Raw genomic sequence first — 55,859 nt, 5'->3', positions numbered from 1 at the left:
GCAGCGCGTCCGCCATGGCGCTGTTAGCCGGCGCGCCGCCGCCGAAGCCGCCACGGTCACCCCGGTCGCGCCGGTCCTGCCCGCCGAGGCCGCCCTGACCGCCCTGGCCGCCACCGCGCCGCTCCTGGCGCGGCGGGCGGGCCTGCCGGTCGCCCCGGTCGCCGCCGCGGTCGCCCCGGTCCCCGCGCTCGCGGCCGACCTCGTCGTCCAGCCGCAGGGTGAGCCCGATCCGCTTGCGCGGCACGTCCACCGAGAGCACCCGGACCTTGACGATGTCGCCGGGCTTGACCACCTCGCGCGGGTCCTTGACGAAGTTCCTCGACAGCGCCGAGACGTGCACCAGCCCGTCCTGGTGGACGCCCACGTCGACGAAGGCGCCGAAGGCGGCGACATTGGTGACCACGCCCTCCAGCACCATGCCGACCTCCAGGTCGCCGATCTTGTCGACGCCCTCCTTGAAGACGGCGGTGCGGAAGGCCGGGCGCGGGTCGCGGCCCGGCTTGTCCAGCTCGCCGAGGATGTCGGTGACGGTCGGGACGCCGAAGGTGTCGTCGGCGAAGTCGGCCGGGCGCAGCGCGCGCAGCCGCTCGCTGTTGCCGATCAGCTCGCGCAGTTCCCCGCCGGTCGAGGCGAGGATGCGGCGCACCACCGGGTAGGCCTCGGGGTGCACGCTGGAGGCGTCCAGCGGGTCCTCGCCGCCAGGGATGCGCAGGAAGCCGGCGCACTGCTCGAAGGCCTTGGGGCCGAGCCGGGCGACGTCCTTGAGCTGCTTGCGGGTGCGGAACGGGCCGTTGGCGTCGCGGTGGGCCACGATGTTGTCGGCCAGCGTGGCGGTGACGCCGGAGACCCGGGTGAGCAGCGGCGCCGAGGCGGTGTTGACGTCGACGCCGACGGCGTTGACGCAGTCCTCGACCACGGCGTCCAGCGAGCGGGAGAGCTTCACCTCGCTCAGGTCGTGCTGGTACTGGCCGACGCCGATCGACTTGGGGTCGATCTTGACCAGTTCGGCCAGCGGGTCCTGAAGGCGGCGGGCGATGGAGACCGCGCCGCGGATCGACACGTCCAGGTCCGGCAGTTCCTGCGAGGCGAACGCCGAGGCCGAGTAGACCGAGGCGCCGGCCTCGCTGACCATCGCCTTGGTGAGGTTCAGCTCGGGGTGGCGCTTGATCAGGTCCTCGGCGAGCTTGTCGGTCTCCCTGGAGGCGGTGCCGTTGCCGATCGCGACCAGGTCGACGTCGTGCTTCCTCGCCAGCGCGGCCAGGGTGCCCAGGGCCGCGTCCCACTTGTTGGCGGGCTGGTGCGGGTAGATCGTCTCGTACGCGACGACCTTGCCGGTGGCGTCCACCACGGCGACCTTCACCCCGGTGCGGAATCCCGGGTCCAGGCCCATGGTGGCGCGGGTGCCGGCCGGGGCGGCGAGCAGCAGGTCGCGCAGGTTGGCGGCGAAGACGCGCACCGCCTCGTCCTCGGCCTCGGCGCGCAGCCGACCGCGCAGGTCGATGCCGAGCCTGACCAGGATGCGGGTGCGCCAGGCCCAACGGACGGTGTCGCCCAGCCACTTGTCGGCCGGGCGGCCGTGGTCGGCGATGCCGAAGCGGCCGGCGATGCGCTGCTCGTAGTCGTTCTCGCCGGGCAGGTCGCCCGCGGACTCGCCGTCGTAGGGGGAGAATTCGAGGTCGAGCACCTCCTCCTTCTCGCCGCGCAGCATCGCCAGGATGCGGTGCGAGGGGAGCTTGGTGTAGGGCTCGGCGAAGTCGAAGTAGTCGGCGAACTTGGCGCCGTCGCCCTCCTTGCCGTCCCGGACCTTCGCGACCAGGCGGCCCCTGGTCCACATCCGCTCGCGCAGCGAGCCGACCAGGTCGGCGTCCTCGCCGAAGCGCTCGACCAGGATCGCCCGGGCGCCCTCCAGGGCGGCGGGGCCGTCCGCCACCGACTCGTTCAGGTACCGGGCGGCGAGCGTGGCCGGGTCCTGCGTCGGGTCGGCGAGCAGGGTGTCGGCCAGCGGCTCCAGGCCCGCCTCGCGGGCGATCTGCGCCTTGGTGCGCCGCTTGGGCTTGAAGGGCAGGTAGATGTCCTCCAGCCGGGCCTTGGAGTCCGCGGCGAGCACCTGGGCGCGCAGCGCGTCGTCCAGCTTGCCCTGGGCCTCGATCGACTCCAGGACGGCCGCCCGGCGCTCCTCCAGCTCGCGCAGGTAGCGCAGCCGCTCCTCCAGGGTGCGCAGCTGGGCGTCGTCCAGCGAGCCGGTGACCTCCTTGCGGTAGCGGGCCACGAAGGGGACGGTCGCGCCGCCGTCGAGCAGGTCGACCGCAGCCTTCACCTGCCCCTCGCGGACGCCCAGTTCCTCGGCGATCTTCCGCTCGATCACCTGCTGGGCCTGCCGGGCCCCCTGTTCGACTGGCGTGGTCACGAAGCCGGTCACCTTCTCCTTCAGTGCTTTCGCCGTACGCCCTGCATTCTGGCAGGTACCGGTGACGGCTCCCGGCCGCACCCGGGGCGGCGGGCGTGGCGCGGTCCCGCGGCGGTCCCAATCAGGCTTGAGCGGGGCCCAGTTGCGGCTTGCTGGGCTGGCGGGCATGGACACCCTGGATACCGCGGCCGCGTGGGAGCGACAGCGCACCCGGCGCCGCGCGCAGTGCCCGGCGCTCCCCGTCCGTCCGCTGACCGATCACCATCTCCTCACCTTATCGGGCCCGGTAGTTCGGGAATCCGGCTGAAGCCCGGCGATCCGCGCTGTACGCTGCCGGGCATGTGCGCTGCCGCCCGGATGCACCCCGATGAACCGGTCGTCGACGCGGCCCTGGTACGGCGGTTGATCTCCGCCCAGTTCCCCGAGTGGGTGGGCCTTCCGGTCACGCCCGTCGGGTCCGTCGGGACGGACAACGCGATGTTCCGGCTCGGGCCCGAACTCGCCGTCCGACTGCCCCGGGTGGAGTGGGCGGCCGGGGACGTCCGCCGGGAGCACCAGTGGCTGCCCCGACTGGCACCGCGACTGCCGCTGCCCGTCCCCGCACCGGTCGCCGTCGGCCGCCCCGCCGCGGGCTACCCGTGGGAGTGGTCGGTGCTGCGCTGGCTCGACGGCGTCAACCCTGCGGTCGGCGCCCTCGCCGCCCCGGACGCCCTGGCCCGCGACCTGGCCGGCTTCGTCAACGCCCTGCGCACCGCCGATCCCGCGGGCGGCCCCGCCGGGCACCGCAGCGTCCCGCTCGCCTCCCGGGACGGCGCCACCCGTGCGGCGATCACCCAGCTGACCGGCGTGATCGACACGGCGGCCGCAACCGCCCTGTGGGACAAGGCACTTCGCCTGCCCGAGTACGACGGCCCGCCGACCTGGATGCACGGCGACCTCACCCCGGGCAACCTGCTGGTCTCCAGAACCGGCCGGCTCGCCGCCGTCATCGACTTCGCCCTGATGGGCGTCGGCGACCCCACCGCCGACCTGATCGCCGCCTGGAACACCCTCCCCGCCGCCGCCCGCCCCGCCTTCCGGGCCGCCGTGCGCGCCGACGACGCGATGTGGGCCCGCGGCCGCGCCTGGGCCTTCTCCATCGCCCTGGTGACGATCCCCTACTACCGCCACACCGACCCGGCCCTGACCGCGAACGCCCGGCACGTCGTACGCGAGGTCCTCGCCGACCGCAGCGTGTAGGCACCGTCAGGCTTTTCCGACAGTCATACCAGGTAAGGAATCTGCCCTGGTCAACATCTGCTGTTAGCCTGACCCCCATGAGTGGACTGCGGGAGCGCAAGAAGGAGCGGACGCGACAGGCCATCTCCGAGGCGGCCATCGCGCTCTTCCTGGAACACGGCTTCGACCAGGTGTCGGTGGCGGACGTCGCGGCCGCCGCCGAGGTCTCCAAGCCGACCCTGTTCAGCTACTTCCCCAGCAAGGAGGACCTGGTCGTCCACCGCTTCGCCGACCACCAGGAACAGGCCGCCGAGGTGGTCCGGGGCCGGGCCGACGGCGAGTCGGTGCTCGACGCGCTGCGCCGGGACTTCCTCGACGGCCTCGCCCGGCGCGACCCCGTCACCGGTCTCAACGACCACCCCCAGGTGCTGGCCTTCACCGCCCTGGTCCACGGCACCCCGAGCCTGGCCGCCCGGGTCGGCGCCTACGTCGCCCGCGCCGAACAGTCCCTCGCCGAGGCCCTGCGCGAGGCCCCCGACCTGGCCCGTCCCCACGAGCTCACCGCGCCCCTGCTCGCCGCCCAGGTCACCGCCACCCAACGCGTCCTCGCCCTGCACAACTGGCACCGCATCCACCACGACGGCCGCACCGCCGACGACCTCCACCCCGAAGCCGTCGCCGACGCCACCCGTGCCTTCGACCTCCTCACCGACGGCTACGCCGAGGCCTGAGCGTCAGAACCCGAGCACCGGCTGGGGCCCCTGGCCGGCGGACTCGGAGGGACGTGAACAGCGGCGAGGTGGGGCTACCGCCGACGCGGCCTGCCCGAGCGGCCGCCGCCCTGTGGCCCGGCCCCGCCACGCGGCTTGCGCGGGGCGGCAGTCGCCGCAGCCGTCTCCGGCCAGTGGGTGGGGCGGGTGAGGGTGGCGGGGAGGCGGGTGGTGGCGTCGCCGCGGGCGGCGTTGAGTTGGGCCTGGGTGAGGAAGAGGGCCGAGCTGAGGTCGGCGCCCGCGAGGTTGGCGTCGCGCAGGTCGGCGCCGATCAGGTCGGCGAGGCGCAGGTCGGCGCCGGCGAGGTCGGCGGCGACGAGGAGGGCGCCGCGGAGGTTGGCGCCGCGCAGGTCCGCGCCACGCAGGCGGGCGCCGAAGAGGTCGGCGCCGCGGTGCTCGCGGCGGCGGGGGACTGCGGCGCGGACGAGTTCGCCGGCGCGCAGCAGCAGGTCGCTGACCCGCTGGCGGTGGGCGGGGACGTCGACGGCGAGGATCTCCTCGGGGGTGCCGCCGGCCAGCCGGTCGGTCTCCTCCAGGGCCTGGCGCAGTTCGGCGTGGACGGGCCGGGCCGCCTCGAAGGTGAGTGCCTCGGTGAGGTACCAGAGGAGTTCGTGGAGCTGCCGCACGATCGGGAACACGTCGAACATCGACTGGGCGCCGGCCGGCTCCTCGCGCCAGCTGACCCCGCCGAAGGTGACCTGGGAGACCCGCTGTCCGGCGCCGAAGCAGTCGTAGACGGTGCAGCCCTGGAAGCCACTGTCCCGCAGTCGCGCGTGGATGCCGCAGCCGAAGTCGGTCCGCAGGTTGCGGCAGGGGGTGCCGGCGGCCTTGTTGACGGCGAAGTCGGCGGTGGCCGCAAAGGGCAGGGCGACGCAGCAGAGCCCGAAGCAGCTGCCGCAGTCGGACTGGAGCGGGGTCGGCGCGGCCGCCGTCTGGTCCTGCGGCGACTCGGTCTCGCGCACGTTCCGGGGTCCTTCCAGCAGCGGGGCGCCGGTCCGGCCCCGTGAACCCTGGAATCCTACTGGGCACGGCCACCCTCACTCCGGTAACATGCGCAGCAGCAAAGAGACTATTACATAGGGGGAACGGGCAGCATGCCGCAGCCGAGCATCACCGAGCTGGTCCGGATGTGGATCAGCGGTTGGACGGTCTCCCGGGGCTCCGCCGATCCGGTGGAGCAGCCCTGGGGCTGGAGCATCGACGTCGGCGCGCCGGTTGGGGAGGTGGGCCGGCACGTGCTGCCCGAGCCGACCGAGGGCGAGGTCCGCAAGCTCGCCGAGACGATCACCGCGCCGAACACCTGGCTGAAGCTGTTCGCCGAGGACGACACGGTGCGTCCCTGGCTCGGCCCGCACTGGCGGCTGGACCCGCCGGGCTTCCTGATGACCGCCCCGCTCAGCCCCGAGCGGCCCGAGCTCCCGGCCGGCTACACCGTGACCACCTGGACCAGGGGCGGGATCCTGCGGGTGCTGGTGCGCACCGAGGACGGGCACCTGGCCGCCCGGGGCCAGGCGGGCCTGGCCGGCCCGGTGGCCGTACCGGACCAGATCGTGACGGCCCCCGAGCAGCGCCGCCGGGGCCTGGGCTCGGTGGTGATGCGGACCCTGCAGTCCGCCGCGTACGGGACCGGCGCCCGCACCGGCGTGCTGGTCGGCACCGCGGCGGGGCAGGCCCTCTACACCTCGCTGGGCTGGACCACCCGCGCCCCGATGGCGAGCCTGGTCCTGGAAAAGCGGGAGGACTAGCGGTACGGCAGCAGCTCGGGCCGCTTCGGCGGGCGGCCGTCGCCGGAGGAGCGGCCGGTGAGGCGGCGCCCGATCCACGGGCCGAGGTGGGTGCCCAGCCAGCGGGCGTCCGAGCGCAGCTGCTCGGCGCGGCCGGTCGGGGCGGCGGGCGGCAGCGGGGCGCGCCAGTCGAAGGCGGCGGGGCGGCCGAGCGCCTCCAACACGCCCTCGGCGACCCGGCGGTGGCCCTCGGGCGACAGGTGCAGGCGGTCCTCGGCCCAGAGCCGGCGGTCGTCGAAGCAGGGCGCGGAGAAGAGGTCGACCACGGCGAAGCCGTCCTGCTGTCCGAGCTCCTGCACGAAGGCCTTCATCCGCAGGATGGCGGGCAGCAGCCGGGCGCTGCCGGCCAGGCGGCGGGTGGGGTCGGTGCTGGTGAACAGGACGACGGTGGCGCCGGCGGCGCGCAGGTCGGCGGCGCAGCGGCCGAGCAGCCGCTCGACCCGGTCGATGTCGCAGCCGGGGCGCAGCACGTCGTTGAGGCCGCCGGCCAGGGTGACGAGTTCGGCGCCCATGGCGGCGGCGGTGGCGAGCTGCTCGTCGTGGATCTGGCCGATGAGCTTGCCGCGGACGGCGAGGTTGGCGTACCGGAAGTCCCCATCCGCCTGCCCCGCCCGATCCGCGTGCTCGGCGGCGGGAGCGTGCCCGGCGGCGGGAGCGTGCTCGGCGGCGAGCGCCGAGGCGACCCGGTCGGCCCAGCCGCGGTAGTGGCCGTCGGGCAGCAGGTCGTCGCACATGCCCTCGGTGAAGGAGTCCCCGACGGCGACGTAGCTGCGGTAGGTGGTGGGCACGGACTGCCTCCGCTCTCCTGAGATGGCTCCGCGGTCCGACGATCGTACGTGTGCGCCCGCGGGCCGCGGCGCCGGGGCCCGGCACTCATTGCGCGTCCATTGCCCGTTTATCGGTCCGCGCCATCCTGAGCACACGGGGCGGCGGCCGGCGACGGGGGCCTTGCCGCCGCCCCTTCACGCGGCGGCCGCCCCCGCACCCGGCGGTCACCCCGGCGCGACGACCGCCTCGCCCGTGGCGCGCCCAGCCGTGAACCAGTGCTCGCGCACCGCGTCGGTGGGCCGCTGCTCGCCCAGGGCGCCCAGCCCCCACTCCCCCAAGGCCTCGATCACCGGACGCAGTTCGCGTCCACGCCCGGTCAGCTCGTAGACCGTCGCGCTGGCCGGCCGTTCCAGCTTGCGCCGGACGGCGAGCCCCTCGCCCTCCAACTGCTTGAGCCTGGCCGCGAGGATGTCGGTGGAGACGCCGGGCAGGTCGGCGTGCAGGTCGGTGTAGCGGCGCGGGCCGCCGAGGAGTTCACGGACGATCAGGAGGCTCCAGCGCTCCCCCACCGCGTCCAGGGCGCGGGCGACGGCGCAGTACTGGTCGTAGCTTCGGCGTGACATGTGGATCAGCATAGCCAAGAGGTTGGACTTTCCAAGTGCCAGCTTGGTAGAACAAAGCAGAAGCAACGGAGCGGTGGTGACGGTCGGGAGGCCGCAGATGGAGTTTCGGCAGTCGAGCAAGCTGAACGACGTGTGCTACGAGATCCGGGGCCCGGTGGTCGACCAGGCCAACGCCCTGGAGGAGGCCGGGCACAGCGTGCTGCGGCTGAACACCGGCAACCCGGCCCCGTTCGGCTTCGAGGCGCCCGAGGAGATCATCCAGGACATCATCCGCAACCTGCCCGGGGCGCACGGCTACAGTGACTCGCGCGGCATCCTGCCGGCCCGTCGCGCGGTGGTGCAGTACTACCAGCAGCGCGGGGTCCAGGGCGTCGACGTCAACGACGTCTACCTCGGCAACGGCGTCTCCGAGCTGATCCAGATGGCCGTCACCGCGCTGGTGGACGACGGCGACGAGGTGCTCGTCCCGATGCCCGACTACCCGCTGTGGACCGCGTCGGTCCGGCTGGCCGGCGGCAAGGCCGTGCACTACCTGTGCGACGAAGAGGCCGAGTGGTACCCGGACCTGGACGACATCGCCGCCAAGATCACCGCCCGCACCAAGGCGATCGTGGTCATCAACCCCAACAACCCCACCGGCGCGGTCTATCCGAAGGAGCTGCTGGAGGGGATCCTCGACCTGGCCCGCCGCCACCAGCTGATGGTGCTGGCCGACGAGATCTACGACAAGATCCTCTACGACGGCACCGAGCACCACTGCCTGGCGGCCCTCGCCGACGACGTGCTCACCCTCACGTTCAACGGCCTCTCCAAGGCCTACCGGGTGGCCGGCTTCCGCAGCGGCTGGCTGGTCGTCTCCGGCCCCAAGCAGCACGCGACCGACTACCTGGAGGGCCTGACCATGCTGTCCGGCATGCGGCTGTGCCCCAACGTGCCCGCCCAGTACGCCGTCCAGGCCGCGCTCGGCGGTCACCAGTCCATCAACGACCTGGTGCTGCCCGGCGGCCGGCTCACCGAGCAGCGCGACATCGCGGTCAAGGCGCTCAACGAGATCCCCGGCGTCAGCTGCGTCAAGCCCAAGGGCGCCCTGTACGCCTTCGCCAAGCTCGACCCGGCGGTGCACCGGATCGTCGACGACGAGCGGTTCGTGCTGGACCTGCTGCTGCGGGAGAAGATCCACGTCGTCCAGGGCACCGGCTTCAACTGGCCCCGCCCGGACCACTTCCGCTTCGTCACCCTGCCGCGCGCCGACGACCTGGAGACGGCGATCAACCGGATCGGGCGCTTCCTGGCGACGTACCGCCAGAGCTGACACCACGTACCCTGGGCGGCCATGACCGTCCTGCGTTCCGTCGCCCTGTTCGTGCTCGCCGCCGTCGCCGAGATCGGCGGCTGCTGGCTGGTCTGGCAGAGCGTGCGGGAGCAACGGCCGTGGTGGCTGGCCGGGTTGGGGGTGGTGGCGCTCGGCGCGTACGGCTTCGTCGCGGCGCTGCAGCCGGACAGCCACTTCGGCCGGGTGCTGGCCGCGTACGGCGGGGTGTTCGTGGCCGGCTCACTGCTCTGGGGCATGGCCGTGGACGGCTTCCGGCCGACCCGCTACGACGTGCTGGGCGCGCTGATCTGTCTGGCCGGGGTCGCCGTGATCATGTACGGGCCCCGGCGCTGAGCATGGCCGGGCCCCGGCGTCGAGGAGTTCCTCGACACCGGGGCCCGTCACGTCGGTCAGGGCCTACCAGCCCCAGCCGCCGCCCTCGCCGTCGTCGTCGCGGCCGGAGTCCCAGCCCTCGCCGACCTTGCGCAGGATGCTGTAGTTGTCGATCTGCTGGCCGTCCTCGGTCAGCGCGGTGACCTTCATGACCGACTTCTGGCCCAGGTGCGCCGGGGTGACGTCGACCTTGATGAAGGAGTAGCCGGTGTAGCGCACCCGCGACCACTGGATGGTCTCGGGGGTCTTCACCCGGCCCTTGCTCCAGTAGTAGGTCTTGACCTCGTCCTGGTGGTTCTCGTGCCCCTCGTAGGTGTCCGGCACGTCGAACTTGTACAGGCTGCGACCGGCCGCACCCGCGGTCACGTAGACCACACCGTCGATCGAAGGCTCGATCGTGGCGCCGCTCGGCACCTGCTTCGAGACCTTGTTGCCGAGGATGGCGTCGGTGCGCTCGTAGATGTGGTTGTGGCCGTTGATGACCAGGTCCACCCGGTACTTCTCGAACAACGGCACCCAGGCCTCGCGGACACCGCCCTCGGAGGCGTGCGCGACGGTGGTGGAGAAGGCGCAGTGGTGGAAGAAGACCACGATGAAGTCGACGGTCTCGTCGCCGCGCAGGTCCTTGAGGGTGCGCTCCAGCCACGCGGTCTGCTTGCCCGCCGAGAGGCCCAGATTGGCCGGGATCTCGTAGGACACGTCGTTGGCGTCGAGGGAGATGACGCCGACGTTCCTGTAGCGGAAGCTGTAGACGCCGGGGACCTTGCGCGGGTCCGGGCCGTTGTCCGGCAGGTAGAAGCGGGTGTTCTCGCCGCCGTAGCCGTTGGGCGAGTACCAGGCCTCGATGTCGTGGTTGCCGTACGCGACCATCCACGGCACGGTGGCGGCGACCGTCTCGGTCTGGACCAGGAAGTCGTCCCAGGTCCGGGCGTTGTAGACGGACTTGTCCGGGTCGGTGCCGGAGCCGGCCGGGTCGGCGTAGCAGATGTCGCCGGCGTGCAGGTGGAAGGCCGGGTTCTGGGCCAGGATCACGTGGTCGTTGCCGGCCGCGTGCGAGCTGACGCCCTGATCGCCGAAGGCGGTGAAGGTGAACGGCTCGTACACCTTGCCCCAGCGGTGGTCGCGGGCGGGCGCGGTGCGGAAGGTGTGCAGGGTGGAGATCCGCTGCTGCGAGGCCGGGTCGAAGCCCTCGTGGCCGACACCGTAGTAGTAGGTGGTGTCGGGGTGCAGGTCCTCCAGTGCCACGTGCAGGTAGTACTGGTCCACCGGCTGGCTGTTCGGGGTCAGCGCCGGGGTGTGCAGGGCGCGGACCTCGGCCTGGACCTTGTGGCTGAGGTCCCACGGGTGCTTGCCGAAGCGCAGGAACGGCTTCTTGACCGGCGCCGGGACCTGCCAGGAGATACGGAACTGGGTGTCCGGCTCGGGGCCGAACTGGAGGTGGCGCCCGATCGGCGCGACCAGCGAGCCGTCGATGCCGTCCGTCGTGCCGCCCGTCAGCAGCTGCGGGCCGGCCGGGGCCGCGACCGCGGTGCCGCCGCCCAGCGCACCACCGACGGCGATGGCGCCCACCGTCACGGCGCCGGCGCGCAGCATCCGGCGGCGGGAGAAGCGGGCCCGCAGGTACTCGTGCTGCTCGGCCATGCTCATGCGGTCGGCAAGCTTGGCCGGCACGCCCATGTTGGGGATATCCATGCGCGGGACTCTGTCAGCGGCGCGTTGACCGCACGCGGACTTCCGGTGAACGATCGTCAGCGCGTCCCCCACTCGAACACCAACGTTCGACCATGGTTGGGCAAAGAACATGTCCATACCGAATCGACGTCGGATCATGGGAGCCTTCGGCAGCATGGCCTGACTCGGCGCCACAGCCGGGCCCGGCCATGACAACACTGACGAGTGCAGATCAGGCGGACGGTTCGTCCCAGTGCGTGGCGGCCCGGTCGCCGGTGCCGTCGCAGGTGCGGCAGATCTCGTCCCGGTAGGCCTGCTTGGCGCCGGTCGCGTCCACCCGGTAGCGCACGTACACCCCGGTACCGTTGCAGAGGAAGCAGTTGCCGCCCCCGCCGCCCACCTCTGTGGTGCCGGTGCCCTGGCAGGTGCGGCAGTTGAGGCCGGCGGTCCGGCCGGTGCCCGCGCAGATGCGGCAGACCGTCGTCATCGTCTTCCTCCCTCGGCGCGGAACCACTCGATGCACCGGTCATGGTAGTGGTCCGGTCCCACGGCCGCCCCGGGACTCCGATCTGACAATCCGTCCGTACTGATCCGGCCGGTCAGGGGGTCAGTCGGGCAGGGCCTCGCGCACCCGGCGGGAGACCGAGATCAGCTGGAGGTCGAGCAGACCGGGCGGGTCGGCCAGGCCAGGACCGCCCGCGTGCACCCAGGCGGCTATGTCGTCGATCATCTCGTCCATCAGCACGAAGCCGAGCCAGACCGGACGGCCGCCCGCCGCCCGGCCCTCGCTGGAGGGGCCGACCACCACCACGTTGGACTGGGTGCAGACGTCCAGGCACGTCACCGCGCGGACCCGGCCCGCCGAGCCGACCGCCGTCCGCAGCCGCTCGTACTGCCCCGCGTGGTCCACCCCCGGGTGCTTCGCCTCGGTGCCGCAGCAGCAGCCTCGGCAGACGGTCACGGTCACCGGGGACCCGGCACCCTGCTTCCGGTCACGGTCGCGCTCTCGGCGGTTCATCGGCTCTGCTCCCCCTCGGGTCGGCGAGCCCCGGTCGGCGGCACGCTCTGCACCGGAACTGTACCGGGCGCCCGGGGACCCTCCGCCGGGCCCGACCGGCCGCCGGGCTATCCGGAAAGCCGCTTGCGCACCGGCCGGATGCGGATAGGCGCGGGGGCGCCGCTCGGGCAGGATTGGTCGCGAGCAGTGGCGGTGCGCCCCGCTCGGGGGAGGGGCGCACCGCGACGGCGACGGCGTACGGGGAGCCGACACCCGGGGAGCCGGCGCCCGTGACGTCGCGGCCCGTACCGTCAACGCCCTTACTGCCGCGGGCCGCTACGCCACCGCCTCCGCCGCCGCCCGGCCCGCCGTGCGCCCGGAGAACAGGCAGCCGCCGAGGAAGGTCCCCTCCAGGGAGCGGTAGCCGTGCACGCCCCCGCCGCCGAAGCCGGCCGCCTCGCCCGCCGCGTAGACGCCGGGCAGCGCCTCGCCGTCCGGGCGCAGCACCCGCGAGGACAGGTCGGTCTCCAGTCCGCCGAGCGACTTGCGGGTCAGGATGTTGAGCCGGACGGCGATCAGCGGGGCGGCGGCCGGATCGAGGATGCGGTGCGGGGCGACGGTGCGCACGAGCTTGTCGCCGAGGTAGCGGCGGGCGCCGTGGATGGCGGTGATCTGGAGGTCCTTGGCGAAGGGGTTGGCCACCTGCCGGTCGCGGTCCTCGACGGTGCGGCGCAGCTCGTCCGGGTCGATCAGCGGTTCGCGGGTCTTGGCGTTCATGCCCCGGGCGAGGTCGGCGAGGTTGCCGGCGACCACGAAGTCGGGCCCGTGCCGCAGGTGCCCCTGGACCGGGCCGGGGGCGCCGGGCAGCGCCCGTCCGAGCACCCCGCGCACGGATCTGCCGGTGAGGTCGGGGTTCTGTTCGGAGCCGGAGAGGGTGAACTCCTTCTCGATGATGCGCTGGTTGAGCACGAACCAGGTGTGCTCGTGGCCGCTCGCCATGATGTGTTCGAGTGTGCCGAGGGTGTCGAAGCCGGGGAAGAGCGGGACGGGCAGTCGCCGGCCGCGGGCGTCCAGCCAGAGCGAGGAGGGGCCGGGCAGGATGCGGATGCCGTGCCGGGCCCAGATCGGGTCCCAGTTCTCGATGCCCTCGGTGTAGTGCCACATCCGGTCACCGTTGATCAGGTTGCCGCCCGCCCGCCCGGTGATCTCCAGCATCAGGCCGTCGACGTGCGCGGGCACCCCGGAGAGCAGCTTGGCGGGCGGGGTGCCGAGCCGGGCGGGCCAGGCCTTGCGGACCAGGTCGTGGTTGCCGCCGATGCCGCCGGAGGTGACGATCACGGCCTGGGCACGCAGTTCGAAGCTCCCGGCGACCTCGCGCGAGCTGGCCTCGCCGCGGCCCGCCGGGCTGGGGACCAGCACCTCGCCGGTGACGGTGTCGGTGGTGCCCGCGGTGGCGGTCAGCCCGGTGACCCGGTGCCGGAAGCGCAGGTCGACCAGCCCGCGGGCGGCGGCGGAGCGGACCCGCCGGACGAAGGGGGCGAGCAGCCCGGGCCCGGTGCCCCAGGTGATGTGGAAGCGCGGCACCGAGTTGCCGGGCCCGTCGGCGAGGAAGCCGCCGCGTTCGGCCCAGCCGACCACCGGGAAGAACCGCACGCCCATGCCGTGCAGCCAGGAGCGCTTCTCGCCGGCCGCGAAGTCGACGTAGGCCTCGGCCCAGCGGCGCGGCCAGGCGTCCTCGGGCCGGTCGAAGCCGGCCGTGGCGAGCCAGTCCTGACGGGCGAGCGCGTGCGAGTCGCGGATGCGCATCCGGCGCTGCTCGGGCGAGTCGACCAGGAAGAGGCCGCCGAAGGACCAGTGCGCCTGGCCGCCGAGCGAGGCGGCGGGTTCCTGGTCGAGCAGGATCACCTTCCGTCCGGCGTCGGCGAGTTCGGCGGTGGCGGCGAGGCCGGCGAGTCCCGCTCCGATGACGATGACGTCGGCGTCCAGGGCCATTGCGCAGTCCTCCGTCGCGGCTGTCGGTGTGCGCCCGATAGTGCGGCCTGGGGTGACGCCCGGTCAACCGGTCGACGAGCGCTGACGTGACATGACGCGAATTCCGCTCCACCGCGTTTCGGAAATAGCGGCGATACACGGTGGAGCGGAATTCGAAATGTCACCCAGTGCCATCTGACGGGATTTCGGAATTTCCGCCGGAACGATGGACGTGCGCGAAACCTGGCAGTAACTTACCTGCGAGTAGCTGTGGCCCGGCTCGGCACGACCCCCACCCGTCGTTTCTCTCCCCCAGGAGGAACCGTGCTCCGCCCTGCCCGGAATTCCCGGCGACTCCGCAATTCCACCGCGCTCGCCGCGGTCGCCCTCGGCGCCGCCCTCGCGCTCACCTCCACCACCGCCCAGGCCGCCACCGCGGCGCCGAAGCACTACGTGGCCCTCGGCGACTCCTACGCCGCCGGCGCCGGGGTGCCCGCCCAGTCGGCCGGACTGTGCCTGCGCTCCGACCACAACTACGGCCACCTGGTCGCCGCCGCGCTCAAGGCCGGCGCGTACACCGACGTCACCTGCGCGGCCGCCAAGGTCAAGGCGATGACGCAGCCGCAGTACGACGCCTTCATCCGGGTCAACGACCCGCAGCTGGACTCGGTGACCGGCGACACCGACCTGGTCACCCTCGGCATCGGCGGCAACGACCTCGCCTCCAGCGACCTCGGTCTCGGCGAACTGGTCGCCACCTGCATCGCCGGCGCGGTCGTCAACCCGCTCGGCACGCCCTGCAAGGACGTCTACCACCACGGCTACTGGGACTGGAACACCTGGTCCTGGCAGTACGGCAACGACGACCTGGCCGAGCGGATCACCACCACGATCGCCCCGCAGGTCGCCACCACCCTGCAGCAGATCCACGCCAAGGCCCCCAAGGCCAAGGTGCTGCTGGTCGGTTACCCGTCCGTGCTGCCCGCCGACGGCTCGAAGTGCGTCCTGCGCCAGCCGGTGACGCCGGGCGACGTCGAGTACATGTACGGCGTGCTCAACAAGCTGAACACCGCCCTCAAGTCCACGGCGGCGGCGGGCGGCGCGACGTACGTGGACACCGCGACGCCGACCATCGGGCACGACGTCTGCTCGGACGACCGCTGGATCGAGGGCGCGCTGCCCGGCTCGCCCGCCGTGCCGTTCCACCCGAACGCGACCGGCGAGAAGGTGATGGCGGACGCGGTGCTCGCCGCCCTGCGGTAGCGGTCCGTCCCGAACGCCCCGAAAGGCCCTGAAAGACCCTGAAAGGCCCCGAGGGGCCGGTGACCGGACCCCGGTCACCGGCCCCTCGGCTTCGTGGAGGGCGCTCTACCGCCGGTCACTCCGACTCGGCCGCGGCCAGCCCCGCCGACCACTTCTCCTCGACCTTGCCGAACTTCCAGAACGCGATCGCGCCGATCCAGGTCAGCACGAACAGGCCGACGATCGCGTAGCCGACGAAGTTGAGGTCCAGCGCGCCGATCCAGGCGATCGGGCCGCTGGTGACGTCCAGCTTCTCGCCGATCAGGCCGATCAGTTCGATCAGGCCGATGACCAGCGCGACCAGCACCGACAGGCCGGTGACGGTCAGGTTGTAGTAGATCTTGCGGACCGGCTTGGAGAACGCCCACTCGTAGGCGAAGTTCATGAACGAGCCGTCGATGGTGTCCAGCAGGCTCATCCCGGCCGCGAACAGGATCGGCAGGGTCAGCAGGGCGTACCAGGGCAGCGAGAACGCCGCCGCGCCGCCCGCCAGCACCAGCAGCGACACCTCGGTGGCGGTGTCGAAACCCAGGCCGAACAGCAGGCCCACCGGGTACATGTGCCAGGGCTTGGTGACCGCCCGGGTGACCTTGCCGAGGATCCGGTTCATCAGCCCGCGCCGCTCCAACTGGCGCTCCAGCTCGGCCTCGTCGTACTCGCCCTCGCGCATCCGGCGGAACACCTTGAGGATGCCGTTGAACGCACCGAGGTTGATCAGGCCGAGCAGCAGCAGGAAGGAGCCGGAGACGGCGGTGCCGATCAGACCGGTCATCCGGTGCAGGGTCGAGTCGTCCGCCTCCACCTGGTCGGCGAGCGAGCGGATGCCGAAGGCGAGCAGCGCGCAGAGGCCGAAGACGATCGAGGAGTGCCCCAGCGAGAACCAGAAGCCGACCGACAGCGGCCGCTTGCCCTGCCCCATCAGCTTGCGGGTGGTGTTGTCGATCGCCGCGATGTGGTCCGCGTCGAAGGCGTGCCGCATGCCGAGGGTGTAGGCGGTCAGGCCCATGCCCGCGCCGAAGACCTGGCCGCCGACGTCGTAGTGCTCCGGCGCGACCATCGCCAGCAGGGTGAACCAGCCGACCACGTGCAGCGCCAGGATGAAGCCGCCCATCCCGGCCAGGCGCATCCACTCCTCACGGGTGAGCCGGTCGCGCCATCTGACGGTGGGGGCACCTGCGGCGGCGGTGGACATCCTGTGGTCCTTTCGGGTGGTCCGGGCTGAGCTGGGCCATCTTTCCCCCGTCGGACGAGTAGTTGCAAGTTATGCGCAATTACAGGTCGGTCTCGGGCCTTAGCCACTTCGCCCCATCTCGTCAGGAAATCCACCGCTTCCTCCCCTAGGGTCGGAATGCCGACAGCCCGCGGCGCGACCCCGTACGCGCCGCGGGCCGCTCGGCGCTCACCGGCCCGGTACCCGATGGGAGCGGCCATGCCGTCGTACCCCTTCCACACCACCCGCGAGGACGTCCGCATCCCGCTGCCCGACGGCACCCGGCTGGCGGCCCGGCTGTGGCGCCCGGTCAGCGACGAGCCCGTCCCGGCCCTGCTGGAGTACTCGGCCGACCGCCTCTCCGACCGCACCGCCGCCGAGGACGCCCGCCGCCACCCCTGGTACGCCGGCCACGGCTACGCCACCGTCCGGGTCGACACCCGGGGCCACGGCAACTCCGGCGGCCTGCCCGCCGCACCCGACGGCGAGCAGGAACTCACCGACGGCGCCGCCGTCGTCGACTGGCTCGCCCGCCGCCCCTGGTGCAACGGCCGGCTCGGCCTGCTCGGCGTCGGCGCCGCCGCCACCACAGCGCTGCGGCTCGCCGCCCGCACCCCCGACACCGTCGGCGCGGTGGTCGCCGGCTGCCCCGAGGGCGGCCACCGGCTCGGCGGCGCCGTCCTCGCCGCCGACCTGCACACCCGGCTCACCGCCCTGGTCGCCGACGCCGCCCTCCCGCCGGACCCCCGGCACACCGGCGACGCCTGGCGGTCCGGCTGGCTGGCCCGGCTGGAGTCGCTGGAACCCCCGGTCGACGCCTGGCTCGCCGCCGGGGACACCACCGTGCCGGTCTCCGTCCCGGTGTTCGCGGTCGCCGGCTGGGGCGACCCGTCCTGCTCCTTCGTGCTGCGCCTGCTGGCCGAGTCCCCCACCGCGCACGCCCTGCTCGGCCCCTGGCCGCACGGCCTGCCCGAAGCCGCCCTGCCCGAGACCCTGCGCTGGTGGGACCACTGGCTGCGCGGCGTCGACACCGGCGCCCTCAAGGAACCGGCCCTGCGCAGCTGGATCAGCACCCGCTGGACCGGCGAGGACAGCTGGCCCTCCCCCGACGTCCGGGAGATCCACTACGACCTGGACGGCCAGCTGCGCACCGCCGGCACCGCCTCCGACGACCGCTTCGTCCACGTCCGCTCCCCGCAGCACACCGGCCTCGACGCCGGCGCCTACGTCCCGCACGGCCGCCCCGCCGACCAGCCACCGGACCAGCGCGAGGAGGACGGCCGCTCGGTCTGCTTCGACTCCCAGCCGCTGCCCGAGCCGATCGAGCTGCTCGGCGCCCCGACGGCACGGCTGCGGCTTCGGCTGCGCGAGGACGGCGGGTCCGTTCAGGTCGTGGCCCGCCTCTGCACGGTCGGCCCGGACGGCACCTCGCAGCTGCTCACCCGGGGCGTGCTGACCGCCACCGGGCCGGACGCCGAGGTCGAGCTCGCCGCCTGCGCGGCCACCGTTGCGGCCGGGCACCGGCTGCGGCTCGCACTCTCCTCCGTCTACTGGCCGTGGGTGTGGCCGTCCGCCGACGACACCGGGTACGCCCTCGACCCGTCCCGCTCCACCCTCAGCCTGCCCGTGCGCCACCTCGCGGCGGACGCCGGCGCCGCGCCCGTCACCTTCGCGGGGTCGCCCTCGCTGCCCGACCCGCTGGACATCCACCTCACCGAGCCGCTCACCGCCCGGCCCGAGCACGTCACCGTCCACGACCTCGGCCGCCACGAGTGGCGCATCGAGTTCTCCCCCGCCACCGACGGCACCCGCACCCACCCCGACGGGCTGGTCCGCGACGAGCACACCGTCACCGCGTACCGCGTGCTCACCGGCGCCCCGCTCAGCGCCCAGGCCCGTACGGACCACACGGTGCGGCTGGAACGGCCGGACATCGGCTGGGACGTCACCGTCCAGACCCGCACCCAACTGCGCTGCGACGCCGGGCACTTCCTCAGCGTGGTGCAGCTGCGGGCGCTGGAGGCGGGGTCGGTGGTGTTCACCCGGGAGTGGCAGCACCGGGTGCCGCGGTAACCCTTCCCCAAAGGCATTCTTATATACTTGCTCTACCAGCCAGATCTCGCTTATAACTGGCCTCATGAAGACCCTCGGCCTGATCGGCGGCATGAGCTGGGAATCCACCGCCGAGTACTACCGCCTGCTGAACGAACTCACCCGCGAGCGGCTGGGTGGGCTGCACTCGGCCCGACTCGTGCTCCACTCGGTCGACTTCGCCGAAATCGAGCAGTTGCAGGTGGCGGGCCGGTGGGAGGAGGCCGGCTCGATCCTCGCGGACGCGGCGCGCTCGCTGGAGGCGGCGGGCGCGGACCTGCTGCTGATCTGCACCAACACCATGCACAAGGTCGCCGACCAGGTCGCGGCGGCGGTCTCCGTACCACTGCTGCACCTGGCCGACGCCACGGCGCAGGCCGTCCGGGCGGCGGGCCTTCGACGGGTGGGGCTGCTGGGGACGGCGTTCACGATGGAACAGGACTTCTACCGGGGGAGGTTGGCCGCTTCCGGTTTGAACGTCCTTGTGCCGGAGGCGGATTCGCGCGCCCTGGTGCACCGGATCATCTACGAGGAGCTGTGCGTCGGGATGGCCCGGGAGGAGTCCCGGGCGGCCTATCGGCGGGTGATCGGCGAGCTGGTCGCGGCGGGCGCGGAGGGGATCGTCCTCGGCTGCACCGAGATCGAGCTGCTGGTCCGGCCGGAGGACAGCCCGGTCCCGCTGTTCCCCACGGCCCGTCTGCATGCGGAGGCCGCCGTGACTGCCGCCCTTGACGATCAGTGAGGAAAAGAGCACTTGCGCCGCAGGGCATGCGGTCGGCAAGATCTTTCCGACCGCGACACCGCCCGAGGAGGTGAGACCCCGTGAACGCTGTATCGATGTGGGTGCTCCCCCTCCCCCTCACGGTCGGGCGATAGACGTAGCTGTCGCCGGGAGCCCCTGAACAATTCTGGGTATTCCCGAAAGGCAACACGCTATGTACTCTCTTCGCTTCAACTCTGACTCGTCGTCGAACGGCGTCCGCGAGCGCGACTTCACCGTGGGCGGCGTCCCCGGAGTCCTCTGGTCGCCCGCTTCCGGCGCCGACCGCGCACCCCTGGTCCTGATGGGCCACGGCGGCGGCAACCACAAGAAGCACCCGGCGATGTCCGGCCGCGCCCGCCTCCTGGTGACCCACTGCGGCTTCCACGCCGCCGTCATCGACGCGCCCGGCCACGGCGACCGCCCGCGCACGGCGCACGACGAGGCGGAAATCGCCGAGCTGTTCCGGGCGAGGGCGGCCGGCGAGCCGGAAGGCCCGATCGTCGTCCGCTACAACGCCCACCTGGCGGAGCTCGCCGTTCCCGAGTACCGCGCGACCCTGGACGCCCTCCAGGAACTCCCGGAGATCGGCGCCGACGGACCTGTCGGCTACTGGGGCATCAACATGGGCACCGCGATCGGCATGCCGTTCGTGGCGGCCGAACCCAGGATCACGGCGGCGGTCTTCGGCCAGCACTGGCCCCACGTCCTGGCCGAGAAGGCGAAGCAGATCACCATCCCGATCGAGTACGACATGCAGTGGGACGACGAGCACATCTCGCGCGAGGACGGTCTCGCACTCTTCGACGCCTTCGCCTCGAAGGAGAAGTCCCTGCACGTGAACTCGGGCGCGCACAAGGAGCTGCCCCGCTTCGAGGCCGACAGCGCCGTCCGCTTCTTCGCCCGCCACCTCACCCGGGCCTGACGGGGCACAGGCCCCTACCGTGGGGGTCATGCACGACGAAGCCCCGTACTGGAACACCAATGTGGCCCGACACCCGGGCATTCTGCGGGCGGTGCCGCCCAGGTGTCGGGCGGCACTGGACGTGGGCTGTGGGGTGCGACACGAAGTCGCACGTGGTGGTCGGCCTGGCCGGCCAGGCCGGCCGTCAGCTGCTGCCGCTGCCGCTGCCGCTGCCGCCCAAGGCTCTGTCTACACGGCGTTGCTTCTAGTCCGGCACCTCGACGATCAACAAGGTCCCCCGGCTGCCCGCCCGCACCGCGTGCCGCGCACCTGCCGGCACCTGACACAGCTCGCCGGGGCTGACCGTCAACTCCTCGCCCTCCACGTCCAGTTCGAGGAGGCCGTCGGCGACGAACAGGCTGTTCAGCCGCGCCGGAGTACGGGTCCGGGCCGGCGCCGCGCACGCGGAACGCGGGGTGGCCGACCGCTGGCCGATCTACTGGACCCACCCCCGCGCCCACCGCCCCACCCGCGACCTCTCCCAGGGCTGGGGCAGCAACTCCCAATAGCGCACCGACTTCCGCCTCGACCACCGCACGCCCGGCGGCGACCTGCTCAACGTCGCCGAGGACGCCCCGATCGACGGCCACCCGGACCTCGACCCGAACGACTACAGGAACCTCGGCCCCGAGGAACGCCTCCTCACCCCCGCCGACTGCCCGTGGCGCATCCGCTGGCCGGACGGAGCAGCCTCACCTCGGCCGAGCTCGACGGTGAGCCGGTCCTCGACGCCCGGGCGCGGCGGACCTACACACTGGACGAGAAGTTCGAACTCATCGCCTCCGGCCAGGGCATCGCACTCGTCCCGCTGAGCGTCGCGGGCTCCTACTCCCGCCCCGACCTCGTCTACCTTCCCGTCACCGACTTCCCGCCGGTCGCGACCTGCCTGGCGGTCCCGGAGGACGGCGACGGCCCGGGCCCCGTACGGGACTTCCTCGACATCGCCGTCGCCACCCTACGCCCACTCGCTCCCGGACCGGCCCACTCGCTCTGACCGGATCGCTCCCCGACCGGATCACCCCCTGACCGCGAGGTCCTGGCTGCCCACCACCTTGAGCAGCCGCAGCGCCGAGTGCGAGGGCGTGCCGGGCGCGGCGGTGTAGAAGATCGTCCACTGGTCGCGGTGCGGGTCGTGCAACGCCTCGCAGTCGAGGTCGAGCGGGCCGACCACCGGGTGGAGGATGCGCTTGCGGGTGGAGCGGCGCACCTCCACGTCCTGCCGGGCCCACAGTTCGCGGAACTCGGCGCTGCCCGCGTGCAGCCGCTCGACCAGGCGGCGCACCCCGCTGTCGGCGGGGTAGCGGGCGGCGGCGGAGCGCAGGTCGGCGACCGCGCGGCGGGCGAACGTGTCCTGGTCGCAGGGCTCGTAGAGGGCGCGGGCGGCCGGGTCGGTGAAGAAGCGGCAGACGAAGTTGCGCTCCGCGGGCGGCAGGGCGGAGAAGTCACCGAGCAGCGCGGCCGCCATGGCGTTCCAGGCGAGGATGTCGCGGGCGGCGCTGCAGACCATGGCCGGGGTGTCGTCCAGCCGGTCGAGCAGGTGCAGGATGCCCGGCCGGACGTCCCGGGGCAGCACGGACGGGGGCAGCGGCGGTTCGCCGACCAGGTGGTGCAGGTAGGCGGTCTCGTCCTCGGACAGCCGCAGGGCTCGGCTGATCGCCCCGATCATCTGCCGGGACGGGCGCGGCCCCCGGCCCTGTTCGAGCCGGATGTAGTACTCCACCGACATGCCCGCGAGCTGCGCGACCTCCTGGCGGCGCAGGCCCGGGGTGCGGCGTCGCCCACCGGAGGGCAGGCCGACGTCGGCGGGCTGGATGCGGGCGCGCCAGCGCCGCAGGAAGGCGGCCAGCTCCGCCCGGTCCACGTGTTCCACGCCGTCAAGTCTGGCCCGGCCGCCGCGCGGCGACCATGGGACCGCCGATACCACCCTCGACAGTGCTCTCCCGAGCCCGGCGCCACTGGGCGAACGTCGAGGCATGACAACCAACCGCATCGTCCTGATCACCGGCGCCAACAAGGGCATCGGCCTCGCCACCGCCGGGGAACTCGCCCGCGCCGGGCACACCGTGCTGATCGGCGCCCGCGACCCCGAGCGCGGCGCCGCGGCCGCCGCCGGGCTGACCGCGCAGGGCCTGGACGCCCGCTTCGTCCGCCTGGACGTGACCGACCCGGCCACCATCGCCGCCGCGGCCGAACTGATCGCCGCCGAGTACGGCCGGCTGGACACCCTGGTCAACAACGCGGGCATCACCCGGGACCTCGGCACCACCCCGGAGGACCTGCCCGCCGAAGCCCTGCGCGAGACCTACGAGACCAACGTGTTCGGCGTCGTCGCCGTCATCAACGCCATGCTGCCGCTGCTGCGCAAGTCCCCGGCCGCGCTGATCGGCAACGTCTCCAGCGGCCTCGGCAGTTCCTCCGTACTCGCCGACCCCGACACCCCGGCCGGGGAGTACGCGGCGCTGCTCGGTTACAACTCCTCCAAGGCTGCGCTCAATGCCGTCACCCTGGTCTACGCCCGTACCCTGCGCGCCGACGGCATCAAGGTCAGCGCGCTGGAGCCGGGCCACTGCGCGACCGACCTCAACCACCATTCCGGCCCGTCCGGCGTCGAGGAGGGCGGCCGCCGGATCGCCCGGCAGCTCGGCGAGGCCCTGACCGGGCCGACCGGCCGGTTCTTCCACCCTGAGGGCGGCAACTACCCCTGGTAGGCAGCAATGAGCCCGGGCAGCTCGCGCATGTCCTCGAAGACGACGGTGCCCGGCCCGGCCAGCCGCTCCGCCGCCGTGACGCCGCCCGCGTAGCCGAGCGCGCGCATCCCGGCGGCGCGGGCGGCCGCCACGCCGGGCCCGCTGTCCTCGACCACCACGCAGGCGGCCGGGTCGGCGCCCATGCTCCGGGCGGCGTGCAGGAAGAGGTCGGGCGCGGGCTTGCCGCGCCCGACCTCGGTGGCGCTGAAGATCCGCCCGGCGAAACGCTCGTACAGGCCGGTCCGGCCCAGGGTGTGGCGCATCTTCTCGTGGGTGCCGCTGGAGGCGACGCAGGTGGGCAGCGTGATCGCGTCCAGCGCCTCCGGCAGGCCGTCCACCGGCGTCAGCCCGGCGTCCACGGCCTCGGCGTGCAGCTCGCGGAACCGCTTGTCGAACAGCGTCGCGGTCTCCTCCCCGAGCCGCTCGGCGACCATCGCGTGGTTCGCCGCCTCCGAACGCCCGACGAACCGCTCGACCACCTCGGCCTCGGTCAGCGGCCAGCCGAACTCCTCCCCCAGCCGTACCAGGACGCGGACGGCGATCACCTCGCTGTCCACCAGGACGCCGTCGCAGTCGAATATCACCAGCTCTATCGGGTCGATCATCCGATGAGCATAGGGGAGCGCGATCCGGTCAGGGGCCTGGCGGCGGGAAGTTCGTCGCCGACGCGGGGACGCTGTCCGGCAACCGCACCGGGTTCGAGCACGGGAAGTCCGCCACGACGGCCTGGCGGCCTTCAGCAGGATGTCGAGGATCGCCCGGTGGCTTCTATCCGGCATCGGACAGCTGAAGTGCGTGCCAACCGCGACTCGCACGTACGGCCTGCCTATGCGCGTGCTCTCCGGGTTGTCACACCGGAGCCCTAGGCTCACCTCGTCTGGCTCAACCCACCCTTGCACGTCCGCACCGAAGTCGAGCGGGCTCTTGGATACCTTCGAGCCCGCGTCGTAGAGGACCTCCATGGTCAACTCGTCCACCAACCGCACGTCGACGCTCAAGACGAGGTACTCCGCGTTCCGAACCCCAGTCGGCAGCCTAACCATCGACCCTTGCGGTGTAGGGAAGTTGAGCGAAACATGAGCAATCGACAGGGCCCGGCGGCCGGAGCCGCCGGGCCCTTCACGTCAGCGTGGGGTCAGCTGGTCTGGACGGAGGTGTCGTCGATCACGAAGCTCGTCTGCAGCGAGGAGTCCTCGGTGCCGGTGAACTTCAGGGTGACGCTCTGACCCGCGTAGGCGGCGAGGTCGAAGGTGCGCTGCTGGTAGCCGGCCGCGGCGTCCACGTTGGAGTAGGTCTTCAGCGTGGTGCCGTTCACCGACACGGTCAGCTTGTCGTACGCGGTCGAGCCCGACTCGGCGGTGTCGATGTGCAGCCAGAAGCTCAGCGTCGCCTTGCAGCCCGCCGGGATCGTCACCGTCTGGGACACCGTGTCGGTGTGGGTGCTGCCGTAGCCGTTCAGCCACGCCTTCCACGAACCGCCGTGCGCCGCCTGCGAGGAGCTGTTGTCGACCACGCCCGAGCTCGCCGTCCACGGCGCCGCCGTGCCCGTCTCGAAGCCCGGGTTGCCCAGCAGCTGCGCCGGGGTGCAGGTACCGCCGCCACCACCGGTGACCGCCCAGGTGAAGCTGGTGGTCCCGGTCTTGCCGGCCGCGTCGGTGACCGTGACGGTGACGGTGGAGGAGCCGGCGGTGGAGACGGTGCCGGAGATCAGGCCGGTGGCGGAGTTGATCGACAGCCCGGCGGGCAGGCCGCGCGCGCTGTACGAGAGCGGAGCGGTGCCGCCGGAGGCGTTGATCTGCAGGCTCACCGCTCCGCCGACCGCGGTGGACTGGTCACCGGGGCTGCCGACCGAGACGGCGCTACCGCTGCCGCCCGGCTTGGTGAGCAGGCAGCCGGGCACGGTGAGGTCGACGGCGCGGCTGGAGTTCAGGCAGGTGGTGAACCAGTAGGTCTCCTCGCCGTAGCTCTGGCCCTTGGTGGCCGTGGTGGTGCCGTCGGCGGCGACCTCGCAGGGGTTGTTCAGGGTGCACATGGCGCCGTCGTCGTTGCCGGTGTTGTTGATGCCGACGATCCGCCCGCTCGCGGAGTCGATGATCGGCGAGCCGGAGGTGCCGTGCGTGGTGTTGCAGCCGGAGCTGTAGCGCAGCGAGTCGTGCCAGGTCCACTGGTCCTCACGCAGGGTCGGCACGAACCCGTTGACGGAGCAGTTCCAGACCTGCTTCCAGTACGAGGACGGGATGTACATCGCGGCGCCGTCGGTCGGGTGCGCGTCGTTGACGGTCAGCGCGGTGGCGCCGTACTTGGAGCGGATCGACCCGTAGGTGTCGGTGAGGCGGTAGAGCGCGACGTCGGTACCGGTCATCGTCGCGTAGATCACCTGGTCGGCCTGGACGGTGCCCAGGCTGTTGCCCGCGCCGTCCAGCAGGGTGCCGCTGCGGCCGGCGCTCTGGTTCTGGATGACCACGCCGGCCGCGGGCATGGTGGGCAGGCAGTGCCCGTTGGTGAGCATCATCGCCCGGTCGCCGTCCACCGAGGCGGGGAAGCGGACCAGCGAGGCCGAGCAGTCGTCCAGGGCGATGGTCGACGTCAGGTCGGCCGCCTGGAGGGCGTGCGCGGGGGCGGCGGCTAAGGCCAGCCCGCTCGCGACGACGGCACTCGTGCCGGCCACCGCGACAAGTCTCTTGAACATGGCTCTCCTTGTGGGGGATCGCGGGGTGCCCGGCTGGTCGCCGAGGCCCGCGCCGCACGAAAGTGCCATGGCCACTTCAATGGGTCAACCGTTCTTGCACAACTCGCCACTGTCCGAGGCGGGCTGTGCCACCGAATGGCAACAACCCGTCCCGGTATGCCCGTTACGGACCGACCTGGTGAACGCTACGGCTGCGCAGCGGAGTTCTCGTCCACCCACTCGATGTCGGGGTTGGCGTTGCCGTCCTCCGCAAGGAGGGCGACCCCCTCGATGGTGGTCTGCTGCCCCTTGGCCACGTACACCGAGGCCACCGACGTGCCGTTCGCCAGGGTCCGCGGCTGCGTCTGCGGCTTGGGAAGCTGCGGAACGGTAAAGGCGGTCCGGTAGCCGCCCGCCGTCAGCTTGGTGAGCGCCGCCCATGCGGGCGACATCGCGCCGAGCACGAACCACCCCGGTCAACCGGCTTCCGACGATCACCCGAAGGGGCCGCCCCGGCCCGCCCATCGGGGTCAACTACGATCGGGCTCGTGCTTAGTCTCACCGGCCTCCCCCTCCAGATCATCACCTCGGTCATCGCGATCGTCGTCTTCGCCGCCACCATGTGGCTCTGGCCGCGGTTCGGCGGCAAGGGCTGGAAGGCCTGGCTGGGCCGGATCGGCGCGTTCCTGGCCACCCAGGTGACGGTGCTGGCCGCGATGGGCCTGATCGCCAACAGCTACTTCGGCTTCTACAGCTCCTGGACCGACCTGCTCGGCACCAGCGGCAAGCTCGGCACCGTGGTCGACCACACGCCGAACGCCTCCGGCGTGGCCGTCACCGGTCAGCAGAGCTTCTACTCGGCGCAGGGCTCGGAGCCCGATCGCTCCGGGCTGATCCAGAAGGTCGCCGTCAAAGGAGCCGGCAGCGGCCTGACCACCGAGGCGTACGTCTACCTGCCGCCGCAGTACTTCCAGCCGAACTACGCCAAGCAGCGCTTCCCGATGGCCCTGGTGCTCACCGGCTACCCGGGCACCGCGGAGAAGCTGATATCGCTGATGCAGTACCCGGCCTCCACCCTCGACGCGATCGAGCAGAAGAAGCTGCCGCCCACCATCCTGGTGATGACCCGCCCGACCCTGGTCGGCGACCGGGACACCGAGTGCGTCGACGTGCCGAACGGCCCCCAGGTGGAGACCTTCTTCACCACCGACCTGCCCAAGGCCCTCGCCACCACCTACCGGATCGGCACCGACCCGGCCAACCGGGCCGTGATCGGCAACTCCACCGGCGGCTACTGCGCGCTCAAGTTCGCGCTGCGCAAGCCCGACTCCTACCCGGCCGCGGTCGCGCTCTCCGGCTACTACAGCGCGGCGCACGACCCGACCACCGGCGACCTGTTCGGCGGCAGCGACAAGCTGAAGCAGGAGAACGACCTGCTGTGGCGGCTGAAGAACCAGCCGCCCGCCCCCGTCTCGCTGCTGCTGACCACCGCCAACGACGAGAACAACCACGAGGAGACCCAGGCCATGGTCGGCGCCTTCAAGGCCCCGACCAAGATGTCGACCATCACCCTGGACACCGCCGGCCACAACTTCCACACCTGGACCCGGGAGATCCCCCCGGCCCTGGAGTGGCTGGGCAGGCACATCACCATGCCGCCCGCCGCGTGACGACCCGGTGAAGGCCGCCTGAAGCCACGCCCCTCCAGGTAAAGCCCGTCTGAGACCCGGCCCCTTCCGGGTGGAAACGGGGCAGATCACACGCGTCTCACAGCCTCGTCTCACAGTTCTCTCAGCCGCGCCACGCACGGTATGGCGCATGACCACGAGCAGCTACTCCCCTCCGGCCGGCGACCCGTGGCCCGAGGCCGCGAACTACCCGCCGCCGGAGGTGCCGCAGCCGGGCGCCGTCCGGTCAGACCCGGCACCGCTCTTCCCCGAGCAGCCCCTGCCGCCCGCCGGCCCCAAGGGCGTCGCCTCCTGGTCCGGGCGGCTGCGCACCCTCCCGGCTCGCGCCTGGCGCGGCCGCGCGGACGACCCGCGCTGGGTGCGCCCGGCCCTGCTGGCGCTGCTGGCCGCGACCGCCGTCCTCTACCTGTGGGGTCTGAGCGCCTCCGGGTGGGCCAACGCCTTCTACTCGGCCGCCGTCCAGGCCGGCAGCCAGAGCTGGAAGGCCTTCTTCTTCGGCTCCTCCGACGCCGCCAACTTCATCACCGTCGACAAGCCCCCGGCGTCGCTGTGGCCGATGGCGCTGTCCGCCCGGATCTTCGGCTTCTCCTCGTGGTCGCTGCTCGCCCCGCAGGCGCTGATGGGCGCCGCCACCGTCGGCGTGCTGTACGCGACGGTGCGCCGCCGCTTCTCCCCGCTCGGCGGCCTGCTGGCCGGCGCCGCGCTGGCGCTGACCCCGGTGGCGGCGCTGATGTTCCGCTTCAACAACCCGGACGCGCTGCTGGTGCTGCTGCTCACCCTGTCCGCGTACGGGCTGGTGCGGGCGATCGAGACGGCGAGCACCCGGTGGCTGCTGTTCACCGGGGCGATGTTCGGGCTCGCCTTCCTCACCAAGACGCTGGCGGCCTTCCTGATCCTGCCCGCCTTCGCGGTGATCTACCTGGTCGTGGCGCCCACCGGCCTCTGGCGGCGGGTGCGGCAGACCCTGCTCGCGGGCGCGGCCGTCGTCGTCTCCGGCGGCTGGTGGGTCGCGATCGTCGAGCTGCTGCCCGCCTCGGCCCGCCCGTACGTCGGCGGCTCGCAGGACAACAGCTTCCTGTCGCTCACCTTCGGCTACAACGGCCTGGGCCGGGTCGACGGCAACGAGCGCGGCAGCGTGGGCGGCGGCGGACGCCCCCTCACCGGAAACCTGCCGGCCGGCGCGACGCACAACCGCGGCTGGGGCCAGACCGGCATCACCCGGCTGTTCGGCAGCGACATCGGCGGGCAGATCGCCTGGTTGATGCCGGCCGCGCTGATCCTGCTGGTGGTCGGCCTCTGGGCGACCCGCCGCTACGCCCGGCCCGACACCGCCCGCGCGGCCTTCCTGGTCTGGGGCGGCTGGCTGATCTCCACCGCGCTGATCTTCAGCTTCATGTCCGGGATCTTCCACCAGTACTACACGGTGGCGCTCGCCCCGGCGGTCGCGGCGCTGGTCGGCATGGGCGTGGACGGGCTGTGGCGGGCGCGGCACCGGCTGCCGTACGCGCTGCTGCTGGCGGGCGTGCTCGCGGTGACGGCGGTGTGGGCCTTCGTCCTGCTCGGGCGCAGCTCCGACTTCCTGCCCTGGCTGCGCTGGGCGGTGCTGGCCGGCGGGCTGGCCGCGGCCGCCGCGCTGGTGGCCGGGCAGTTCGCCGGGCGGGCCTCCGGACGGACGGGCGCGCGGATCGCCTCGGTGGCGGGCCTGCTGGGTCTCGCGGCGGCGCTCGGCGGTCCGGCGGCGTACGCGGTGGACACCGTGGACACCGCGCACAACGGCTCGATCATCACCGCCGGGCCCTCGGTGAAGGGCGCCTCCGGGCCGGGCTCCTTCGGTCGCAAGGGCGGCAAGGGCTTCCCGGGCGGCCGGACGTTCGGCCAGGGGGGCCAGGGCGGCCAGGGCTTCGGGCAGGGCGGCCAGGGCTTCGGCGGCCAGGGCTTCCCCGGCGGCGCCGGCGGCCAGGGCTCGCACGGCCAGAACGGCTTCCCCGGCGGCGCCGGCGGCTTCCCCGGTTTCCCGGGCGGCCACGGCGGCAACGGCACCGGCTCGGGCACCGGCTCCGGCGGCACCGGCGGCCGCCACGAGCGCGGCGGCGCCTCCGGCTTCCCCGGCGCCCAGGACCCCGAGGGCATGGGCGGCCCCGGCGGCTTCGCCGGCGGCATGGGCGGTCTGCTCGGCGGCACCAAGGTCAGCGACGAAGCCGCGGCCCTGGTCTCGCAGGACGCCGACCACTACACCTGGGCGGCCGCCACCAGCGGTTCGCAGAACGCCGCCAGCTACCAACTCGCCACCGGCAAGCCGGTGATGGCGCTCGGCGGCTTCAACGGGACGGACCCCTCGCTCAGCCTGGCCGGCTTCCAGAAGTACGTCCAGGAGGGCAAGGTGCACTGGTTCATCGGCGGCGGCTCGCACCGCGGCTTCGGCGGCGCGGGCGGCGAAGGCGGCCAGGGCGACGAGAACGGGCAGCAGACCGAGTCCGCCCAGATCGAGGCCTGGGTGACCAGCCACTTCACCGCCAAGACGGTCGGCGGCGCCACCTTCTACGACCTGACGGCCCCGAAGTCCTGATCCCGGACTCGCCCGGAGGGGGCGCACCGCGTTCGCGCGGTACGCCCCCTCCTCGTCTGTGCGGCCGGAGTCCGCGCGGCCGAGTCGTCAGTCGGACGGGCAGCGCGTCCCGGCCGCCGGCATCCGGCCGTCCACCAGGAACGCGGTGACGGCCTCGCGCACGCACCCGCTCTTGTCGTACGCGGTGTGCCCGTCCCCGTCCCGGGTGAGCAGCACGGCGTTCGGCAGCCCGGCCGCCATCCGCTGCGCCCACGGGTAGGGGGTGACCGGGTCGCCGGTGGAGCCGATCACCAGGATCGGGGCACTGCCGGGCGCGGTCACGGTGTGCGGCTGCTCGGGCGAACGGTACGGCCAGGGGCGGCAGTCCGGGAGGAACAGGGTGGCCTCGGGGGCGTGCCGGGTGGTCAGCGGGGCCTTGGCGGTGAGGTCGGCCAGGGCCGCGTCCAGGTCCCGCCCGGTGGGCGCCATCGGGGCGTCCGCGCAGTGGATGGCCGCGAAGGCGTCCGCCGCGGTCTGGTAACGCCCGTCCTCCATGCGGCCGTTGGCGCCGTCGGCGAGCTTGAGTAGCTCCTCGGCGTCGCCGTGGGCGACGGCCGGTTCGAGGGCGCCGCGCAGCCGCTGCCAGGAGCGGCTGCCGTCGCCCAGCACGTCGAGCACGCCGGCCCAGCCGAGCGCGGCCGTGACGGTACGGCCGTCGGAGCCGCGCAGCGGGTGGGCCTTGAGGCCGTCGAGGAAGTCCGCGAGCCGGTTCGGGGCGGTGGCCGGGTCGCTGCCGAGCGGGCAGGGGTCGGCGCCGGTGGCGCAGCCGGCGGCGAAGGCGCGGAACTCGGCCTCCGTGGCGACGGCCTGTTCGCCGTTCAGGTGGATCAGGTCGGTGCTGCGCTCGACGGCGCCGTCCAGGACGAGCCGACCGGTGCGGTCGGGGAACTCCTCGGCGTAGAGGGCGCCGAGGTAGGTGCCGTAGGAGAGGCCGAGGAAGTCGAGCCTGCGCTCGCCGAGGGCGCCGCGCAGCACGTCCATGTCACGGGCGCTGTCGCGGGTGCCGACGTACGGGAGCAGATCGGCGTGCCGGGCCTGGCAGGCGTCGGCGAGGATCCGGCCGTGGTCGTAGGACGGGTCGTCGGTGCCGATCCACTCCTCACGGGTGCGGTCATCCAGGCAGTGCACGGGGATGGTGCCGCCGGCGCCGCGCGGGTCGAAGCCGACCAGGTCGTAGTGGTCGTGCAGCGGGCCGAAGCCCTTCCAGCCCCAGCGGGCCGTGTTGACGCCGGAGTTTCCGGGCCCGCCGGGGTTGAGCAGGAGGGAGCCGATCCGCTCACCGGGGTCGGCGGCGGGCACCTTGGCGAGGGGGACCTCGATGGTGCGGCCGCCGGGGTCGGCGTAGTCCAGCGGGACCTTGAGGGTGGCGCACTGCACGACGGGCTCGTCCTGGTCGCCGTCGCCCTGGTCGGGGCAGGGTGTCCAGTCGATCCGCTGGTCGTAGAACCCCTTCAGGGCCGGGGAGGTGTCGGCGGCGACCCGCTCGGCGAGCGGCGGGCGGCTCGTCGGGGCGGCCGTCGCCTGCCGACCGCCCGGGCTTGTGCAGCCGGCCGGCAGGGCGAGCAGGAGGGCGGCGAGCGCGGGCAGGGCGCGCCGTGGGAGGCGGGGGGTCATCGGGGCCACCGCCCACGAATACCACCCGTCCCCCTCCCGGGGCACATCGCACCCGTCGCACGCCCGGCCGGGGGATCGCCCGTGGGGGGAATCCGTCGAAGCCCGCGCACCTTCGAAGCCCGCGCACCGTCGGAGCTCGCGCACCGTCGAAGCTCGCGCGCCGTCGGCGGTCAGCCGCCGATGGCGGACATCGGGCGCTCCGGCCGGACGAACCCGGCGCTGTTGACGGCGTGTCCGGGGCCCTTGCCGGCGATGGAGGTCCGCCAGGCCGCCTCGATGCGGTCGTCGTCCGCCCCGTCGCGCAGCAGGGCCCGCAGGTCGGACTCCTCGGTGGCGAACAGGCAGTTGCGCAGCTGCCCGTCGGCGGTCAGCCGGACCCGGTCGCAGCCGCCGCAGAACGGGCGGGTGACGGAGGCGATCACCCCGACCACCGCCTGCGTCCCGGCGATCCGCCACTCCTCCGCCGGGGCGTTGCCGTGCCGCCCGACGGGCACCAGGTCGAAGCGCTCGCCGAGCCGGGCCAGGATCTCGTCCGCCGTCACCATCGCGTCGCGCTCCCAAGCGCCTTGGGCGTCCAGCGGCATGGACTCGATGAAGCGCATCCGGTAGCCGTGCCCGACGGCGAACTCGACCAGCGGGACGATCTCGTCCTCGTTCACCCCGCGCACCGGCACGGCGTTGATCTTCACCGGGTCCAGCCCGGCGGCCTTCGCGGCGGCCAGCCCCGCGAACACGTCGTCGATCCGGTCCCGTCGGGTGACCGCCGCGAAGCGTTCGGGCCGCAGCGTGTCCAGGCTGACGTTCACTCGCCGCAGCCCCGCCTCCCGCAGCTGGGCGGCCGTCCGGGCCAGGCCGATCCCGTTGGTCGTCAGCGACAGCTCCACTCCCAGGGCCGCCAGCCGACCGACCAGCCCCACCACCCCCCGACGCAGCAGCGGCTCCCCGCCGGTCAGCCGGACCGAGCGCACCCCCAGCCGCTCCACGGCGATCCGCACCAGCCGCACCACCTCGTCGTCCCCCAGCACCGAGTCCCGGGCGAGCCAGTCCAGCCCCTCCGCCGGCATGCAGTACGTGCAGCGCAGGTTGCAGCGGTCGGTCAGCGAGACCCGCAGGTCGGTGTGGACCCGGCCGAAGCGGTCCACCAGCGGGCGCCGCGGCTCGGTGTGCGGTGCGGTGTTCATCGACCCAGTACAGAGGGCGGGCGGCCCGCGGGGCCAGCGGCCGAACCGCCGGGGACCACCGCCGACCTGCGCCTTCGCCTTGTGGATTCGTACAACCACGGGGTGCTGCGCGACCTCGCCCCCACCGGGCAGGCTGGGCCCATGCAGAACACAGCAGCCGGCGTCCCGGCCCTCGTCCTCGCCGCCGGGGGCGGTCGCCGGCTCGGCAGGCGGCCCAAGGCGCTGATCCGGTACGCGGGCCGGCCGCTGGTGGAGCACGCGGTTGCCACCGTACGGGCCGGCGGCTGCCCGGACGTGACGGTGGTGCTCGGCGCGGACGCCGAGCGGGTACGGGCCACCGCGCACCTGCCGGGCTGCCGGCTGGTGGCCAACCCGGACTGGGCGCAGGGCATGGGCTCCTCGCTGCGGGCCGGGCTGGCCGCCCTGCCGCCCGGGGCCCCGGCGGTGCTGGTGATGCTGGTGGACACCCCGGGCGTCACCCCGGCCGCGGTGGCCCGGCTGCTGGCCGCGCACCGGGCGGGCGCCGAACTGGCCGCGGCGGCCTACGAAGGGCGTCGCGGGCACCCGGTGCTGATCGGCGCCCGGCACTTCGCCGAGGCCGCCGCGGGCGCCTCCGGCGACGCCGGGGCCCGCGCCCTGTTGGGGGCCCACGCCGGGGAGCTCGCCCTGGTCGAGTGCGCGGACGTGGCCGTCCCGGACGACCTGGACACCCCCGCCGACCTGGAACGCTGGTCCGCGCGCTGAGCATCCTCCGTGCGCCGACCGCGCATCCTCCCTGCGAAGGGTGTCGGCATCGCCCTCGCCGGGCACCGTTCCCTGATCCGTCCCTGAGGATTGCCCCATTCCGCGCCCAGAACCGGGCGTTTCGGGGAGCATGGGAGCCGTCCCACCCACCCGACACCGACGGACGGAGCCCCGCGATGGCCGGACTGCCCGACGACTTCACCGGACACGACCCCGCGCGGCCAGGGCCGGGGACAGGCGGTGGCGCCCGGGCGATCCGCTGCCCCGCCTGCCGCCGCGAGCACCTGTACGAGCCGCCGTCGCTGCCGTGTCCGTGCGGCGCCTCGCTGAAGGTGCCGCTACTGCGCGGCGGGGTGCCGGTGCAGGTGCGGTTCCGCTCCTGGGAGGACTCCTGGCTGAGCATGCGCTGCCCGCACTGCGGCCGCTCCGACCAGTGGCCGCAGCCCGAGTTCACCTGCAACTGCGGCGCCACCGTCCGGCTTCCGGTGGACCGCGCCACCCGGCTGGGCAGCGGGACGGCCGGGCCGCTCGCCACCCCCGGCCCGCAGGCCTCCCGCCCGTACCCGGCCCACCCGATGAGCGCCCCGGTGCCCGCACCGCCCGGCGGCTCCGCCGGGCGCTCGCGCCCGTTCCGCCACCGCACGCCGTTCCGCCCGCATCCGGTGCGCACCTCGCAGGACGCGGTGTTCACCGCCGCCCGCTACCTGGAGTGGCTGGGCTTCGACGACCTGGAGCTGACCGAGGCCCAGGAGCGCGACGGGGTCACCCTGCTGGGCAGCCGGATGGTCGCCCAGGTGGACACCTGGACCGAGCCGGCCGACGTGAAGTCGGTCGAGTGCCTGTGGCTGCAGACCCTGCACGCCGAGGAGATGGCCGCCGCCATGTTCACCCTGGCCGGCTACTCGCACCAGGCCACCGTGCGCGGCGAACAGCTGCTGGTCGCCCTGTTCAGCCTGGACCTGGCCGGCGTTCCGCAACCCGCCAACGGCGCCGCCGAGGCCCTGATGGAGACCGGCTGGACCTCCTGACCGCCCGCCGGCCACCCACCGGCCGAGCACCGACCACCCGCCGACCGAGCACCGACCGACCCCGCACCCCACTAGATCATTTCCCCGCCGAAAGCAACAACCTGCGCTCGTGATCTGGTGCACAAGCTCACCCCCGTGTTGAATTGCCGCCACAGCGTGGGCCTTTCGCCCTGCCGTCACCATGCGAACGGACCGTGGCGGCCGGGCCTCAGGGCAGGTCCGCGCCCATGCCGGATGGCGCACACAAGGAGGTGGCGTTGTCGGAGCACGGATGGGGCCCGGGCGATCCGCACGGGCGGGGGCGGGCGGCGGCGGAGGAACCGGGCGACACCGTGTGGCGGCTGCGCTCCCGGGGGTGCTGGCAGGAAGCCGCCGAACTGCTGCGCCCGGCCGCCGAACACGACCCCACGGCCGCCCTCGCACGGGCCGAACTCCTCATCGAGCAGTGCCTGTTCACCGCCGCGCACTGGCCCCAGGCGGAACAGGCCCTACGACTGGCCGAGGCCCTGACGGAGGGCGCCGAGCAACGCGCGGCCGCCGCCTGCGCCCGCGGCTTCCTGGCGTACCTGGCGAGCGTGCTCGGACCGCGCGACCGGCTCGACGAGGCGCAGGCCGCACTCGGCCGCACCTCGGCCCTGCTGCCGCCGGACGCACCGGGCCGACCGCTACTGGACTTCCGGCGCGGACTGGTCGCCGAGAACCTGCTGGGCGACCGCAGCGCCGCCTGGATCGCCTACCGCCGGGCGCACGAGGGCGCGGGCGAGCGCGGCGACGAACTGCTGCGCTCCTACACCTGGCGGCACCTGGCCGCACTGGCGCTCTCGCGCGGGGAGCGCGGCAACGCCCGGGAGGGGTTCGACGCCTCGCTGCGGCTGCGCGAGCAACTCGGCTTCACCGTGGGGGTCGCTCCGGCGCTCGCGGCGCTCGCCGAGGTGTCCGAGCCCGCCGAGGCCGCGCGGCTGCGCGCCGAGGCCGCCCGGCTGGTGCACGCCCTGGGCGGGGTGCCGGTCTGGCTCGCACGGCAGCTGTCCGCCACGCCCCCGACCTCCGCCCGTGCGCCGGGGCCTCCCCCCGGACGGACGCATCGCCCGTGAGACCCGGGGAACAATCAGCTAAGGTGAGCCTAACCTGTCCGGGGTGAGCAGTGCCCCGGACAGGTCGCCTTGCCGTTCCCCGGGCACCGCCGTGCCCCGGTCCGGCCGGGCCCGGCGCCGTGACGACCGGGCACCGCCGGGCGGTCCGCCGGCGGCCCCGGTCGACCCGATGGGGCCCGCCCATGACCGCGAGCAGCACCCGGCCCGGCCCCGCGCCGCGCGCCCCCCGCACCACCGAGGCGCACGTCCACGACCCCGCGCCGGACTCCCCCGCCCCCTGCGCGCCGTCGTACCACCGACTGACCGTACTCACCCCGGTCGTGAGCGTGCGCTGCGCCCCGCCCCGGCGCGGCGACGGCTGGCTGACCGTCGCCGACCTGGCCGCGGACCCCGGGGCGGTGCGCGAGCTGGTCGCCCACGACGCCCGGCAGGGCCTCGCTCGCTACCGGCGGCCGCTGCGCCCGGACGTGGCGGCCGGCTTCGGACTGCACCGCTTCGTCTGGCCGGTCTCGCTGCTGTTCACCGTGCCGTGGTTCCTGGAGCGACGCGTGCCGCTGCTCGGCCCGGCGGACGTCTCGGTGCGCCGGGGCCCGGGCTCCGTCGAGCTGACGGTCCGCCCGGAGTCCTTCGCCTGTCTGCCGAACGACCCGGCGGCCGGCGCGCCGCAGGCCCGTACGGCACCGGACGAGTCCGCGCTGGCCGCCGAACTGCGCGGCGCGCTGGGCGAGTTCCTCAGGCCGGTGCTGGCCGCCTTCGGGCCGGAGGTGCGGCGCGGGCCCCGGGTGCTGTGGGCGATGGCCACCGACGCGGTGGTGGAGGGGCTCGGGTACGCGGGCGGGCTGCTCGGCGAGCAGGAGCGGGCGCGCGCCGAGCTGACCGCGCTCCTGGCCCCCGGGGAGCCCGCCGCGTGCGCGCCCGGCGCGGGCCGGTGCCCCGCTCCCGCCCCGGCCCCCTTCACCCCGGGCGCCGGTTTCGCGGACCCGGCGCCCGGCCGCTCCGGTGCTTCCGGTGGTCCGGCGGAGGGCGCGGCCGGTGCTTCGGACACCGACCGAGCCCGGGCCAGCTGCTGCCTCGTGTACACCGTGGAGCCCGAGGACATGTGCGGCGGCTGCCCCCGGATCCGGCGGCGCCGAGCCGCGCCGCCGCCCGTCATGCCGGGTTGACGGAAATCCGTCCGATTCCGAATCCGAAAAGCCTGTCATTTCGGGAACAATTCGCATCACACTGATACGACAATGCGATTTCCGCCGGATCAGAAATCCCTCTCCTCAGCGCATTGACGGCGAATCAGCCGTTCCCCCGCCGAGCATCCGCCATGATGGTCCCCGCCATCACGACGCAGGAACGCGACGCAGGAAAGCGAGGCTGGTCCCGGCGATGAAATTGTCCGACATACCGCTCGGCTGGGCCGTCACCGGGGTTGCTGGGCTATTGGTCAGCGCACTCCTGGTGGCCCTGGCCCGGAGCCGGGGATCCGCGCCCGCCGCCGGCGCGGATTCCTGGGAGCGTTCCGAGGAACGGCGCCGCCACAAGGAATCCCTGTACGGCGCGGCCTCGTACACGCTGCTGTTCTGCTGCGCCGGCGTCGCCGCCGCGCTGTCCTTCCACGGCCTGGTCGGCTTCGGCGTGCAGAACCTCGGCCTCTCCGGCGGCTGGGAGTACCTCGTCCCGTTCGGGCTCGACGGCGCCGCGATGTTCTGCTCGGTGCTGGCCGTGCGCGAGGCCAGCCACGGCGACGCCGCACTCGGCTCCCGGCTGCTGGTCTGGCTGTTCGCCGGCGCCTCGGCCTGGTTCAACTGGGTGCACGCCCCCCGCGGCTTCGGCCACGCCGGCGCCCCGCAGTTCTTCTCCGGCATGTCGCTGTCCGCGGCGGTCCTGTTCGACCGGGCGCTCAAGCAGACCCGCCGGGCCGCGCTGCGCGAACAGGGCCTGGTGCCCCGCCCGCTACCGCAGATCCGCATCGTCCGCTGGCTGCGCGCCCCGCGCGAGACCTACGCGGCCTGGTCGCTGATGCTGCTGGAGGGTGTGCGCAGCCTGGACGAGGCGGTGGACGAGGTCCGCGAGGACAAGCGGGAACGCGCCCTGGACAAGGAACGCCGCAAGCTGGCGGGCCGCCGCGAGCGGGCCGAGATCCGGGCGATGAACCGCAGCGGCGGCCACTGGCGCGGACGCGGCGGCGCCGCACGGCAGTTGGAGTCCGGATCGGAGCCCGCCATAGCCGGCGGGCCCGGGGCGGAGCGGCCGGAGGCCGGTGCCGCCGGGCCCCGCGAGGACGGGCCGCGTGAGGTCGGCGCGGCCGAGGGCACCGTCGTCCAGCCGGGCCTGCCGGCCCGTCCGGAGCGGCGCACCATCGACCTCACCACGGACGAGGACACCGTCACCCTGCCCCGGCTGGACTCGCTGGAGCGCAAGCTCAAGGACTTGGAGCAGCAGTTCGGCTGACGGTGACTCGGCTGACGGCGGTTCGGCTGAGCACCTCCACCGGGGTCAGTGCCAGACGCCGGGCGTGAGGACGACCGCCGCGCCGGCACCGAGGAGTCGGCCCGCGCTCGGCGGCAGGGGGACGGCGATCGCGTCCTGGTCGTGGTCGAGCGGGCCGGCACCGACCGGGTCCCGGTCGGCGATCGCGCCGGGCAGCTCGGAGTTCCAGGCCGCCCAGATCCGCAACTCGCCCTTGGGGTCGTCGCTCTCGTGCCCCACGTCGACGATCAGGACGTCGTCCCAGTCCGCCGTCTGGGCGAGGTGGTCGCGCCAGAACAGCACCCCGTGCTCCTCGGCCAGCCGGGAGACCCGCAGGTGCAGCGCGTAACGAGACGGGAGCGAGACCGGCTCGTCGGTGCCGTCGGCGGGCATGGTCAGCGGATCGAGCAGGAAGACGGTGGTGAGCGGGACGGAGTCGCCGTCGGGGCCGGGCTCCAGCGCGACCGGGCAGTAGTGCGCCGCCAACTGCTGGTCCGTCACCACGGGCAGTCCGCGGATCGACAGCTGCAGCTCGCCCTGCCGGAACGACCGGCGGCCGTCGGTCGCGGGCGGGCCGGGCTCCAGGCCCGCGAGGGCGACCGCCACCCGCTTGCGGCCGAACAGGAAGCGGCGCAGGTTCTGGTACCCCTCCTCGGAGTTGACCAGGCCGTAACGGCCCGAGTGCGAACGGTGGACGTAGGCGCGGTGCGCACCGTCGACGCAGGCGTTGCCGATCGCCACCAGGCCGTCGCTCTGCGGGCCGACCACCTTCTGGGCCAGGCCGTAGTCGCCGGCGTCGGTGCCGATCACGCAGAAGACCCGGTCGGTGTCGAAGTCCTCGGGCGGGATCCGCTCGGCCCGCCAGCCGTCCGGGGCCTCGGTGCCGTACTCGACCCCCGGCACCAGGTAGCCGTACATCATCTCCGGCGAGAAGACGTCGGACCCGACCGGGCCGAGGTCCTCGATGAACTCGTCGAGCAGGCCGCCGCCGACGGCGAAGCCGATCCCGCCGTGCGGGGTGCCGTAGGTGAACAACTTGTCGACCAGGTCCTTGCCGGGGACGGTCGGCTGGAAGTCCCCGAGGCTGTCGTGGGACCACTTCTGGAGCATGCTGCGGCAGATCAGGCCGCCCATCGAGTGGGCGATCAGGTCGACCTTGTCCGAGCCGGTCTTCTCCCGGACCAGCTGGACGAGTCCGTACAGGTCGCGGGCCGCCGCCTCGATGTCGAAGTCGGCGGCCCGCTTGCCGAAGGTGTCGGCGGAGGAGTCGTAGAAGCGGTGGATCCAGACGGTCGCCGGGTCCACCGACCCGGCCTCGCAGGACTGCAGGTAGGCCCTCGGGTCACCGGCCGTCAGCGGGTGGTAGCCGTCGTCGGCGAAGAGCCGGAGCAACGGGCCCTCGAACTGGTAGTACTGGGGGTCGCCGTCGCCGCCGACCCGGATGTGGGTCGAGCCGGTGTTGAATCCGTAGAAGGGGTCGTCCACCTGCTTGTCGACGCCGCTGGTACCGCCGGCGAAGCCGCGGACGTAGATCAGCGGGAGGCGGGCGGCGCCGTCGGTGGCGTAGCGGGGCGCGGCCGACTCCTGGTGCGGGGGCGGCAGCGGCAGGGTGGGGGACTCGGCGGCTCGGTCGTCCCTGCGGTGATGGAAGATCGACACCATGGCGTGATCCTCGGGTACGACGGTGGTCATGGCTGCCCGCCTCACGTCGGCGGGCCCTGGCCACTCGCCCTCGTCGGCTGCCGGGACGCGCCGCGACGCGTGACCTGCCTTCAGGTTCGCAGACGCGACCGCCGCGCGCACCCGTTGCGCTGACGCATGGACGATTGCCACCGCGGCGCGACCGGACGGCTCCGGACGGCGACGGCCACGACGACCCGGCGGGATCTACGCCGCGCTCGCCCCGCTGAGTTCGAACCACATCCGCTTGCCGGAGCCGCGCGGCTCCACGCCCCAGGCGTCCGCCAGCGCCTCGACCAGCATCAGGCCGCGCCCGGAGGAGGCCTGCTCCCCCGGCGTGCGGCGGGTGGGCCACAGGTCGGACTCGTCCTCCACCTCGACCCGCAGCCGGGCCCGGCCGCCGTCCGAGGCCGACTCGCGGTAGAGCCGGGCGGTGAACATGGCGTCACGGTCGGTGTGCCGGATGGCGTTGGTGACCAGCTCGGAGGAGAGCAGCTCGGCGGTGTCGATGAACTCGGCGACGCCCCAGCGGCGCAGCGCGTCGCGCAGTTCGGCGCGGACCTCGGCGATCCGCGCCAGGTCGGCCTGGCCGATCCGGCGGCGCAGCTGCTGGGTGGTGAGCCCGCCCGCCGGGCCGTCCCAGCGCAGGAGCAGCAGGGCTATGTCGTCCTCGCGCTCGCTGGAGTCGGCGGCCTGGGAGGCGATCCGGTCGGCCAGGTCCTCCAGCGGGTCGCGGACCGACTCCTCGGGGGCCGACAGCGGACGGGCGAGCGCGCGGGTGAGCCGGCCGATGCCCTCGTCCAGGTCCATGCCGCGCGCCTCGACCAGGCCGTCGGTGCACAGCAGCACGGTCTCGCCCGGGTCCAGGCTGAACCGGGTGACCCGGTACTCCTGGTCCGGGTCGATGCCCAGCGGCAGCCCGCCGGCCACCGGCACGGCGGCGGCGGTGCCGTCCGCGCGGCGCACCACCGGGTCGAGGTGGCCGGCCCGCACCGCGTAGACCACGCCGTAGTCCACGTTGACCTCGGCGTAGGTGCAGGTCGCGAAGTGGTCGGTGTCCAGGTCGGCGAGGAAGCGGGAGGCGCGGGCCATCACCGCGGCGGGCGGGTGGCCCTCGGCGGCGTAGGCGCGCAGCGCGATCCGCAGCTGGCCCATGATGCCCGCGGCGTGCACGTCGTGACCCTGGACGTCGCCGATCACCAGGCCGACGTGCCCGCCGGGCAGCGGCACCACGTCGTACCAGTCGCCGCCGATCTGCAGGCCGGAGCCGGCCGCGAGGTAGCGCACGGCGGTGGTCACGCCGGGGATGGAGGGGACGGTGCGCGGCAGCATCACCCGCTGCAGGCTCGCCGCCAGTTCGTGCTCGGCGTCGTGCAGCCGGGCCCGGGCCAGCGACTGGGCGACCAACCCGCCCAGGGTGGTCAGCAGGGTCCGCTCGTCGGCGTCCAGTTCGCGCTCGTCGTCGAAGCTGACCACGCAGACGCCGATCGCCCGGCCGCTGGCCACCAGCGGCAGGTAGGCCCAGGAGCCGCGGCCGGTGCGGCTGATCTGCTCCCAGACGTCGGCGTGGCGCTCGCGGAACTCCTCGCGGTTGGAGACGAAGACCGGGGCGCGGTGCTTCAGCGCCTCGGCGGCCGGGTGGCCGGGCGGCAGCACGGCGCGGTCCCAGACCGCGAGCGCCTCGGAGCGGTAGCCGGAGGCGCCGAGGATCTGCGCCCGGCCGGCCTCGAAGGAGGCGAGCACCAGGCCGTCCGGCGGCAGTCCGGGCAGCGGCAGCTCGGTGAAGACCCGGGCCACGTCCCGGACGGTGACGGCCTCGGACAGGGCACGGGCGGCCTCCTTGATGAAGCGGGAGCGCTCCTCGCGCAGCAGGGCGAGCCGGTCGGCGCGGTCGCGCTTGTGCAGTTCGACGGTGGCGTCCCAGACGAAGCCGACCATCCGGGAGGCGCGGCCGAAGGCGTCCGCGAGCACCCGGCCGCGGAAGCGCACCGCGCGCATGCTGCCGTTCGGCCCGACGGTGCGGTAGTAGGCGCCGCACTGGCCCAGTTCGGTCACGGCGCGCTCGACCCGGCGGCGCACCACGGGCGCGTCCTCGGGGTGCAGCAGGGACAGGAAGGAGGCGGCGGTGCGGTCGAAGCGGCCGCGCTCGACGTCGTCCAGGCCGATGATCGCGCAGGCGCGCTGGTCGCCCTCCAGGATGTCGCGGCGGATGTCCCAGTCGAAGGAGCCGATGCCGTTGGCGGCCATCGCGGGCTCCAGCCAGTCCGGCATGGAGTCGGCCGTGGCGGGCGGCAGTCCGCCGGACAGTACGGGGGCCAGCCGTCCGGAGGGCGTGCGCAGCGGGTTCCGGCGGGAGGCCTGCGCGGGCGGGCGGGCGGCTGGCAGCGGCTCCACGGCGGACGCGCCGGGAGGAAGCGCCGGCCCCGGCGACTCGGGCTCAGTGGGCATGCTGCTCCTGCCGCTGCCGTGGCGGACCGCGCCGACCGTCCGGACGGGCCGCGTGGCGATGTGATGGGTCGTGCTGGATCGGACGGTGCCGACGGACGGTGGTCAGTCGAGGTTCGGTCTCCCCGCTGCTTTCCCGCACGTGGACACACATTCCCACCATCCTGGCCAATGTTCGGCCGAGCGGCAATGGCAACGGGCCGGAAATCTTGCGTTCCGCCTTCCGTTCAGGGCTTGCTTCGGGAACGGATCAATCGATGACGAACAATCGTGTGGACGGCGGGTACGAGTGGTGGCGCAGTGAGCGGTCCGACGAGCGGTCCGACGATCGGCCGGCGGTCGGTACGGAACGGGACCCACGGCGGGACTCAGGGCATCGCGAGCTCGAACCAGGTGACCTTGCCGTCGCCCCTCAGCTGCACCCCCCAGGAGTCCGCGAGCGCCTCCACCAGCAGCAGGCCGCGCCCCGAGGTCGCGTACTCGGCGTCCGGATCGCGGCGGCGTCCGGGCAGCCGGCTCGCACCGTCCTGCACCTCGACCCGCAGCCGGCTGTCCGAACCGAGCACCGCGTCGAAGACCGCGCCCTTGCCGGTGTGCAGCAGCGCGTTGGTGACCAGCTCGGAGGAGAGCAGCTCGGCGGTGTCGGACAGCTCCGGCACCCCCCAGCGGCTCAGCGCCGTGCGCAGCCGGTGCCGGACCGCGCCGACCGCGACCAGGTCGGCCGGGTCGAGCGTCAGGTGCAGCCGGTGGTGCAACGCACAGCCGGGCGCGGACGCGCCCGACACGGTCGTCCCGGTGCCGGCGGCCGGGCCCTGGGCCTGCCCGGCCCGGTAGGCGTCGCCCGAACCCGTCCGCTGCCGCGGGAATCGCGACTGACCGTCCATCAACACATGCCCCCGCCCTCAAATCCGGGCCCCCGCCTCCGGATCCCCCGCCGGCCGGGTGGCCCCCTCGTTCTGACCACCCATCCTCATGCCCAGTTGACGGCGTTTGCAACAGTGTGCGTCCGATCACGTGGGGTGAAAGGGGCACGGGGAGGTTCACGTGATCCAACTGCCCGCGCCGGACAGGTTTGCGAAGCGCAGAGGCAGTTTTCGAGGCCGCCCCCACCCGATCCCGCGCACACCCGGCGCCCGTACGGACCGCGCGCCCGGACCGCGCGCCCGGACCCGCGCCCCCGCCACCGCCACCGCCGCGCGCCAGGCCCCTCACCGTCGCACGGCCGGTCCCGCACAACCCGGCCTCGCCGCCGCCGGACACCCCGCCCTCACCCCCGCCGCCCGCCCGACAGGCCGGACCCGGTCGGAACGGGAACGCTGGACAGGGCGGCCCGGTCCGGGTTCAATGGCCCCGAGATGTTTGAACGACGTTCTAACGATGGTCCGAACATCACCCCATAAGCCCCCCGGCCCCGAGCCGGCCCCCTCCCGGCGACGAGCGAGCGAGGAACCGTGCGACTGACCCCCACCGAGCGGGACCGGCTGCTGATCTTCACAGCAGCCGAGCTGGCCCGCGCCCGCCGCGCCCGGGGCGTACGCCTCAACATCCCCGAGGCGACCGCCCTGATCGCGGACACCGTCTGCGAGGCCGCCCGCGACGGCCTCCGCCTGGCCGAGGCCATCGAGGCCGGCCGCTCCGTCCTGACCGCCGATGACGTGCTGCCCGGCGTGCCGGACGTGGTCACCGTCGTCCAGGTCGAGGCCGTGTTCGAGGACGGCACCCGCCTCGCCGTCGTCAACGACCCCTTCAAGGGCGCCGGCTCACTCGGCGACGAGGCCCCCGGCGGCGCGCTGATCGGCGACGGCGCCGGCTACGACCCGGTCGAGGAGACGCTGCTGATCCCCGTCCACAACACCGCCGGGGTGCCGATCTCGGTCACCTCGCACTTCCACTTCTTCGAGGCCAACCCGCGCCTGGCCTTCGACCGCGCCGCCGCCTACGGCACCCACCTGGCCGTTCCGGCCGGCTCCTCGGTGCGCTTCGACCCGGGCGCCACCGTCGAGGTCGGCCTGGTGCCGATCGGCGGCGAGCGGGTCGCGATCGGCTTCGCGGGGCTCGTGGACGGGCCCCTGGACGCGCCCGGCGCGAAGGAGAGCGCCCTCGCGAAGGCCCGCGCGACCGGCTACCTGACCAGCTTCGACGACGCGGAGGTGCCCTCATGACGGCTATCAGCCCCCACGACTACATCTCCGTCCACGGCCCGCGCGCCGGGGACCGGATCCGGCTCGGCGACAGCGGCCTGATCGTCCGGGTCGAGTCCGACTCCCAGGCGCCCGGCGACGAGTTCCTGGCCGGCTTCGGCAAGACCGCCCGCGACGGCCTGCACCTCAAGCCCGCCGCCGTCCGCGACACCTGCGACGTCGTGATCAGCAACGTGCTGGTGATCGACGCGGTCCAGGGCATCCGCAAGACGTCCATCGGTCTGATCGGCGGCCGGATCGCCTCGATCGGCCGGGCCGGCAACCCGGACACCCTCGACGGCGTGGACGTGGTCGTCGGCACCGGCACCACGATCGTCTCCGGCGAGGGCATGATCGCCACCGCCGGCGCCATCGACACCCACGTCCACCTGCTCTCGCCGCGGATCATGGAGGCCTCGCTCGCCTCCGGCGTCACCACGATCATCGGCCAGGAGTTCGGCCCGGTCTGGGGCGTGGGCGTCAACTCGCCCTGGGCGCTGCGTCACGCGTTCAACGCCTTCGACGCCTGGCCCGTCAACATCGGCTTCCTGGGCCGCGGTTCGTCCTCCGACGAGGCCCCGCTGATCGAGGCGCTGGCCGAGGGCGGCGCCTCCGGCTTCAAGGTGCACGAGGACATGGGCGCCCACACCCGCGCCCTGGACACCGCGCTGCGGGTCGCCGAGGAGTACGACGTCCAGGTCGCCCTGCACACCGACGGGTTGAACGAGTGCCTGTCGGTGGAGGACACCTTGAGGGTGCTGGAGGGCCGGACCATCCACGCCTTCCACATCGAGGGCTGCGGCGGCGGTCACGTCCCCAACGTGCTGAAGATGGCGGGCGTGCCGAACGTCATCGGCTCCTCCACCAACCCCACCCTGCCCTTCGGCCGGGACGCGCTGGGCGAGCACTTCGGCATGATCGTCTCCGCGCACGACCTCAAGGTCGACCTGCCCGGCGACGCCGCGATGGCCCGCGACCGCATCCGGGCCGGCACCATGGGCGCCGAGGACGTGCTGCACGACCTCGGGGTCATCGGCATCACCTCCTCCGACGCCCAGGGCATGGGCCGGGCCGGCGAGACGGTGCGCCGCACCTTCGCCATGGCCGGCAAGATGAAGGCCGAACTCGGCCCGCTGGACGGCACCGGCTCGTACGGCACCACCGACAGCGGCGACGACAACGAGCGCGTGCTGCGCTACATCGCCAAGCTGACCATCAACCCGGCCATCGCGCACGGCCTGAGCCACGAGGTCGGCTCGATCGAGGTCGGCAAGCTCGCCGACATCGTGCTCTGGCGCCCGGACCACTTCGGTGCCAAGCCGCAGCTCGTCCTCAAGTCCGGGTTCCCCGCGTACGGTGTGGTCGGCGACCCCAACGCCTCCACCGACCGCTGCGAACCGCTCGTCCTGGGGCCGCAGTTCGGCGCCCACGGCGCCACCGCCGCCGACATCTCGGTGGCCTTCGTCGCCCAGGCCGCCGCCGACGGCGCCTACCTCGACCGCCCCGCCGACGGGCTGCCCACCCGCCGCCGGCGCGTCGGCGTGCGGGGCACCCGCGGCATCGGGCCGCGCGACATGGTGCGCAACGCCCGCCTCGGCCAGGTCGAGGTCACCGAGACCGGACTGGTTTCACTGGACGGCTCGCCGCTGCGCTCCGAGCCCGCCGACAGCGTCTCCCTCAGCCGCCTCTACTTCCTCTGATCCTCCCCCTCAAGGACCCGATGATGACCACCCCCACGCCCGCCTCCCTCGGCTTCCGGATGCCCGCCGAGTGGCACCCCCACGACCGCACCTGGATGGCCTTCCCGACCACCAACCCCACCTTCGACGGCCCCGAGCAGTTGCACGCGGCCCGCGAGGCCTGGGCCGCCGTCGCCGACACCATCGTCCGCTACGAGCCGGTGACGCTGATCGTCAACACCGGTGAGACGGCAGACGCCCGCCGGTACGTCTCCGAGCAGGTCGAGATCGTCGAGCGCCCGCTCAACGACGCCTGGATGCGCGACATCGGCCCGTCCTTCCTGATCGACGGCAAGGGCTCGGTCGCCGCCGCCGACTGGATCTTCAACGGCTGGGGCGCGCAGTCCTGGGCCCGCTGGGACAAGGACCAGCACATCGCCGAGCACATCGGCGAGCTGACCGGCGTCCAGCGCTTCGCCTCCCGGCTGATCAACGAGGGCGGCGGCATCCACGTCGACGGCGAGGGCACGGTGCTGGTCACCGAGACCGTCCAGCTCGGCGAGGGCCGCAACGCCGACTGGACCAAGGAGGAGGTCGAGGCCGAGCTGCACGCCTTCCTCGGCACCACCAAGGCGATCTGGCTGCCCCGCGGACTCACCCGCGACTACGACGAGTTCGGCACCCGCGGCCACATCGACATCGTCGCCTCCTTCGTGCGCCCCGGCGTCGTGGTCGCCCACGTCCAGCCCGACCCGTCCCACCCGGACCACGAGGTCTGCCAGGAGCTGGTCGCCGTCCTGCGCGCCGCCACGGACGCCCAGGGCCGCCCGCTGGAGGTCATCGAACTTCCCGCCCCCACCGTCCTGTTGGACGAGGACGGCGAGCCGGTCGACTACTCCTACATCAACCACTACGTGGCCAACGGCGCCGTCGTGCTGTGCGCCTTCGCCGACCCGCGCGACCAGGAGGCCGCCGACATCCTCGCCAAGGCCTACCCGGGCCGCACCGTCGAACTCGTCGACGCCCGGGAGATCTTCGCCAACGGCGGCGGCATCCACTGCATCACCCAGCAGCAGCCGAAGGCGCTCTGACGTCCGCCCCGGGCGGGAGCCGCGCGCTCCCGCCCGGGTAGCCTTCTGAGCTCCGCACCACCGAGGGAGAGCACTGCACATGGCGGACGCCCGCCCGCGCCGGTCGGCGCGCCCCCGCGAGGAGGTCTTCGCCACCGCCCGGGCCGCGATCGCCGAACACGGGCTCGCCAAGCTCACCATGGCCGGGCTCGGCAAGCAGCTCCAGATGAGCGCCGGACACCTGCTCTACTACTTCGGCAGCAAGGACCAGCTGCTGCTGGAGACCCTCCGCTGGAGCGAGGACCAGCTCGGCGCCCGCCGCCGCGAGGCCCTCGCCGACCACGCCCTCGACCCCTGGCAGCGCCTCGACGCCTACCTGCGCCTCTACCTGCCCGAGGGGCCCGGCGATCCGCGCTGGATCCTCTGGGTCGAGGTGTGGGGCCGTTCCCCCGCCAGCGCCGAGATTCGCCAGGGCCAGCAGGAGATCGAATCCCCCTGGCAGGCCGACCTGGTCGCCCTCATCGAGGAGGGCACCGCCGCCGGCCACTTCACCCCCGGCCCCGCGGCCGAGCGCGCCCTCCAACTGCGCTCCCTGCTCGACGGCCTCGCCGTCCCCATCGCCATCGGCCTGCCCGACGCCGACCGGCCCGCCGCCCTCGACCAGGCCACCGCGGTCGCGACCATCCTGCTGCGGGCCTGAGGCACCGACTGCGGCCCACCCGCACGAGAAGTCGGACCGGCCGACTTCTGGCGCACAGGCACCGGCTCACTCGGTCCAGACCGCGGCCGCCGTACGGTCGTCGGCGTAGCCCTTGGCGCGGACCTGGACCTGGCGCAGGAAGTCGACCGTGCCCGGCGGGTGGGGGTGCGCCCAGTGGGCGGACAGGAAGTGGGCCACGGCGGGCTCGTCCGCGATCGGGGCGGCCAGGCCCTGGGTGCAGAGCAGCAGGACGTCGCCGGGGGTGGCCGGAACCAGCCGGAAGCGGAACGGGCGCGGATCCGGCACCGGGGCGTCCGGCACCGGCGGCTGACCGTCCGGGTGGTGGAGCAGCCGGGCCGCGTAGGCGTCGATCCAGTGGCCCGAGCGCAACAGGTACAGCCCGCCCGGGCCGACGCCGAAGGCCGCGCGGTAGCCCGCCGCCGGGTCCAGCGACAGCATCAGGCAGTGCAGCGAGGCCGGGGACGGCGCGTCGTCCCCCTCGGCCCGGGGCGCCAGCGCGCGCAGCGGGGCGGCGGCGCTGGTGGCCAGGCGCTGCAGGCCGTAACGCAGCCGGTCCCGGGCGCCGTCGCGCAGATCGGCGGCCAGGCCCGCCCGGCTGCGCCCGATCGCGGCCGCGAGCTGACGACAGGCCTCGCCGGTGGCGGCGGCGACGGCCCCCGCGGTGAGCGCCCCCTCCTCGGCGCCGCCCATACGGTCGAAGCCCGCGAGGACGGCGAGCAGCAGCCCGTCGGGGCCGTCGCCGAACCTGGCCACCAGCAGGCTGTCGCGGCGCGGCTCGCCCCGGTAGCGGGCCGAATCGCCCCGGACGGAGACGGCGCGCAGCACGGTGTTCCCGTACTGGGCGCCGTCCAGCGCGGTGTCCGGGACGACCGCGCCGAGCGAGCCGGGGTCCGCCTCCGGTACGACGGTGGGCTCGGGCCCGTAGGTCGGGGGGCGCTCGCCGACGTGCGGGACGGCGGGGTCGGTTTCGGCACGCTGGGTGCGAATGGCCAGGCGGGGGTCGGGGACGGCGGGTGCGGGTTCGGGGTCGGGCTGGGGGGCGTGGTCGGGCTCGGGTTCGGGGGTGGGGGGCTTGGTGGCGGCCGGGGGCTTGGTGGCGGCCGGGGGTTCGGGGGTGGGGGCGGGCTCGGGCTCCGGTTCGCGAACGGGCTCCGGCTCGGGGGCGGGTTCCTCGGCGGCCGGGGCTCCGGGAGCGGGCTCGGGCTTCGGCTCGGCGGCGGGGGCCGGGGCGGCCTTCTCCAGGGAGACCGGGGTGGGCGGCTCCTCGGGTTCGGGCTCGGCCAGCGGTTCGGGCTCGGCCTGGTCGGCATCGGCCGCTGGCACGGGCGCGGCCTCGGACGCAGGCACGGCCTCAGCCTCGGGCGCGCGCTCCGCCCGGGGCGCGTCGGAGGCGAAGGACGGGGCGGGAAACTGGTGGGTCTCGGTCGAGGTGCGCTGGCGCCCCAGCCCGTCGGTTCCCCCGGTCCCCCCGGTCCCCCCGATCACGCCGATCGCGGTGTCGAACCAGTCGTCGATGCTGTCCCGCGCCACCGCAGGCTCGGGCTCCGACGCGGGCGCGGGCTCCGCGACGGCCTCCGGCACGGCTTCCCGTACCGGTACCGGCTCCCGCTCCGGCTCCGGCTCCGCCGTGCGCTGCTGCCCGATCAGCCCGACCGCCGTGTCGAACCAGTCGTCCACGGTGCCGTCGCCAGGGTCGGCGTGCGGGGTGTCGGGGAGGGTGCCCGCCGGGCCGTCGTAGACCGTGTCCCACCAGCCGTCGCCCGGCCGGGGCGGCTGTGCGGGTGCACCCTGCTTGCTCATCTGGCGGCTCCTGGTCGGTCCGTGGTCGCGCCGCCCCCGGCGGGGCCGGACTGGCGTCATTGTCTCCGAGTGCAACGACGCTGTCCGGGTTTCGGCGACAACCGGTCACCGACCGGATCATCCCGGCCACCGCGCTCACCAGCCGGTTCGCCGAGGCGCGGCCGGGTGGCGACGGGGCGGCGGCGCGGCGGTGGCCGGGCGGTCGCGGAGCCGTCAGCACGCCGTCCGCTTCCGTTCCGTCCGTGCTTGCCGGATGTGCCCCGAGCAGGGCGTTTCCTGGACATTGCGGGGCATGGGCCGCCGAAAATGGGGGCCGCGGAGGGGCATCGCTTCACCCGTTCGGCTGATTAAATGTGCGCATGACCGCGTCGGCCCCCAGCTCGCCCCGACCGGGGAGGGCCGCACCGGCGGGCCGCCCGGCGGGTGCGCTGTTGGTCCTGCTGCTGGTCGCCCTGCTGACGGCGTTGCCCTGCGCGGGCCAGTCGAGCGCGTTGGACGCTCCCGTCCATCCGGCGCCGGCCCCGGTCAGCGCCGTGTCGGTGGTCAGCGCCGCCGAGGCCACCACGGCCACGCCCCACGCCGGCCACGCCGCCAGGGCGTCCCAGCGCCACCAGCGGCTCGCCGTGGAGCAGGACCACTGGATCCTGTGCACCGCCGACGGCCAGCCGCCGCACGACAACGGCTGCTCCAGCCACCCGTTCTGCCCGCAGGACGCGCAACTGCCGAACCCGCCGCCGCAACCGCAGCCCGCCGTCTCACCGCTCACCGCGCCGACGCCCGAGGCGCTGCCCCGCGTGGTGCCCGCGGGACTGCTGGACGGCCCGCACCCGGCGCCCGATCTGCACGAACTCCAGGTCCACCGGTCCTGAGCGGAACCCACCGCCGACGCTGCCCGCCGGCGGGTCCGCCCCACTCCACCACAGCCGACCGCCGTCGCCACCAGCCGTGCGCGGCGGGGACAAGGACAACCATCATGGGTTCCGCCTCGAAGCAGTCCAGCAAGCCCGGCGGCAAGAACGTCGCCGACCGCCGTACGCGCATCGCCGAGCTGCGCGCCGCCGAGCAGCGCCGCGACCGCCGTAACAAGGTCATTGCCTCGGTCGCGGCCGGTGTGCTGGTGATCGGCGCGATCGCCACCGGCACCTGGATCGTCATGGACCAGAACCAGAAGAAGAAGGACAGGGAGGCCGCCGCCAACGCGGACATCCCGGGCGTGAAGACCTTCGGCGACCTGAGCCGCAACCACGTCAAGGACAAGGTCAACTACCCGATGACCCCGCCGGTCGGCGGCGACCACAACGCGGTCTGGCTGGACTGCATGGGCCACGTCTACGACCAGCCGGTCGAGAACGAGCGCGCCGTCCACTCGCTGGAGCACGGCGCGGTCTGGGTGACGTACAACGGCAAGGCCACCCCGGAGGACATCAAGACCCTCTCCGACAAGGTCAAGAACACCCCGTACTCGCTGATGAGCCCCTACCCGGACGAGCAGGGCACCATCACCCTGAACGCCTGGAGCACCCAGCTGGTCGTGGACAGCGCCAGCGACCCGCGGGTGAACCAGTTCTTCACCAAGTACGTCCAGGGCAAGCAGACCCAGGAGCCGGGCGCCTCCTGCACCATGGGGCAGATGTGACCGCCGACGCGACCCGCCCCGAGGAGGCCTCGGCGGCGGACGTTCCGGAACCGGACGCGCCGGAAGCGGACGCGACCGGGGAGCCCGCGGCCCGTCCCGGCCGTCGGCGGCTGTGGTGGCCGGCCGCGCTGGCCGCCGCGGTGGCGCTGGCCCTCGGGGTGCCGGCCCTGGTGGCGAGCGGGACGTCGGCCTCCGGCACGGCCTCGGTGGCCGTCCCGGCGGACGACTCGCCCGAGGCCGGGTTCGCCCGCGACATGGCGACCCACCACCAGCAGGCGGTGGACCTGTCGTTCATCGTCCGGGACCGCACCGGCGACGAGCCGACCCGCACCCTGGCCTTCGACATCATCAACACCCAGGCCAACCAGCGCGGGATGATGACGGGCTGGCTCGACCAGTGGGGGCTGTCGCAGCACTCGACCGCCAAGCCGATGGCGTGGATGAAGATGGACCACGACTACGCCGCCCACGACGGTTCGCTGATGCCCGGCATGGCCACCAACGCCCAGATGGCGAAGCTGCGTTCACTCAGCGGGCGGGACGCCGAGGTGTACTACCTGCAGCTGATGATCGAGCACCACAAGGGCGGCGTCGAGATGGCCCAGGGCTATGTGGACCTGGCGAAGAACGACGTCGAGAAGCGTCTCGCCCAGTCGATGGTGGTCGCCCAGACCTCCGAGATGGAGCTGATGACCGACATGCTCAAGGAGCGCGGCGCCGCCCCCGGCGTACCCGCGTCCTGACAACTGCTGTTCCCCGGACGGCCGGGGAACCTGCTGCTCCCCCCGGACGGCCGGGGCGCGGCGGCGGTCCCGTACCGCCCGCACCGCGCCCCGGCCGTCCGCCGTCCCGACCCCTGACGTCTCGACCCCTGGCGTCCCGCCCCCTGGAGAACCCCGCATGACCCCTGACGCGCCCTGGCTGATCGCCGGGCTGGGCAACCCCGGCCCGTGGTTCCGGCTGACCCGGCACAACGCGGGCTTCCTCGCCGTCGACCGACTGGCCGAGCGCCACGGCGCCCGGTTCCGCCGGCGCGGGCTCACCACCGTGGTCGCCCAGATCGAGGTGGACGGCCGCCGGGTGCTGCTGGCCAAGCCGCTGTGGTCCATCAACCTGTCCGGCCGCCCGGTGGCCGCCCTGCTGCGCCGCTACGGGGTGCCGGTCGAGCGCCTGGTGGTCGTCCAGGACGACCTGGACTTCGCGTACGGCTCCGGCAAGTTGAAGCGCGGCGGCGGGCCGGGCGGGCACAACGGGGTGCGCTCGGTGGGAGAGGTGCTCGGCACCCGCGACTTCGTCCGGCTGCGGTTCGGCATCGGGCGCCCGCCGAAGGGGCAGAGCGTCGGCGACTACGTGCTGAAGAAGTTCTCGGACGAGGAACTGGCCGCGATGCCGGGGGTGTTGGACCGCTGCGCGGACGCCCTGGAGACGCTGGTGCGGCTCGGCCTGAACCGGGCCCAGGACGCCCTGAACGTCAGCCCGTCCTGAGGCTCCCACGGGCCGGAGTCGGACCGGTCAGCACGGTGGCCGTCACCGCGACCACCGCGAGGACGACCAGCACCGTCCGCCCACCGGACGCCGCGCCCGCCAGGTGGACGCCGAGGACGGACAGCGCCATGCCGAGCGCGGTGCCGAGGCTGCGCGCCATGTTCACCATGCCGCCGCCGACCGCCGAGCACTCCGCCGGGATCGCCCGCATCACCAGCGCGTTGTTGGCGGGCAGCAGCAGGCCCAGCCCGTACCCGGCGACCAGCAGCGGGGCCGCCACCACCGCACCGGAGACCGGCAGCACGGCGAACAGCAGCAGCCCGGCGCCCGCGAGGCCCGCACCGAAGCGGCACCTGGCCACGTCCGACCAGCTCCGGGGCAGCAGTGCGCCGCCGACCGTCGCGGCGACCGCGAAGGCCGCCGGCAGCATGGTGACCACCAGGCCCGCGGCGGCCGTCGACACCCCCGCACCGGTGAGCAGCACCGGGACCAGCACGAGCGGGCAGAACAGCAGCAGGTAGCCGATCAGCGCGACCACCAGGCCGGACCGCACGCCCGGGGTGTTCACCAGCCCCGGCGCCAGGATCGGCCGGGCGGCCCGCCGCTCCTGGCGCACCAGCGCCAGCGCGAGGACGACCGAGACGAACAGCAGGACGGCGACGGCCCAGCCGGGCAGGGGCAGGCCGGAGGCGGTGGACAGGGCGAGCAGCAGCGTGCTGGTCGCACCGGTGAGCAGCAGCATGCCGGGCAGGTCGAAGCGGGGCGCCCGCGGCTCGCTGTCGCGTGGTCCCGGGACCACCTCCGGAGCGCAGGGCCGGGTGCGCGGCAGCAGGTACCAGCCGGCCACGATGCCGAACACGGCGATCGGCACGTTGACCCAGAACACCCACTGCCAGGAGGCGTGCTCCACCAGCAGCCCGCCGAGGCTGGGGCCGAGCGCCAGCCCGAGGCCCTGGGCGGCGGCCTGGATGCCGAGCGCGCGGCGCATCGCGTGCTCCGGGACCCCGCGCGCGACCAGGGCGACGCTGTTGGCCTGCATCATCGCGGCGCCGACGGCCTGGACGGCCCGGCAGGCGACCAGGATCCACAGACCGCCGGCGAATCCGGCGCCCAGCGAGGACAGGCCGAAGACGGCGAAGCCACCGATGTACATGGTCTTGCGGCCGACCAGGTCGGACAGCCAGCCGATCGGGGCCAGCAGGGCGACCAGGACCAGCAGGTAGGCGAGCGCGACCCATTCGACGGCGGCGAAACCCGCGTCGAAGTGCCGGCCCAGAGCGGGGAAGACCAGGGCGATGACGCTGGCGTCGAGCTGGCCGAGGAAGGCGCCGAGACAGACCGTGCCGACGGCCAGCCAGTGGGCGTGGCGCCAGCCGGCTACGCCGCGGGGCCGCGGCCGCTCGGTGAGCAGGCGCGCGGCAAGGGCGGTGGCGTTCATGGGACGAATATATCGGATGCAGATATGTTCTTTCTACGAGCTGATCGCCCTGCGATACGAAACGTCCCATCCTACGTCCGAGGCCCGTCCAAGGGGCGGACGGCGCGCCGGAAACGCCTCGTACCAGGCGATACGCTGTTCGCCATGCCGTCGTCACCGCATGTTCCCGACCCCGCCACCGAAGCCCCCGACCCGGCGGTCGAGCACGCCCGGCAGCTGACCGACACCGTCACCCGGCTGCGCCGCGCGCTGCGCAGCAGCATCCGCACCGACTACCCGTGGGAATCCCTGCCGATGGCGCAGGTCGAGCTCCTGCAGACGCTCGCCGCCGCGCCACTGCGGGTCGGCGAGCTGGCCGCCCGGCAGCGGCTCGCCCCCAACACCGTCAGCGGGCTGGTCGGCAAACTGCTGGAGGCCGGGTTCGTCGACCGCCAGGCCGACCCCGGCGACCGGCGCACCGCCCGGATCGCGCTCACCCCGGCCGGGCGGCGCCAGCTGGACGACTGGCAGCACGCCCACGAACGCCGGATCGCCACCGCCCTGGGCGCCCTCGCCCCGGCCGACCGCGAGGCGGTCGTCCACGCACTGCCCGCGCTGGAGCAGCTCGCCCGCGCCCTGGCCCAGCCGGGGGGCGGCGGGGAGCAGGGCTGACGGGCAGGGCCCAGGAGCCGGACCGAGGAGGCGGGCCGAGGAGCAGGGCCGAGGAGGCCCCGCGGACCGGCCCCGCTCGGTAAACCGCTGGTCACCGAGGCCCGGCCGCGCTACCGTCCCCGCCATGACCACCGTAGAGGTACAGATCGAGCCCTGGACGGACGCCGACCTCGCCCTGCTGCGCCGGGTCAACACGCCGGAGATGAAGAAGCACGTCGGCGGACCGGAGACCGAGGAGCAGCTGCTCCACCGGCACCGGCGCTACCTGGACTTCGTCCCGTCCGCCCTGGGCTGCATGTACCGGATCGTGCTGCTGCCCGAGGGCGAGGCGGTCGGGACGGTCGGCTACGGCACCCGGACGTGGGAGGGCGAGACCGTGCACGAGATGGGGTGGAACGTGCTGCCCGGCCACCAGGGGCGGGGCATCGCCGTCGCCGCCACCCGGGCCGCCGTCGAGGCCGCCCGGCGCGAGGCCGCGCACCGTCATCTGCACGCGTTCCCGTCGGTGGACAACCCCGCCTCCAACGCGGTCTGCGCGAAGGCCGGGTTCACCCTGCTCGGCCGGACCGACTTCGAGTTCCCGCCCGGGCGGTTCATGCGCAGCAACAACTGGCAGGTGGACCTGCACAGTTGAGCCCGCCTCGGCTCGGAAGCCTGTTCAGCCGACCTCGGGCGGGAAGGCCGTTGAGCCGGCCGCGGATTCACCGGGTTCAGAAGAGGGTGCCGCGCTCCAGTTCCAGCAGCCAGCGCTTGCGGTCCACGCCCGCGGCGAAGCCGGTGAGCGAGCCGTTGGCGCCCATCACCCGGTGACAGGGGCGGACGATCAGCAGCGGGTTCGCGCCCACCGCGCCACCGACCGCCCGCACCATGCGCGGCGCCTGCCCGGCCAGCTCGGCGAGTTGGCCGTAGGTGACGGTCGTGCCGTACGGGATCTCGTCCAGCGCGGCCCAGATCCGGCGGCGGAACTCGGTGCCCTCCGGCGCGAGCGGGAGGTCGAAGGCGGT

48 protein-coding genes and 3 pseudogenes (2 of these 51 cut by a window edge) are annotated in these 55,859 nt (G+C 73.6%); 28 read left to right on the top strand and 23 right to left on the bottom strand.

What is annotated here, in order from left to right; all coding sequences use genetic code 11:
* On the bottom strand, positions 1–2,407 hold the 5' portion of the coding sequence (locus tag ACZ3UD_RS01775; protein ID WP_465581125.1) for a Tex family protein. The gene continues 59 nt to the left of window position 1, outside the view; the window shows 2,407 of its 2,466 coding nt (coding positions 1–2,407); its start codon is at positions 2,405–2,407; its stop codon lies beyond the left edge, outside the window.
* Between the two features lie 339 nt (positions 2,408–2,746).
* Between ACZ3UD_RS01775 and ACZ3UD_RS01770 the strand changes: the two genes are divergently transcribed.
* On the top strand, positions 2,747–3,646 hold the full coding sequence (locus ACZ3UD_RS01770; RefSeq protein WP_465581123.1) for an aminoglycoside phosphotransferase family protein: 900 nt from the start codon (positions 2,747–2,749) through the stop codon (positions 3,644–3,646).
* 77 nt (positions 3,647–3,723) lie between these two features.
* On the top strand, positions 3,724–4,356 hold the full coding sequence (locus ACZ3UD_RS01765; RefSeq protein WP_465581121.1) for a TetR/AcrR family transcriptional regulator: 633 nt from the start codon (positions 3,724–3,726) through the stop codon (positions 4,354–4,356).
* 74 nt (positions 4,357–4,430) lie between these two features.
* Here ACZ3UD_RS01765 and ACZ3UD_RS01760 read toward each other — a convergent pair whose 3' ends face one another.
* Positions 4,431–5,357 carry a pentapeptide repeat-containing protein gene (locus ACZ3UD_RS01760; RefSeq protein WP_465581119.1) on the bottom strand — a complete coding sequence of 309 codons (927 nt, stop codon included), beginning with the start codon at positions 5,355–5,357 and terminating at the stop codon, positions 4,431–4,433.
* 132 nt (positions 5,358–5,489) lie between these two features.
* Between ACZ3UD_RS01760 and ACZ3UD_RS01755 the strand changes: the two genes are divergently transcribed.
* Complete coding sequence (locus tag ACZ3UD_RS01755; protein WP_465581117.1) at positions 5,490–6,140, top strand: GNAT family N-acetyltransferase; 651 nt, start codon at positions 5,490–5,492, stop codon at positions 6,138–6,140.
* Here ACZ3UD_RS01755 and ACZ3UD_RS01750 read toward each other — a convergent pair.
* Positions 6,137–6,967: an SGNH/GDSL hydrolase family protein gene (locus tag ACZ3UD_RS01750; protein WP_465581115.1), complete on the bottom strand. Its 831-nt coding sequence runs from the start codon at positions 6,965–6,967 to the stop codon at positions 6,137–6,139. The genes ACZ3UD_RS01755 and ACZ3UD_RS01750 overlap by 4 nt on opposite strands.
* Before the next feature lie 249 nt (positions 6,968–7,216).
* Positions 7,217–7,570, bottom strand: a pseudogene (locus ACZ3UD_RS01745) (winged helix-turn-helix transcriptional regulator); the annotation flags it as partial.
* A 97-nt stretch (positions 7,571–7,667) separates the two neighbouring features.
* Between ACZ3UD_RS01745 and ACZ3UD_RS01740 the strand changes: the two are divergent.
* Both ACZ3UD_RS01740 and ACZ3UD_RS01735 read left to right on the top strand, forming a co-directional pair.
* Positions 7,668–8,882: a pyridoxal phosphate-dependent aminotransferase gene (locus ACZ3UD_RS01740; protein WP_465581113.1), complete on the top strand. Its 1,215-nt coding sequence runs from the start codon at positions 7,668–7,670 to the stop codon at positions 8,880–8,882.
* A gap of 21 nt (positions 8,883–8,903) precedes the next feature.
* Positions 8,904–9,236, top strand: coding sequence for a YnfA family protein (locus ACZ3UD_RS01735; RefSeq protein ID WP_387631203.1), 333 nt, complete (start codon positions 8,904–8,906; stop codon positions 9,234–9,236).
* A gap of 63 nt (positions 9,237–9,299) precedes the next feature.
* Here ACZ3UD_RS01735 and ACZ3UD_RS01730 read toward each other — a convergent pair whose 3' ends face one another.
* The 4 genes from ACZ3UD_RS01730 to ACZ3UD_RS01715 form a co-directional block, all read right to left on the bottom strand.
* Positions 9,300–10,967, bottom strand: coding sequence for a purple acid phosphatase family protein (locus ACZ3UD_RS01730; protein WP_465581111.1), 1,668 nt, complete (start codon positions 10,965–10,967; stop codon positions 9,300–9,302).
* Positions 10,968–11,178: 211 nt separating this feature from the next.
* Entirely contained in the window at positions 11,179–11,433 is a 255-nt protein-coding gene (locus tag ACZ3UD_RS01725; RefSeq protein WP_350739139.1) for a hypothetical protein, read from the bottom strand.
* 120 nt (positions 11,434–11,553) lie between these two features.
* Positions 11,554–11,964: a (2Fe-2S) ferredoxin domain-containing protein gene (locus tag ACZ3UD_RS01720; RefSeq protein WP_465581107.1), complete on the bottom strand. Its 411-nt coding sequence runs from the start codon at positions 11,962–11,964 to the stop codon at positions 11,554–11,556.
* Between the two features lie 315 nt (positions 11,965–12,279).
* Positions 12,280–13,935, bottom strand: coding sequence for an FAD-binding dehydrogenase (locus ACZ3UD_RS01715; RefSeq protein WP_465581104.1), 1,656 nt, complete (start codon positions 13,933–13,935; stop codon positions 12,280–12,282).
* A gap of 303 nt (positions 13,936–14,238) precedes the next feature.
* Between ACZ3UD_RS01715 and ACZ3UD_RS01710 the strand changes: the two genes are divergently transcribed.
* The gene (locus tag ACZ3UD_RS01710) at positions 14,239–15,177 is read left to right on the top strand and encodes an SGNH/GDSL hydrolase family protein (RefSeq protein ID WP_465581102.1); all 939 of its coding nucleotides are present in this window, start codon (positions 14,239–14,241) and stop codon (positions 15,175–15,177) included.
* A 115-nt stretch (positions 15,178–15,292) separates the two neighbouring features.
* Here ACZ3UD_RS01710 and nicT read toward each other — a convergent pair whose 3' ends face one another.
* Positions 15,293–16,408, bottom strand: a complete 1,116-nt coding sequence (gene nicT / locus ACZ3UD_RS01705; protein WP_465581099.1) for a Nickel transporter NicT — start codon at positions 16,406–16,408, stop codon at positions 15,293–15,295.
* A 237-nt stretch (positions 16,409–16,645) separates the two neighbouring features.
* Here nicT and ACZ3UD_RS01700 point away from each other — a divergent pair, with 237 nt between their 5' ends.
* From ACZ3UD_RS01700 to ACZ3UD_RS01690, 3 genes are all read left to right on the top strand, one after another.
* Positions 16,646–18,499 (top strand): CocE/NonD family hydrolase, encoded by a 1,854-nt coding sequence (locus ACZ3UD_RS01700; RefSeq protein WP_465581097.1) that lies wholly within the window; start codon positions 16,646–16,648, stop codon positions 18,497–18,499.
* Positions 18,500–18,563: 64 nt separating this feature from the next.
* Positions 18,564–19,259 carry an aspartate/glutamate racemase family protein gene (locus tag ACZ3UD_RS01695; protein WP_465581095.1) on the top strand — a complete coding sequence of 232 codons (696 nt, stop codon included), beginning with the start codon at positions 18,564–18,566 and terminating at the stop codon, positions 19,257–19,259.
* Positions 19,260–19,452: 193 nt separating this feature from the next.
* Positions 19,453–20,202, top strand: coding sequence for an alpha/beta hydrolase family protein (locus ACZ3UD_RS01690; protein ID WP_465581093.1), 750 nt, complete (start codon positions 19,453–19,455; stop codon positions 20,200–20,202).
* 244 nt (positions 20,203–20,446) lie between these two features.
* Here ACZ3UD_RS01690 and ACZ3UD_RS01685 read toward each other — a convergent pair whose 3' ends face one another.
* Entirely contained in the window at positions 20,447–20,599 is a 153-nt protein-coding gene (locus tag ACZ3UD_RS01685) for a cupin domain-containing protein (RefSeq protein WP_465581380.1), read from the bottom strand.
* A gap of 303 nt (positions 20,600–20,902) precedes the next feature.
* On the opposite strand from ACZ3UD_RS01685, the gene ACZ3UD_RS01680 reads away from it, so the two are divergent.
* A complete protein-coding gene (locus ACZ3UD_RS01680; RefSeq protein WP_465581091.1) occupies positions 20,903–21,235 on the top strand; it encodes a LysR family transcriptional regulator substrate-binding protein in 333 nt (110 codons plus the stop codon).
* A gap of 21 nt (positions 21,236–21,256) precedes the next feature.
* Here the strand turns inward: ACZ3UD_RS01680 and ACZ3UD_RS01675 are convergent, their stop codons facing one another.
* The gene (locus ACZ3UD_RS01675; RefSeq protein WP_465581089.1) at positions 21,257–22,111 is read right to left on the bottom strand and encodes a helix-turn-helix transcriptional regulator; all 855 of its coding nucleotides are present in this window, start codon (positions 22,109–22,111) and stop codon (positions 21,257–21,259) included.
* 103 nt (positions 22,112–22,214) lie between these two features.
* On the opposite strand from ACZ3UD_RS01675, the gene ACZ3UD_RS01670 reads away from it, so the two are divergent.
* Positions 22,215–22,949 (top strand): SDR family NAD(P)-dependent oxidoreductase, encoded by a 735-nt coding sequence (locus ACZ3UD_RS01670; protein ID WP_465581087.1) that lies wholly within the window; start codon positions 22,215–22,217, stop codon positions 22,947–22,949.
* Here ACZ3UD_RS01670 and ACZ3UD_RS01665 read toward each other — a convergent pair.
* The 4 genes and pseudogenes from ACZ3UD_RS01665 to ACZ3UD_RS01650 form a co-directional block, all read right to left on the bottom strand.
* On the bottom strand, positions 22,937–23,593 hold the full coding sequence (locus ACZ3UD_RS01665) for an HAD family hydrolase (protein ID WP_465581085.1): 657 nt from the start codon (positions 23,591–23,593) through the stop codon (positions 22,937–22,939). The two genes, ACZ3UD_RS01670 and ACZ3UD_RS01665, sit on opposite strands and share 13 nt — an antisense overlap.
* Before the next feature lie 530 nt (positions 23,594–24,123).
* A pseudogene (locus ACZ3UD_RS01660) lies at positions 24,124–24,849 on the bottom strand (Ig domain-containing protein); the annotation flags it as partial.
* Positions 24,850–25,059: 210 nt separating this feature from the next.
* Positions 25,060–25,677 (bottom strand): annotated as a pseudogene (locus tag ACZ3UD_RS01655) (trypsin-like peptidase domain-containing protein); the annotation flags it as partial.
* A 185-nt stretch (positions 25,678–25,862) separates the two neighbouring features.
* Complete coding sequence (locus tag ACZ3UD_RS01650) at positions 25,863–26,108, bottom strand: hypothetical protein (RefSeq protein WP_465581083.1); 246 nt, start codon at positions 26,106–26,108, stop codon at positions 25,863–25,865.
* Positions 26,109–26,204: 96 nt separating this feature from the next.
* Here ACZ3UD_RS01650 and ACZ3UD_RS01645 point away from each other — a divergent pair, with 96 nt between their 5' ends.
* Together ACZ3UD_RS01645 and ACZ3UD_RS01640 are read left to right on the top strand one after the other, a co-directional pair.
* The gene (locus tag ACZ3UD_RS01645) at positions 26,205–27,326 is read left to right on the top strand and encodes an alpha/beta hydrolase (RefSeq protein ID WP_465581081.1); all 1,122 of its coding nucleotides are present in this window, start codon (positions 26,205–26,207) and stop codon (positions 27,324–27,326) included.
* 148 nt (positions 27,327–27,474) lie between these two features.
* The gene (locus ACZ3UD_RS01640; protein WP_465581079.1) at positions 27,475–29,910 is read left to right on the top strand and encodes a glycosyltransferase family 39 protein; all 2,436 of its coding nucleotides are present in this window, start codon (positions 27,475–27,477) and stop codon (positions 29,908–29,910) included.
* Between the two features lie 87 nt (positions 29,911–29,997).
* Here ACZ3UD_RS01640 and ACZ3UD_RS01635 read toward each other — a convergent pair whose 3' ends face one another.
* A complete protein-coding gene (locus tag ACZ3UD_RS01635) occupies positions 29,998–31,563 on the bottom strand; it encodes an alpha/beta hydrolase (RefSeq protein WP_465581076.1) in 1,566 nt (521 codons plus the stop codon).
* A 170-nt stretch (positions 31,564–31,733) separates the two neighbouring features.
* Positions 31,734–32,744 carry a GTP 3',8-cyclase MoaA gene (gene moaA / locus ACZ3UD_RS01630; protein WP_465581074.1) on the bottom strand — a complete coding sequence of 337 codons (1,011 nt, stop codon included), beginning with the start codon at positions 32,742–32,744 and terminating at the stop codon, positions 31,734–31,736.
* A gap of 141 nt (positions 32,745–32,885) precedes the next feature.
* Between moaA and ACZ3UD_RS01625 the strand changes: the two genes are divergently transcribed.
* The 5 genes from ACZ3UD_RS01625 to ACZ3UD_RS01605 all read left to right on the top strand — a co-directional run bounded on the left by ACZ3UD_RS01625 (position 32,886) and on the right by ACZ3UD_RS01605 (position 38,052).
* On the top strand, positions 32,886–33,488 hold the full coding sequence (locus tag ACZ3UD_RS01625; protein ID WP_465581072.1) for a nucleotidyltransferase family protein: 603 nt from the start codon (positions 32,886–32,888) through the stop codon (positions 33,486–33,488).
* Positions 33,489–33,664: 176 nt separating this feature from the next.
* Positions 33,665–34,516, top strand: coding sequence for a hypothetical protein (locus ACZ3UD_RS01620; protein ID WP_465581069.1), 852 nt, complete (start codon positions 33,665–33,667; stop codon positions 34,514–34,516).
* A gap of 227 nt (positions 34,517–34,743) precedes the next feature.
* Positions 34,744–35,610 (top strand): hypothetical protein, encoded by an 867-nt coding sequence (locus ACZ3UD_RS01615; protein ID WP_465581067.1) that lies wholly within the window; start codon positions 34,744–34,746, stop codon positions 35,608–35,610.
* Between the two features lie 182 nt (positions 35,611–35,792).
* Positions 35,793–36,773: a (2Fe-2S)-binding protein gene (locus tag ACZ3UD_RS01610; protein WP_465581065.1), complete on the top strand. Its 981-nt coding sequence runs from the start codon at positions 35,793–35,795 to the stop codon at positions 36,771–36,773.
* A gap of 214 nt (positions 36,774–36,987) precedes the next feature.
* Positions 36,988–38,052: a DUF2637 domain-containing protein gene (locus ACZ3UD_RS01605; protein WP_465581062.1), complete on the top strand. Its 1,065-nt coding sequence runs from the start codon at positions 36,988–36,990 to the stop codon at positions 38,050–38,052.
* A 45-nt stretch (positions 38,053–38,097) separates the two neighbouring features.
* On the opposite strand, the gene ACZ3UD_RS01600 is transcribed toward ACZ3UD_RS01605, so the two are convergent.
* From ACZ3UD_RS01600 to ACZ3UD_RS01590, 3 genes are all read right to left on the bottom strand, one after another.
* Entirely contained in the window at positions 38,098–39,762 is a 1,665-nt protein-coding gene (locus tag ACZ3UD_RS01600) for an esterase/lipase family protein (protein WP_465581060.1), read from the bottom strand.
* 195 nt (positions 39,763–39,957) lie between these two features.
* Positions 39,958–42,198, bottom strand: coding sequence for a SpoIIE family protein phosphatase (locus tag ACZ3UD_RS01595; RefSeq protein WP_465581057.1), 2,241 nt, complete (start codon positions 42,196–42,198; stop codon positions 39,958–39,960).
* A 365-nt stretch (positions 42,199–42,563) separates the two neighbouring features.
* Positions 42,564–43,079 carry an ATP-binding protein gene (locus ACZ3UD_RS01590; protein WP_465581055.1) on the bottom strand — a complete coding sequence of 172 codons (516 nt, stop codon included), beginning with the start codon at positions 43,077–43,079 and terminating at the stop codon, positions 42,564–42,566.
* A 567-nt stretch (positions 43,080–43,646) separates the two neighbouring features.
* Here ACZ3UD_RS01590 and ureA point away from each other — a divergent pair.
* The 4 genes from ureA to ACZ3UD_RS01570 all read left to right on the top strand — a co-directional run bounded on the left by ureA (position 43,647) and on the right by ACZ3UD_RS01570 (position 47,824).
* Entirely contained in the window at positions 43,647–44,357 is a 711-nt protein-coding gene (gene ureA / locus ACZ3UD_RS01585; protein WP_465581053.1) for an urease subunit gamma, read from the top strand.
* Positions 44,354–46,075, top strand: a complete 1,722-nt coding sequence (locus ACZ3UD_RS01580; RefSeq protein ID WP_465581051.1) for an urease subunit alpha — start codon at positions 44,354–44,356, stop codon at positions 46,073–46,075. The genes ureA and ACZ3UD_RS01580 overlap by 4 nt, the downstream gene beginning before the upstream one ends.
* Positions 46,076–46,095: 20 nt before the next feature.
* The gene (locus ACZ3UD_RS01575) at positions 46,096–47,145 is read left to right on the top strand and encodes an agmatine deiminase family protein (protein WP_465581049.1); all 1,050 of its coding nucleotides are present in this window, start codon (positions 46,096–46,098) and stop codon (positions 47,143–47,145) included.
* A gap of 79 nt (positions 47,146–47,224) precedes the next feature.
* On the top strand, positions 47,225–47,824 hold the full coding sequence (locus tag ACZ3UD_RS01570) for a TetR/AcrR family transcriptional regulator (protein ID WP_465581047.1): 600 nt from the start codon (positions 47,225–47,227) through the stop codon (positions 47,822–47,824).
* Positions 47,825–47,890: 66 nt separating this feature from the next.
* On the opposite strand, the gene ACZ3UD_RS01565 is transcribed toward ACZ3UD_RS01570, so the two are convergent.
* The gene (locus ACZ3UD_RS01565) at positions 47,891–49,645 is read right to left on the bottom strand and encodes a PP2C family serine/threonine-protein phosphatase (RefSeq protein WP_465581044.1); all 1,755 of its coding nucleotides are present in this window, start codon (positions 49,643–49,645) and stop codon (positions 47,891–47,893) included.
* A 359-nt stretch (positions 49,646–50,004) separates the two neighbouring features.
* Between ACZ3UD_RS01565 and ACZ3UD_RS01560 the strand changes: the two genes are divergently transcribed.
* The 4 genes from ACZ3UD_RS01560 to pth all read left to right on the top strand — a co-directional run bounded on the left by ACZ3UD_RS01560 (position 50,005) and on the right by pth (position 52,766).
* The gene (locus ACZ3UD_RS01560; RefSeq protein ID WP_465581042.1) at positions 50,005–50,514 is read left to right on the top strand and encodes a hypothetical protein; all 510 of its coding nucleotides are present in this window, start codon (positions 50,005–50,007) and stop codon (positions 50,512–50,514) included.
* A gap of 104 nt (positions 50,515–50,618) precedes the next feature.
* Positions 50,619–51,281: a DUF3105 domain-containing protein gene (locus tag ACZ3UD_RS01555; protein WP_465581040.1), complete on the top strand. Its 663-nt coding sequence runs from the start codon at positions 50,619–50,621 to the stop codon at positions 51,279–51,281.
* A gap of 110 nt (positions 51,282–51,391) precedes the next feature.
* Complete coding sequence (locus ACZ3UD_RS01550) at positions 51,392–52,024, top strand: DUF305 domain-containing protein (protein ID WP_402940568.1); 633 nt, start codon at positions 51,392–51,394, stop codon at positions 52,022–52,024.
* A 157-nt stretch (positions 52,025–52,181) separates the two neighbouring features.
* Positions 52,182–52,766 (top strand): aminoacyl-tRNA hydrolase, encoded by a 585-nt coding sequence (pth, locus tag ACZ3UD_RS01545; protein WP_465581038.1) that lies wholly within the window; start codon positions 52,182–52,184, stop codon positions 52,764–52,766.
* Here the strand turns inward: pth and ACZ3UD_RS01540 are convergent.
* Positions 52,753–54,204 carry an MFS transporter gene (locus tag ACZ3UD_RS01540; protein WP_465581036.1) on the bottom strand — a complete coding sequence of 484 codons (1,452 nt, stop codon included), beginning with the start codon at positions 54,202–54,204 and terminating at the stop codon, positions 52,753–52,755. The genes pth and ACZ3UD_RS01540 overlap by 14 nt on opposite strands.
* A 144-nt stretch (positions 54,205–54,348) precedes the next feature.
* Here ACZ3UD_RS01540 and ACZ3UD_RS01535 point away from each other — a divergent pair, with 144 nt between their 5' ends.
* Both ACZ3UD_RS01535 and ACZ3UD_RS01530 read left to right on the top strand, forming a co-directional pair.
* On the top strand, positions 54,349–54,855 hold the full coding sequence (locus ACZ3UD_RS01535; RefSeq protein ID WP_465581034.1) for a MarR family winged helix-turn-helix transcriptional regulator: 507 nt from the start codon (positions 54,349–54,351) through the stop codon (positions 54,853–54,855).
* A 124-nt stretch (positions 54,856–54,979) separates the two neighbouring features.
* A complete protein-coding gene (locus ACZ3UD_RS01530; protein ID WP_465581032.1) occupies positions 54,980–55,489 on the top strand; it encodes a GNAT family N-acetyltransferase in 510 nt (169 codons plus the stop codon).
* Between the two features lie 76 nt (positions 55,490–55,565).
* On the opposite strand, the gene ACZ3UD_RS01525 is transcribed toward ACZ3UD_RS01530, so the two are convergent.
* Positions 55,566–55,859: the 3' portion of a methylated-DNA--[protein]-cysteine S-methyltransferase gene (locus tag ACZ3UD_RS01525; protein ID WP_465581029.1), read on the bottom strand. The gene runs 216 nt beyond the window's last position; only the last 294 of its 510 coding nucleotides appear in the window; its start codon lies off the right edge, out of view; it ends in the stop codon at positions 55,566–55,568.

Source organism: Kitasatospora sp. NPDC023118 (assembly GCF_055560875.1).
This window is presented reverse-complemented; position numbering and strand designations above follow the sequence as displayed.

Coding starts and splice junctions, on each gene's coding strand:
- ACZ3UD_RS01690 (WP_465581093.1), top strand. CDS start 19,453: ATGTACTCTCTTCGCTTCAACTCTGACTCGTCGTCGAACGGCGTCCGC.
- ACZ3UD_RS01555 (WP_465581040.1), top strand. CDS start 50,619: ATGGGTTCCGCCTCGAAGCAGTCCAGCAAGCCCGGCGGCAAGAACGTC.
- ACZ3UD_RS01560 (WP_465581042.1), top strand. CDS start 50,005: ATGACCGCGTCGGCCCCCAGCTCGCCCCGACCGGGGAGGGCCGCACCG.
- ACZ3UD_RS01600 (WP_465581060.1), bottom strand. CDS start 39,762: ATGACCACCGTCGTACCCGAGGATCACGCCATGGTGTCGATCTTCCAT.
- ACZ3UD_RS01535 (WP_465581034.1), top strand. CDS start 54,349: ATGCCGTCGTCACCGCATGTTCCCGACCCCGCCACCGAAGCCCCCGAC.
- ACZ3UD_RS01765 (WP_465581121.1), top strand. CDS start 3,724: ATGAGTGGACTGCGGGAGCGCAAGAAGGAGCGGACGCGACAGGCCATC.
- ACZ3UD_RS01640 (WP_465581079.1), top strand. CDS start 27,475: ATGACCACGAGCAGCTACTCCCCTCCGGCCGGCGACCCGTGGCCCGAG.
- ACZ3UD_RS01730 (WP_465581111.1), bottom strand. CDS start 10,967: ATGGATATCCCCAACATGGGCGTGCCGGCCAAGCTTGCCGACCGCATG.
- ACZ3UD_RS01565 (WP_465581044.1), bottom strand. CDS start 49,645: ATGAGCAAGCAGGGTGCACCCGCACAGCCGCCCCGGCCGGGCGACGGC.
- ACZ3UD_RS01670 (WP_465581087.1), top strand. CDS start 22,215: ATGACAACCAACCGCATCGTCCTGATCACCGGCGCCAACAAGGGCATC.
- ACZ3UD_RS01665 (WP_465581085.1), bottom strand. CDS start 23,593: ATGATCGACCCGATAGAGCTGGTGATATTCGACTGCGACGGCGTCCTG.
- ACZ3UD_RS01605 (WP_465581062.1), top strand. CDS start 36,988: ATGAAATTGTCCGACATACCGCTCGGCTGGGCCGTCACCGGGGTTGCT.
- ACZ3UD_RS01695 (WP_465581095.1), top strand. CDS start 18,564: ATGAAGACCCTCGGCCTGATCGGCGGCATGAGCTGGGAATCCACCGCC.
- nicT (WP_465581099.1), bottom strand. CDS start 16,408: ATGTCCACCGCCGCCGCAGGTGCCCCCACCGTCAGATGGCGCGACCGG.
- ACZ3UD_RS01595 (WP_465581057.1), bottom strand. CDS start 42,198: ATGCCCACTGAGCCCGAGTCGCCGGGGCCGGCGCTTCCTCCCGGCGCG.
- ACZ3UD_RS01725 (WP_350739139.1), bottom strand. CDS start 11,433: ATGACGACGGTCTGCCGCATCTGCGCGGGCACCGGCCGGACCGCCGGC.
- ACZ3UD_RS01650 (WP_465581083.1), bottom strand. CDS start 26,108: ATGTCGCCCGCATGGGCGGCGCTCACCAAGCTGACGGCGGGCGGCTAC.
- ACZ3UD_RS01610 (WP_465581065.1), top strand. CDS start 35,793: ATGACCGCGAGCAGCACCCGGCCCGGCCCCGCGCCGCGCGCCCCCCGC.
- ACZ3UD_RS01735 (WP_387631203.1), top strand. CDS start 8,904: ATGACCGTCCTGCGTTCCGTCGCCCTGTTCGTGCTCGCCGCCGTCGCC.
- ACZ3UD_RS01700 (WP_465581097.1), top strand. CDS start 16,646: ATGCCGTCGTACCCCTTCCACACCACCCGCGAGGACGTCCGCATCCCG.
- ACZ3UD_RS01580 (WP_465581051.1), top strand. CDS start 44,354: ATGACGGCTATCAGCCCCCACGACTACATCTCCGTCCACGGCCCGCGC.
- ACZ3UD_RS01625 (WP_465581072.1), top strand. CDS start 32,886: ATGCAGAACACAGCAGCCGGCGTCCCGGCCCTCGTCCTCGCCGCCGGG.
- pth (WP_465581038.1), top strand. CDS start 52,182: ATGACCCCTGACGCGCCCTGGCTGATCGCCGGGCTGGGCAACCCCGGC.
- ACZ3UD_RS01770 (WP_465581123.1), top strand. CDS start 2,747: ATGTGCGCTGCCGCCCGGATGCACCCCGATGAACCGGTCGTCGACGCG.
- ACZ3UD_RS01740 (WP_465581113.1), top strand. CDS start 7,668: ATGGAGTTTCGGCAGTCGAGCAAGCTGAACGACGTGTGCTACGAGATC.
- moaA (WP_465581074.1), bottom strand. CDS start 32,744: ATGAACACCGCACCGCACACCGAGCCGCGGCGCCCGCTGGTGGACCGC.
- ACZ3UD_RS01615 (WP_465581067.1), top strand. CDS start 34,744: ATGCCGGATGGCGCACACAAGGAGGTGGCGTTGTCGGAGCACGGATGG.
- ACZ3UD_RS01635 (WP_465581076.1), bottom strand. CDS start 31,563: ATGACCCCCCGCCTCCCACGGCGCGCCCTGCCCGCGCTCGCCGCCCTC.
- ACZ3UD_RS01570 (WP_465581047.1), top strand. CDS start 47,225: ATGGCGGACGCCCGCCCGCGCCGGTCGGCGCGCCCCCGCGAGGAGGTC.
- ACZ3UD_RS01540 (WP_465581036.1), bottom strand. CDS start 54,204: ATGAACGCCACCGCCCTTGCCGCGCGCCTGCTCACCGAGCGGCCGCGG.
- ACZ3UD_RS01620 (WP_465581069.1), top strand. CDS start 33,665: ATGGCCGGACTGCCCGACGACTTCACCGGACACGACCCCGCGCGGCCA.
- ACZ3UD_RS01530 (WP_465581032.1), top strand. CDS start 54,980: ATGACCACCGTAGAGGTACAGATCGAGCCCTGGACGGACGCCGACCTC.
- ACZ3UD_RS01720 (WP_465581107.1), bottom strand. CDS start 11,964: ATGAACCGCCGAGAGCGCGACCGTGACCGGAAGCAGGGTGCCGGGTCC.
- ACZ3UD_RS01715 (WP_465581104.1), bottom strand. CDS start 13,935: ATGGCCCTGGACGCCGACGTCATCGTCATCGGAGCGGGACTCGCCGGC.
- ACZ3UD_RS01590 (WP_465581055.1), bottom strand. CDS start 43,079: ATGGACGGTCAGTCGCGATTCCCGCGGCAGCGGACGGGTTCGGGCGAC.
- ACZ3UD_RS01575 (WP_465581049.1), top strand. CDS start 46,096: ATGATGACCACCCCCACGCCCGCCTCCCTCGGCTTCCGGATGCCCGCC.
- ACZ3UD_RS01755 (WP_465581117.1), top strand. CDS start 5,490: ATGCCGCAGCCGAGCATCACCGAGCTGGTCCGGATGTGGATCAGCGGT.